Here is a 54,739-nt window from a genome sequence, read left to right as displayed (position 1 = left end):
GGGAAACAAATCTGGAAGGAAAAATTCATCGGCTGAATTTGACCTGACAGTCACGCCATCGAAATCGGTAACTGTCAGATTAAGTCCCGACTACTACATATGAAGATCGCTAAGAACATCAACCTACCTACGGATACCGCTCTCACTGCCTGTCACCCACTCTGAGGGCAGACGCCGAGATCATCGAAGCCTCGCGCGCCTGCCCCTACCTGGTTCACCGCAGGCCCAGGCGGGTGAGGAGGAGTAAGGAGAAAAAACACCCCTTCCAGCTCTCCCTGCAAGAGATCAGCAACGGCTTTAAGGAGGCGCGTGACGCGACGGGCCTATTCGACGATATGGCGCCGGCGGCCAGGCCGTCATTCCATGAGCTGCTTGGGCTTGGGGAGTTGCTGCGAGAGAAACAGGGATGGAGCCTGAAGCAGATCCAGACCTTGCGCGGACACACCCGCGAGAGCACGACAAAGCTCTATTTGGATGGCCACGAATGGACAACGGTTGAGGTTCCGGCAAGGCAGAAACAACAGCATTAGAGCAATACACCCACACGCAGTTTACGCAAAGTTTACGCAATCGCCTTTCTTGATATTGAGCGCATCCCTGCAACCCACTGAAAGTATTATAGAAAATTGGTCCGGGCGAGATGATTCGAACATCCGACCCCCACAACCCCATTGTGGTGCGCTACCAAGCTGCGCTACGCCCGGAAATTCTGGCGATACAGGCCAATCGACCTGGTTCCAGATCCCCGCGGATCCACTTCCCACCTGGCGGGAAAATTAGCAGCTCCGCAAAGGAGGGAGAATACTATGCAGTTACCCTGCTGTTGTCAATCGTAAAAGGCTACCTCTTGAGGATCTGAAGTAGATCCTCAAGTTCCATGCGCAACTGCTTGACGATCTGCTGACTCTGGATGCGGTCATCCTTGGCATGCTCACCTGACATCTGCTGTCGGGCGCCACCGATCGTGAAGCCCTGCTCATAGAGCAGGCTGCGGATCTGGCGGATCATCAGCACATCGTGGCGCTGATAATAGCGGCGGTTTCCACGCCGTTTTACTGGTTTGAGTTGGGGGAACTCCTGCTCCCAATAGCGCAGCACATGAGGTTTCACCTGGCAAAGATCGCTGACTTCACCGATGGTGAAATAGCGTTTGCCAGGGATCGCAGGCAGTTCAACGTTACTGCTGTTGGGATCCAGCATAGGCTTCCACTCGCGCCTTGAGTTTCTGGCCCGGCCGGAAGGTTACCACTCGGCGGGCGGAGATCGGGATCTCTTCTCCGGTTTTTGGGTTACGACCGGGACGCTGCTTTTTCTCACGCAGGTCAAAATTTCCGAAGCCTGAGAGCTTCACCTGACTGCCTTCCTCAAGAGCACGGCGGATCTCTTCAAAAAACATCTCCACCATCTCTTTGGCTTCACGTTTGTTGAGGCCCAACTCATCAAAGAGCCTTTCAGCCATATCAGCTTTGGTCAGTGACATACCCTACTCTCTCAACTTCGCGCCAAGCTCATCGGCTAACCGTTTGAGCACAGCATCGACCACCGCATCCACTTCCTCGTCCGTAAGAGTGTGGGAAGATTCCTGTAAAATCAATCCCAAAGCGAGACTTTTTCGCCCCGAATCTACCTTCTCACCAGTATAGACATCAAAAAGACGGATGTCCTTCACAATTTCTGGGGCAGCCGTTTGCACGCAGCGTTTAACCCTGTCGAAGGGGATTTCCGCATCCATCAGCAGTGCAATGTCGCGCCGGATCGAAGGAAACTTGGAGAGCGGAGCAAACGCCGGCAGGCGGCCCGCATTGAGAGCCTCCAACTCGACCTCGAACAGATAGGTACTGCCATCCAGATCGAGTTGCTGCTCCAGGGCAGGATGCAGCATACCGATCCAACCGATCTGCCGACCAGCAAACTCGATCGCGGCGCTCTGCCCTGGATGCAGCGCCGGGTGCTCGGCAGCACTGAACGCAAATCCTGCCCCTGCCCCGGTCAAGGTAAACAGTGCCTCCAAGTCTGCCTTCAGATCGAAGAAATCGACCGCACGCGCTGCACCGCCCCACTGCTCCGATAGCTGCGGGCCGGTGATCAGCCCCGCCAACATCTGACGCTGATCGATCTCGCCTGCGCTCTCGAGAAACCGCAGGCCGGACTCAAAGATGCGTACCCGCTCTTGCTGGCGCGACAGATTGTAGCGGGCGGTCTGCAGCAGACCCGGCCAGAGGCTAGTGCGCATCACCGACATGTCGGCCGAGATCGGATTCGCCAGACGCACCCCATCACGCCCCGGATCGAGCTGCTTGTGAAGCTCAGGGCTGATGAAGGAGTAGGTGATAACCTCTTGATAATCCCGTGAAACCAGAAGCTCTTTAGCACGCAGCAGATCAAAGTCAGCCTCAGCTCGACCACGCAACTCCATGCCAAAGGCGCCACGTCGGATGGGGATACGCGCATAGCCGTAGATGCGCCCGACCTCTTCGATCAGGTCTGCCTCGATGGAGATATCAAACCGACAGCTGGGAGCAGTAACCTGCCAGCCCCCCTCTTCGGCGGAGAACTGCATCTCCAGGCGGCTGAGGATATCCTCCACCTCGTCGGTGGAAATCTCGATGCCAAGCAGACGCTGAATGCGCTGATGGCGCAGCAGGATCTGCGGGCGCGCCTCGATCTTCTCCTCGTCACTGACCTCCACCACCGGCCCCGCCTCGCCGCCGACGATATCCAGCAGCAGCGCGGTGGCCCGCTGCATCGCCTGCGCCTGCAACTGGGGATCGACGCCGCGCTCGAAGCGGTGCGAGGAGTCGGTATGCAGGCCATAGGCGCGCGCCTTGCCGATGATCGCGGTGGGGGTAAAGAAAGCGCTCTCGAGCAGGATATCGCTGGTCTCGGCGCTGACCCCGGAGCCCTCGCCGCCCATGATGCCGGCCAGCGCCAGCGGACGATTCACATCGGCGATCAGCAGGGTGTCGGGCTTCAGCTCGACCTCCTGACCACCCAACAGGGTCAGCTTCTCGCCTGCCTCGGCCATGCGCACCCGAATCGGCGCACTGAGCTGGCCGAGGTCAAAGCCGTGCATCGGCTGACCCAGCTCCAGCAGCACGTAGTTGGTCACATCCACCACCGGGCTGAGGCTGCGGATGCCGCTGCGACGCAGCCGCTCCTGCATCCAGATCGGCGTCTCGGCCGTCGGATTGATGCCCTTGATCACCCGACAGAGGTAGCGTGGACAGGCCTCTGTGGCCTCCAGCTGTACCTCGAAGCGGTCATCGATCACCGCCGGCACCTCGTCGATCTGCGGCGGGGTGACCGGGCAGCGATTGATCACGCCGACCTCGCGGGCAATGCCGGCGAGGCCCAGGCAGTCGCCCCGGTCCGGAGTCAGATCGATATCGATGGTCTGGTCGTCGAGCTGCAGCCAGTCGCGGAAATCATCGCCAACCGGGGCATCCGCCGGCAGCGGCATAATGCCGTCGGAGCTATCGGCCAAACCCAGCTCACTGGCGGAGCAGATCATGCCGAGGGATTGGACACCGCGCAGCTTGGCCTTCTTGATCTTGAAGTCACCGGGCAGGCGGGCACCGACTACCGCCACCGGCACCCGCATCCCCTCGGCCACATTGGCCGCGCCGCAGATGATCTGCAGCGGCTCTTCAGCATTCACATTGACGCTGCAGATACGCAGCTTGTTGGCATCCGGATGTGGCTCGATGGCGAGTACCTCGCCGACCACTACGCCACTGAACGCGGGGGCCACCGGCTCCACCGAATCTACCTCGAGACCGGCCATGCTGAACTGCTCGGCCAGCTCCTCGGTGGCGACCGCAGGGTTGGCCCACTCGCGCAACCAGGCTTCACTGAATTTCATTTTTCTGCCCGTTTTATTGAATCGTTTTCAAACCGCGAATGGACGCGCATCACCGCAATAAAACGCAAATATTTTTTGCGGAAATTAGCGGTGACTCGCGTCCATTCGCGACCAATTATTATGCAAACTGTTTCAAGAACCGCAGGTCATTTTCGAAGAAGAGCCGCAGGTCGTTGACCCCGTAGCGCAGCATGGTGAGCCGTTCCACCCCCATGCCGAAGGCGTAGCCGGCGTACTCTTCGCTGTCGATGCCGACGTGGCGAAACACCTCGGGATGGATCATGCCGCAGCCCAGCACCTCCAGCCAGCCGGTGTGACTGCAGACCCGACAGCCCTCACCACCACACATCACACACTCCATATCGACCTCCGCCGAGGGCTCGGTGAAGGGGAAGTAGGAGGGACGAAAACGCACCTTCAGATCCTTCTCGAAGAAGCTGCTGAGAAAGTCGTAGATCACCCCTTTGAGATCGGCAAAAGAGACATCCCGATCGATCAGAAAGCCCTCCACCTGGTGAAACATCGGGGTATGAGTTAGATCGGAGTCGCAACGGTAGACCCGCCCCGGCGCGATGATCTTCATCGGTGGCGTGCCACTCTCCATGGTGCGGATCTGTACCGGCGAGGTATGGGTACGCAGCAGCATGTGGGCATCGAAATAGAAGGTGTCGTGCATCGCCCGGGCCGGATGGTGCGCCGGGATGTTGAGCGCCTCGAAGTTGTGGTAGTCGTCTTCGATCTCGGGGCCTTCGTGCACATCAAAGCCGGCATGAGCAAAGAGGCGTTCGATCCGCTCCAGGGTACGGGTAACCGGATGCAGCCCGCCCTTTGCCAAGCCACGCCCCGGCAGGGTCACATCGATCTGCTCAGAGGAGAGCCGTACTGCCAATGCCTGTTCTTCAAGCAGCGCCTTGCGCGCCTCGATAGCACGCTGCAATGCCTGCTTGGCCTGGTTGATCGCCTGCCCCGCCTGCGGGCGTTCCTGTTTCGGCAACTTGCCCAGCTGTTTCAACTGGTCGGTCAGCAGGCCGCTCTTGCCAAGATATTTGACGCGCACTTCATCCAGAGCGGTCAGGTCATCGGCTGAGGCCACTGCGCGCTCTGCGTCCGCCGTCAGCTGTTGCAGATTCAGCACAGAATCTTTCATCTGTAATCATCCTCGAGAGGGAAACAAAAAAGGGGAAAGACCCAAAGGCCTTCCCCCTTTATAGACGCCGTTATGCATGCGGACAGCCGCCCACACTCGACGACAGGCTTTAGCTGGAGAGAGCGGCCTTGGCCTTTTCTGCCAGCGCGGCAAAAGCCGGCTTGTCGTGTACCGCCAGGTCCGCCAGCATCTTACGATCGATCTCGACCAATGCCTTGTTCAGGCCGTCGATCATGCGGCTGTAGGAAAGACCGCACTCACGCGCACCGGCGTTGATTCGGGCGATCCAGAGAGCGCGGAACTGGCGCTTCTTCTGGCGGCGGTCGCGGTAGGCGTATTGGCCGGCCTTGATGACCGCCTGTTTGGCGACACGATAGATCTTGCGACGGGCACCGTAATAACCCTTCGCTTCTTTAAGCACCTTCTTATGGCGGGCGCGTGCTTGTACACCACGTTTGATTCTGGACATTCTTCAGTACCGATTCGTTAAAGGTTAGGCGTAAGGCATCATGCGACGGGCGGCAGCCACATCGGACTTGTGCACGGTACCTGGGGAACGCAGGTGGCGCTTCCGCTTGGTGCTCTTCTTCGTCAGGATATGACGACGATGTGATGCGTTCCGTTTGAACGAACCGGATGCGGTGCGCTTGAACCGCTTCGCGGCACCACGATTGGTCTTGATTTTTGGCATTGCTTCAACTCCGCAATTTGTGGCGGGATCCCACTATTGGGCCTGCCTTTTTGGTTACTTTTTCTTGGGACCCAGCACCATCACCATCTGGCGGCCTTCCATCGCCGGTTTCTGCTCCACCTGACCATATTCGGCCAAATCGGCTTCCACCCGCTGCAGGAGTTCCAGCCCCAGCTCGCGATGTGCGTGCTCACGACCGCGGAACCGCATGGTTACCTTGGTCTTGTCCCCATCACTAAGGAAACGTACCAGGTTGCGTAGTTTTACCTGGTAATCCCCTGCACCCGTCCCTGGTCGGAACTTCACTTCCTTAACCTGCACCTGCTTCTGCTTCTTCTTGGCCGCCTGTTTCTGCTTCTTCACATCGAACAGAAACTTGCCGTAGTCCATCACGCGGCAGACCGGAGGCTCCGCGTTCGGTACGATCTCAACCAAGTCCATATCCGCCTCGTCGGCCACCGCTTTGGCCTCGCTCAACGAAACGATTCCTAACTGTTCGCCGTCCGCACCCACCAGTCTGATCTGGGGTACATTGATCTCGTCATTCAGGCGATGCTTTTTTGGTGCAGCGATAGTCGCTTCCTCCGCAGAAGTTCAGCTCCAAAACAGGCCATGATGCCTTACGACGGCCTGCCTGTGGCACATTGGTGTGCCACTGGTTTCGCCAGACAAACCTGACGAAAACCGGTCGACCAAGGCGACTCATTACCTTGATCTATGGTTGAGTTGGCCACTCAGGCTTTTCAACCACTCGAAAGCAGAAAAGCACCGACCCAGCGGTGCTTTATCCTAATTCACACGTTCGGCCACCTCTGCAGCCACTTTCGCGATGAACTCCTGCAGCGGCATGCTGCCGAGGTCTTCACCCTTACGGGTCCGTACGGCCAGGCTGCCCTGTTCCATCTCCCTGTCACCGACGACCAGCAGATAGGGCACTCGCATCAACGTGTGTTCGCGGATTTTAAAGCCAATCTTCTCGTTTCTCAAGTCCGATTCGACACGAAAACCGGCTTCACGCAGAGCTTTGACGCTGTTTTCCGCATATTTGGCCTGGCGATCAGTGATATTCATCACCACCGCCTGCACCGGAGAGAGCCACAATGGCATGGAGCCGGCGTAGTGTTCGATGAGGATACCGATGAATCGCTCCAGGGAGCCAAGCACCGCCCGGTGCAGCATCACCGGCACCTGCTTGCTGTTGTCTTCGGCGATATAGTGGGCACCAAGCCGCTCTGGCATGGAGAAGTCGAGCTGGATCGTGCCCAGCTGCCAGACCCGCTCCAGGCAGTCGCGCAGGGAGAATTCGATCTTGGGACCGTAGAAGGCGCCCTCCCCCGGCTGCAGCTCGAACTCCAGCCCCTTGTGATTGAGCGCGTCTTCCAGAGATTTTTCCGCCTTGTCCCAGAGCTCGTCGGAGCCGACGCGCTGCTCCGGGCGGGTGGAAAGCTTCACCAGCACCTCTTCGAAACCGAAGTCACGGTAGACCTCGAACAGCAGGTCGATGAAGTCGGAAACCTCGGAGAGGATCTGCTCCTCGGTGCAGAAGATATGGGCGTCGTCCTGCACAAAGTTGCGCACCCGCATCAGTCCGTGCAGGGTGCCGGAGGGCTCGTTGCGGTGGCAAGAGCCGAACTCAGCCAGGCGCAGCGGCAGATCGCGGTAGCTTTTCAGGCCGTGGTTGTAGATCTGGATGTGGGCCGGGCAGTTCATCGGCTTGATCGCATAGTCCCGGTGCTCGGAATGAGTGGTGAAGATCATGTCCCCAAACTTCTCCCAGTGACCCGACTTCTCCCACAGGCTTCGGTCGATCACCTGAGGCGTGCACACCTCTTGGTAGCCGTGGTTGCGCAGCTTGTCGCGGATGTACTGCTCGATGCTCAGGTAGATGCTCCAGCCCTTGTCGTGCCAGAAGACCATGCCCGGCGCCTCTTCCTGGGTATGGAAGAGATCCTGCGCCTTGCCGATCTTGCGGTGGTCGCGCTTCTCCGCCTCCTCCAGCCGATGCAGATAGGCGTTGAGCGCCTTCTTGTCGCACCAGGCGGTACCGTAGATGCGCTGCAGCATCGCATTGTCGGAGTTGCCGCGCCAGTAGGCGCCTGCCACCTTCATCAGCTTGAAGCCCTTGCCGAGCTTGCCGGTGCTCGGCAGATGCGGGCCGCGGCAGACATCAAACCAGTCGCCCTGACGATAGATGGAGACCTCTTCGCCCTCGGGGATGATGTCCTGGATGATCTCGACCTTGTAGTCCTCACCCAGCTCGGCAAATATTTTGATCGCCTCGGCTCGATCCCACACCTCACGCTGCAGTGGCAGATCGCGCTTGACGATCTCGTGCATGCGCTGCTCGATCTTCTTCAGATCGTCCGGCGTGAAGGGCTCTTCGCGGGCGAAATCGTAGTAGAAGCCGTTTTCGATGGCCGGACCGATAGTGACCTGGGTGCCCGGATAGAGTTCCTGCACCGCCTGGGCCATCACATGCGCGGCGTCGTGGCGCATCAGCTCCAGCGCCGCCTCATCACGGCTGGTAATGATCGCCAGCTCACTGTCCGCTTCCATCAGGAAGCTGGCGTCCACCAGCTCTCCATTGACCCGACCAGCCAGGGTCGCCTTTGCCAGGCCTGGTCCGATGTCGGCCGCCACCTCGTAGACGCTGACGGGGTTGTCGAATCTACGGGTGGAACCGTCCGGGAGGGTGATGACAGGCATGTCTCTTTCCTTGTCAGTGGTGGCCCATACGAGAGGCCACATGAAAAAAAGCCAGGCCCCAAGAAGCCTGGCTGGCTATTCGATTGCGGTGTTCCGGGTGTACCCAGCCTGCCGCGCTTGCACTCCAGGCACGAGCAAGCCTCTGCTGGAGCTAAGCGGCGGATATTCTATCGTCTGCGGAGGTCAACGCAAGCAGTTGCTGATTGAACCGGATCGCAGATCGAAATACGTACCGCGCCTATGGAAGATCGCCCGCTTCCAGGCGAAACGGGCGGGGTTTGAAACCGATGTCCTGCTCTGCCTCGGCATGGTCGAAGACCATATCCTGGTTCATCCTGTCAACCATCGCGACCGACCAATCCTGGAAACGCCTAAACCTGCGCAGCAGCAGCAGAATCATCGTGAAGGCCCAGCGGGGAATGGAGACGAGCCGCTCCTGTTTATCCATGCAGCGAAAGATCCTCAGCACCATCTCTCTGTAACTAAGCTGTTCGCAGCCAGAGATATTGTAGGCACGGTTTTTTATTTCGGGCAGATCGAGCGCAGCCTGGCAGGCCTGTGCCACATCTTCTGCGTGTATGGGTTGTCGCAGCCCTACCCCTTCGCCCAGCAGTGGAAAAAAACCGAACCGATTGATCATCCTGGCGATCTCGGAGATGTTCCGATCTTTACCCAGGCCATAGATCAGTGTCGGTCGCAGCACCACCCATTCGATGTCATGTTTACCGGCCCACTCGGCCAACATCGCTTCTGAAGTCCTTATCCCTTCCACAAGCCGCTGTTCTGCTGGACTCTCTGAGCGGGATTTGGTGAACAGGCTGGTGGTACTCAAGACAACAACCTTGCGCGCGCCCCGATCCTCTAGCATGGGGAGCAGCTCCGCTAGCACCCAGATCGGAGCCAGCGAGATCCAGTGGGTGATCTCCACCCCTTTCGGGTTCCAGACCAGCGAACCCGGCCGCAGGTTTGAGTTTTCGCTCTCTGGCTTGCGCCGGGAAAATGCGGCAACCCTGCAGTTTGACGCTACCAACCTGGGAAGCAGAGCCGCCCCGACCAGACTGGTCGCGCCTATCACACCGTATATCTTATCAGCCACGCCGTTTTCCCACTTTGCAACTAGCACTGTGCAGCAGATAATAGAGCGCCGTCGCGCCAAATCTGAGCCAGACTCCCAATCCCACCAACCACATCAACACACCAGGGTACTGGTGTTTGAAAAACTTGCGGTAGAACCGAATCATGCCCCTGTGTTTATGCCAGGCAACAAAGATGGGTTTGCCTAGGCCGCAAACGCCGCGATAATGGATGATCTTTGCATCCGGTACAAACAGGATATTCCAACCCTTGCGGCGAAAGCGCATACACCAGTCCAGATCCTCGCAATGCAGAAAATAGCCCGCATCGAGCGGCCCGACATCTTCCAGGGCATTTCGACTGACCAGCATACAGGCGCCGGAGATCGCCTCGACCTCGATCGGCTGCTCAGGCAAGGGCTGTTCGTGTAGATGAAAATCGAAAAACAGCCGCGGCCAGCGGTGGGAGAGGCGATGCAGACCAAAGGCCCGGACAAAAGAGCGCCAGGGCGTTGGAACAGCACGGCGCCCACCACCCTGCTCGGTGCCGCCTGGGTTCAGCAGCAGGCCCCCAACCATGCCGATCTCAGGACGAGACTCATAAACACTCACCAACCGACCGATACACTCAGGATCCAGCAGACAGTCGGGGTTTAACAGCATCAGGTAGCGCCCATTTGCCCATGTCAGACCGATGTTACTGGCGGCTGCAAAACCCAGATTTTCGTGATTTCGGATCAGCTGAAGGCGGTTTTCATTGGGAAAACGACTCTGCAGCAGTGCAAGACTGTCATCCGAAGAAGCATTATCGACAACGATGATCTCCTCGACCTGATCCAGGCTCGAGGCGATACAATCGGCCAGCATGGCGCCAGCATCGTGATTCACGATGATCAGCGAGACTGGCGACCGGCCCACGTTATCGCCCACCGTCACCCGATCTGACACCTGCTTCTCCATGGCTCAGCGCAGCGGAAAGAGGCGTTTATCCAAGGCACGTCAGATATCTTTGATGGAGGCAACCCGATTCACCTAAACTTCCCAACGTTTGCGCCACCTTCTAGGCAGGTCATTGGTCGCATGCCACTTCGCACGCACAACCAATCGTCCCTGACCGCGCAGCGCAAATACCACAAGCAGGCAAGATTCACGCCAGACGATGGGGAAGCAAGAGCCAAAAGAGGGGCTTTGGCATGTTCTTGACGAACGCCCAGACCAGTGCCCAGTGCCCAGTGCCCAGTGCCCAGTGCCCAGTGCCCATGATAGACGGCAAAATCACTATGCTTTCCCCCAACTATAGCCGGACCCACATGATGGACCACGGCAGCGGACAGTCCCACCTGCTGCAGCGTCCCGGTTCGATAGAGCGCAGCGGCTGAATACATCCCGACAGACCTGCCACATGAGTGGCAGGCATCCGTTACCGAAATTAATGGATTGTATGCAGTGAAACCTTTCGCAGTAAAAATAATGTCTTTTGTATCTTTAATCTGCGAAGGCCACCAGATCCAAAGTGTTTAAATCGCAATTACATAAAGAAGACTCGTAATTTAAATATCAGATCCGTCAACAAAGTCTGTCGCTGTATTCTATATTTTTGCAGCGATCCCAGCCGCGCAGCTGGAGATAATTGCATGAGCCTCGCATAAGCTCTAATTGTATCCATATAAACCAATGGCACGCTTCCCGTAGCGAGCTCTTGATCAACCCTCATACTTAACGCTCTTGCTTGGTTGATAGTGCCAGAAATATTCTTTTTTCCACGCCTCCAACGAAACATGATACTTGTGGCGAAGGGATTCAGCCGTGCCCAATATCCCTTCGCGCCAATGCTATTCATACCATGCTGTCGATAGCGCACCATTCTCTCAGGTACAAACAACAACTTCCCTGTTGATGCCGCACAAAGCGCAAGCCACCAATCGTGCATCATCATTTCATTTGGGAATGGAGCCGCAATCTTTAATAAAGACAAGTTCACTAAAGACGCACAACCAGTAACAAAGTTTTGAGCGAGAAGGACACGTAGTGGAAATATATTCTCATGCCGAAGCCCCTGAAATCTCAAAAAGGAACTCGCCAACTCATTATTATTCGCATCCACAACAATAAGATCAGAGTGAATCATAATAGGGGCTTCAGGGAAATCAGCTTCGACCACATGCATATACATCATCATTTTTTCAAGCTTATCTCTTTCCCACAAATCATCCTGATCAGAAAAAAACACATAGCCACACTCACACCCAATAACCACATTGACAAGCAATGAAAAATTCTTTTGCGCAGACTTTTGAGGCCCTAATTTATCAGCAATAACTTTGATTCGCCCATCATTATTTGCCAACTCACTGAGGATAGCCAGCGTTGAATCTGTCGACTCATCATCACGAATAATAAGCTTCCAATTAGCAATCGTCTGATTCTGTATACTTTCTATCTGCGCCCGTATGTACTCTTCCCCATTGCACGCAGCCATAACAATCGCAATATCACATGAAGCCGCCATGACATCGCCTCCAAACATGAAAACCGGCATCACAATCAACTTTAATACGTCTCATTGCCCTCATCATAACAGAACTCAATCACCGTAAATATGATCACGATACTTAGACATTAACTGCTTAATGCTGCGTGATCTATACTTAGCAAATGCAACATTCTTAATCTCCAATAACTCCTGCCTCAGCGTCCTATCTTGAAGCCTAACGATCTCGCTGACGAGATTATGTGCCTCATAATAGGACAAGGCATGCGCCGCATCTCCAATCATTTTTGTTATGTCATTAAAATACATTTTATCATAAAGGAATAAAGTCCTTGGAAGACCCATGTCGAATGATATGATATTTTTCAGCGCACGTTGACTATGGGGACGCCCCACAACAAAAATCTTGTATTTTGCATAAATATCTTTCTGAATCCGTTGTCCAGAAAAAACAAAAGAGTCAACATCACTAGAACACAATATTTTATATAATAAAGATATATTTTTAACTGCATTATGGTTAACAAAGACATCAAGACCACCAATTACATCATTTATTTCACGCAAGGCACAAATGACATCCGCAGTTCTTGAATCACAAATATTTTTATTAATAAAGTCAAGCGGATCCTCCCCAACAGTTGGTGGCGCCAAAAGAAAGTCAATACCCTCATCAGACCGCTCCATCTCAACGCGCTTTCGAAATAAGCTTCCAGCTTTAGAGAGCAACTTCAGAATAGCCTGGAAACCTGGAACATCAAATCGCTTAACAACAAATTGACTATCTTTGGACAGATGACAATGCATCGAAAGATCTATCCCCAGCGTAGACACAGGAGTTTTTTTATTCTCATTTACAAAAAACAAACATAATTCAAAAAAATCAAACTGCTCGGGACAAAAAGGTTCGCAAAATTCTCCCGTGGAAAGAAGGGAAGAACCATCACCCCCTTCCCCATTATTTTCAATAATCTTTTTACGCACCAAAGACTGAAGATTAACCATATGCCTCTGAAACTCAGAAGGCGAGTGGTTTATATATATAAATTTTATTTTTTGGCGATCATTGCTAATCAAAAATGAAAAGTCCAGCGACTCATTCGCACGCAAAATAACCACGCAAGGAAGACCGCCGTCGTTTGGATCAAGAGTATTACCTTTATCCATATCTGATTTGTAAAAAAACCTTACATCCTTACCCAGCAGTTGCCCATTATATTTTACATATGATCTGAGAGCCTTAGCCGCCACATCAAACGGCTGCGCCGAAAGAATAAAAACAGTTATATTCATAATGCTACGAACTTATCCTATTTGCTGCGTATGAATATATTTTAGACATTACACGAACATAATCCACGATACCGCAACCAGAATTAGCATTTTTTTGAAACGACTCATCCTTTAACAAGCGCCGACTATCGATAAATTCAACCTTTGGCTTTTCTTTTTTTGCGACAAAATCAGGGTAAGCAATTTTTATTATATCGATCGCTCTCACGTCAAATGTATGCTTTCCAGCAATTAACTTATTACATTCCCGCACCAACTGATTCCTCTCTGAATCAGACTGTAAAAAATGCTGGCATATTTTTCTTAGCTGAGACGCTGTAGCATAAGTGGGTATAGGATTATCTTTACCAAATAAATAATCTAGATCTGAATTTTTCTGCTTGTTAGTCACCAGCAAGGCACTTGATGCCAAAATATCAAACACCCTATAAGATAAACCAGTAGTCGCCTGATGATGGTTAATATTCACCCCTATTTTTGATCTATCGTAAACATCGCAAAGACGCGCCCGAGAATTAACATACATGGATGAATGAAAACAGCTTGCTACTCTTGGCGAGTACGCAGCCAAAGCACTGATATTTTCTGTCCCATATAAATGAAGCCCCAAGTCTGATACAGCAGACAGGGCATCGAGGCGCTTCTTATTTGATATAATATTACCAACCGAGCCTTTAAACCTCGCCGCCGAAATATTCTGCATTAGCAGTGGAAACCTGATTCCAATTCTTCTCACTAAAGCCCGATCATCCTGATCAAAATCATCTTCCAATGAAGCTATTGCATCCATTATTCTTGAATAATATTTATTGCCGTAATTTTTCAACAATAGATCAGAAATAACGCCCTCGTTAACAAAAAAAGAGCCAATGAAGCACAAATTAAGTGTCTTGTCCTTAACGAAAGAAAACGACGACGGATTCGTCATAAATGGATAATAATGAACATTATCCTCACTGAGGCCAAACCTTCGAATTAAATTCTCAACATTAACCCTAGATGATGTTATTACATGATTTGTTTTACGGAACAGATTCCTCTCGCACTTCCCTGCATGCAGGAATGGATTTCTATCCACCAACCAACTAATAACTGGCGTATGACCTATACACTTTTTAATTATGCCCCCCATGCCAGAATGATTCGTATTAAAAACAAGATCAAATTTATTGTGATTAAAATAGGTCCTAATTTTATCTGAATCTAACGCCTTTGACATAGAGGTTGCACCCAAACCATCCACCAAATCATTCGCTTTAATAACGTGAACCTCGGCACCAGTATTCGAAAAGCCTTCTATAAGCTGGAGAGCAAAACTCCCAAAGTCTCCATCTGCGGCATATGTGTGCAAAACAAGTAGAATTTTCACATCCAGCTACCTAATTTAGGTTAGATTTAATAATTTTCTCATTATAGAATTCAAGGGCAAATTCCGGCCCTCCACTGAAAAGTATTCTTCCTTTATCCATTACGACCACCTTATTACAAACTTCTAGAATCTGATTTTCCTGATGTGAGGAGAAAACCACTATCTTGCTCGCCTCAATTAGTTCTAGCATGCGTGACTTTGCTTTCTTAACAAATGACTTATCTCCTACAGCAAACACCTCATCAAGCAGAAGGATTTCTGGATCTAAAAAAGAAGCGATACTAAACGATAACCTAGAGCGCATACCAGAGGATAAGCCTGTTAACGGCTGATCTGCAAAATCTTCCAATTCCGCGAACCCAAGAATTTTGGGTTCTAGCTCGATAATTCTTTGCTTGGGGACATTAAGTATTGCTCCATTTAAATAGATATTTTGACGCACAGAACTAAGCGGATCAAATCCGGTACCCAATTCGAGCAATGGTATAAGCTTACCTTTTAACTGAATAGATCCAGCCGCTGGGGCATAGATGCCCGCAATCGCCTTCATCAAAGTGGTTTTTCCCGCACCGTTCCGACCGACCACCCCAAGACGATCACCACTCTCGAGATAAAAGTTTACATCAGAAACAGCCCGAAATTTTATTCTTCTATCTTTCTGCTTCCGCCGTTGCAAGATTGAAATAATATCGGCTTTTAATGATGGCTCACCGCCAGCATATTTCAAGAAATCGATAGACAAATTTTCTACGCGAACAAAGGCTGGCATCTTAGAGCCGATAAACAACATATCGATCGACTTTCTGATGAAGCAAAATCACCAAAAAAAACATCACACAGACGACAATCACTGGTATTGCAAACAATGACCAGTCACTAGTATCTCCATAGTAGATGGCCTGATGAAAAAGCCGCACAAACTGATAGAACACATTAAACTCCATAAAAAATCTGTATTTTTCTGGTAATAATGTAATAGGGAAAATTATTGCAGAAAGATAAAACAAAGTTTGCATCACCACGCCGAGCATATATTTTACATCACGATAATAGACCACCAGTACGCTCGTTATAGCAGCCACACAAATACCAAACAGATAAGTTAGAACAATAGCAGCAAGCAAATAAAAAATATTCGTATTAATCGAAAAGTCAAAAATTAGCGCAATGACATGCAGCATCATAGCGGTAACAACTGTATTGACAAGCTCAGCACTCACCAACACTATAGGAAATATCAGTTTTGGTAGATAAACCTTGCGAATAAACCCTTGATTGGCCAGGATCGCATCACCCCCACCTACTACAGACGTACTGATCATGTTCCAGGCCAGAATCCCAGAAAAAAGATAGATAATATAATCATCCATTCGAAACTTGATGATCAAGGGAAAAACCAACGCCAACCCAAACATCGTCATTAATGGGTTGAGCATGGTCCAAAAAACACCCAAGTACGAGCCCTTGTATCGTTTGCGAAGAATCGAAGCCACCAACTCAAGAAAGAGCTGTCGTTTATTGAGCAACCCTTTGAGCAACTGAATGGACCCAGCAATAGGACTTCGCTGCATCGTTGAAGAATAAAACACGGTGACTTCCGTCACATTGAATTCCCACGGCGAATAAAAGCAAGATAGAAATAGAAAAACACTTGGCGCAGCATAGATATTTTATATCCAGATGGAACATTGGCCAAATTTTTTATGGCGATTCTCAATCGCTGCTTATGGCTCCATATCACTTTGTCGCTACGCCTACAAATATTCTTATCGTGAAGACGATAGGCACTCACTTTTTTATTCACGAAGCCAAGCAGTTTCTGCGAAGCCATTCGAATATAAAGGTCCCAATCCTCAACTTCAAGCTTCTCGTTGTATTGCCCCACCTTGTCATACAGACTCCTTCTAACCATTAATACAGGACCTGGCACAGACCAATTGCTGATAATTTCATCAAGCAACCCGTCGGCATTGTAATATTTTTCCACTTTAGCAGAATAGAGTCCGGTCAACCCGCTATCGTGAAGCAAATTTCCGCCATCATCCACGACGATGCAGTCGCTGATCACTGCAAACTTATCTGTGTGTTCGTCCAAGTAACGAACTCTTTCCTCAATCCCGCCGTCCAACAAATAGTCATCACTTGCAAGTGACACCAGATATTTCCCACAGCATAGAGCAACCAATTCATTCAGTGTCTTAGGCAACCCCCTATTTTCCCTAGATTCATATAAGACTGGAAATTCTGGTTGATTTTTTTTTATCCATTGGTCAATTAATTCTGGGGTTCGATCTGTCGAGCCGTCGTTAATGATAACGAGCTCCTTATTCGGATAGCTATCCTCAAGCACGCTATCTAAACAACGCTCAATATATTTCTCATGATTATAAGCCGGTATACGAACAGATACTTTCTGTGCAGCCAATGATCAGCTCCCCCACCGATTCGTAACCTCCACGATATACTCCATTTGTTCCAGTGTCATCACCGGTGATATAGGCAGACTGACAACCTCGTTAGCCGCTTGCTCTGCCACCTGACAATCATGATTATACAACTCTGCATAGCAGTTCTGTTTATGGCAGACAACTGGATAGTGGATCAGTGATTCGATACCGTTGGCGGTCAAGTACGCAATGAACTGTTCCCTATCCGACACCCGCACCACGAACAAATGCCAAACCGGCAGTGTATCCGGTGGAATCTGCGGCAACCTCACACTATCGTTGCGTATGTTATTCAGATAGTAGTCCGCAATCATCCGACGCTTCTCATTTTCCTTATCCAAATCCCGTAAACGTATTCTCAGAAACGCGGCCTGCAACTCATCAAGGCGACTGTTAACCCCCTTTTTTTCATGCCAGTATTTAGTTACAGATCCGTAGCTTCGAACCATTCTGACACGCTCAGCCAAATCCTGATCGTTCGTAACAATAGCTCCACCATCACCCAGCGCACCAAGATTCTTCCCCGGATAGAAACTGAACCCTGAGGCTGTGGAGAGAGCACCGACTCTTCGGCCTTTATATCGCGCCCCATGAGCCTGGGCCGCATCTTCCACTACATGAAGATCGTGGTTATTGGCAACAGCATTAATGGCATCCATGTCACAGACTTGGCCGTACAGATGGACCGGCATGATGGCTTTGGTTCTGGCGGTGATTTTTCCCTCCAGATTAGCAGCCCCAAGAAGCAAGCTTTCAGGTTCTGGGTCAACCGGAACCGGCGTAGCGCCCACGGCAGAGATAGCTAGAAATGAAGCGATGAAAGTATTGGCCGGCACCAGAACTTCATCCCCCGGCCTCACATCAAGCGCGCGCAAAACAATTGTTAACGCATCCAGCCCATTACCCACTCCGATGCTCTCTCCCGCCTCACAGAAACTAGCAAGCTCATCTTCAAAGGAATCAAGCTCCTGGCCAAGGACATATCTTCCAGAGTCAAGAACCCGCTGCAATGCACCCAGATATTCTGCCGCATAGGAGGCATTGATCTGTTTCAGATCAAGAAAAGGTATATGCATATCTCCCCTCCCGTTGTGCCACACAGTCACCGTACTACTCAAAGAAACATCCTCTTTTGTTGCCAATCAGTGTTTTTCCAAGCAAGCAATAATCGCCGTGATGCTGTTAAGTCCCTCTGTCTGCTCTTCGGGAATAGTGATGCCAAACTTCTCTTCCACGCCTAGCAGAATATTGAATGACTCGAGGGAGTCGATCCCAGCGTCGGAGAAGTTCATACCTTCATCAAGTTGGGCAACATCTGCGGTGGTCCCAGTTTCTTCAATAATGGCCCTTATTTCATCAGCGGTAGCTTTCATTCATATTTCCTCTTAAATCTGCCATCAAATATTGACTTTGGTTAATACGGTACTCGCCCAAGAGAGTCCCACGCCAAACCCAGAAATTAGGATATGCTTGGATGCATCTTCTTCATTGGCCAGAATCAACGGTACCGACGAAGAGATCGTATTCCCATAGTCGCCCGCCTGAAATGGCACTTTTTCCAGTGCTAGGCCCATGCGCTTGGCCAGAGTATCCCTAATGTAGCGGCTGCCCTGGTGTAGCACGAAACGATCGATATCAGCCTTCTCTAGGCCGTTCAATTCTAGGGTTCTGCTGATGTTCCCCGGCACCACGGTAGCGGTAAAATTAAATACCGCTCGACCGTTCATTTCGAGCCGTCGATTTTCGCTTTTTACATTAATCGCGGAGCTGTGAGTACCATCAGTACCAAAGCAGAACCTACCGATATCCCACTTCGGCCTATCGCTTATTAACGTGGCCGTCGCCGCATCGCCAAACAGCAGAGAGGTGTTCTTATCCTGTTCATCGATCACCTTGGAATAGGGGTCTGCCGTCACCAGAATCCCCCGAGTGAACCCGTTGCTCAACATGAAGCCTTTGATCACCGAGAGGCCGTAGACATAGCCGGAGCAACCTAAGGAGATATCGAAGACGGCGCAGTCTCTGGTCAGGCCTAGCTTGCCATGCACAATGGCCGAGGTATGAGGCAATCCGTAGCCATCAGGATTCTGGGTGCAAACAATCAGGCATTCGATCTCCTCCGCCGGGAGTTCCCGCTCCTCCATCAACACCCTGACCGCAGCACAACACATGTCCGAGGTTTCTTCCCCTGCGCCTTTGCGGGAGAGGCGAGTCATACCTGTCTTTGTCCGCAGGAACTCCTCGGTGATATCGAATTTCTCGAGACGCTGGGTATTGTCTACACGCCCCCCCGGCAGATAGATCGAAATAGTTTCGATACCGATCATGGTTTCACCAATGAAAAATAGATGATGCCGACGCGAACATCATCAGATAGCACTTCCGATTTGACAAGTTTGTTCTGGAAATTATGCAAAAGCTTAATTGATAAGTTTTCTCTTAGATCGAAGTATTCATCGATCTCAATGGCCGTGAATATCCATTTCCCACCCGTCGGTCGGATCAATTCAGTCAAAAGAAGCTTTGTCATTGAGACAATCGTTTCCATAAACGAGTAGGCAGATCTGCCAGTTAACGAAACTTGTTTACCCTCGATATTGCATTGCGAGATAATAGCATTTTCATCATATGGCGACCTGTTCTCTACTCCTGATTTCTGGTCTCTAGCAGTTATTTCTAGCCACCATTTTTTTCCATCACGCGTCAAATAACCCCTGAACTCACCAGTATTATTTTTTGGGTCAGCTGCATAGATTGAAAGGGTACAGTGCGGTGTATTGATAAAACCATGGATAGAAAACTTGACGTTTTGTATTTCTTTCCCAGCAAAATGGCTCAACACGCCATTCACAAGATCTGGCCCCTGAATGTAACTTCGCTCACCTTTGAAGCCAAATTCCATTGGAATACATCCCACAGTTATATCTAGCATTATTATCTCCCCCGCCGCCGCTTTCTTGCGAAATCCATCATATTGGAGCGATGATCAATGGCAAAATTACCCGATACCCGTCGACCAGCGTCAAGATTTTCTATGATCACACTCCCAACCTCAATGGATGCTCCTTCACCAATTTTCAACAAATTCCCTATCGTTGCCGAAGGCCCTATCCATACATCATTATCCATCTCAGTATATCCAGAGACTTGGGCATTTCCTGCGATGATGCAGCGATGTCCGATTTTACATCCATGGGCGACATGGGCCTTTATACTGACAACGCTTTCTAATCCAATCACGGTAAAATCCGTATGCAGCGCCTTTGAGACAACACCTCCTGAAAGGACCTGCGCATTCTGTTCTAGAACCACGCCACCGGCGTGCAAAACACGGAAGATATGTCCATCGTAGCGTTTGTAGAAGTGGCCATCGGCCCCAATAACGGCGTTAGGTCCAACCAATGCACCCCGTTTAAGGATAGTGCCGCCCAGTACCACGGCACCGGGTTCAACCACCACTTCCGGCCCGATACAGACATACTTATCCACATAGGCAGAGGGGTGGATTCTGGCACTGGGGTCGACAAAAGGCTCCAGCTTTGGGCGCATCTGAAATTCGGAGACTAGTCGATTATGCAGCTGGTAAAATGCCTTTTCCGGGGTTGGGGATATCGCGAGCCCCTTAGCCACATCGACGTTCCCGGCCAACGCCTCAGTAGTCACCACGCAGGCGATGGCCGGGTTCCCGTTTACCTGGCGCAGGTACTTGTCCGCCGCCACAAAACATACGCTCCCTGGCTGGGATGAGTTAGCAAACTGGGTCTGAAGAAAACTGCCATCTCTCTCGGTACGTTCAAAAAAATCTGACAATCTATGCATCTGCGTCCACACTAAACGCGGTCACTTGGACCTGGCATCCTACGCACAAATGCCTTGAACTCACGAAAACTCTGGATGTAATCATTCGGGTCGTAGTGCTCACTAGCCAACACCATGAGTACACAATCATCAGAAAAATCGTACATCTCGCGCCACACTGGCTCGTTAATCAGCAACCCTACATTAGGCTGATTGAGACGAAAACTCTCTCGCTGGCATGCATTATCCAGATCAATTGTACACTGACCTGAGACACAGACTATGAGCTGTTTCAGTGTTTTATGGGCATGAAAGCCACGGCGCAGACCGTCACCTACACCATAGATATAGTAGACTCGCCTGATGGAAAATGGCACCACTTCCGACCGCTCCTCCAATGGAACGAGGTAGCCATCATTTCCACCCTTCACGTCCAATTCCAACAAACCGGATGAGAATTTCACTTCATCGTTTTCCATATACTGCGCTCCGGCCAATAGCTAGCACCAATACATATTCTGACATCAGACCAGCAGCCTAACCAAGGTTGGTCGAAAAACGCCTCGAGATATCGAACTCACCCAACATAAAACCCTTCCAGTTTTTGTACGGATTTCGTGTTGAACTAACTAAGATGGTACGAAAAAGCCTCCATACAACGACTTGCACAGTTTCCCCCTTGGTAATTCTCAAAAAGGATGCTGTCAAATTGCTCATGCGGTACCCCCCCTACTTCCCAGCTAACATCTCACTCAACATCCGATCCACACTATCCTGCCAAACTGGCAAACGCACTCCCAAAACATCAGCAAGTTTCTGCGTAACAAGCTGTGAGTTAACTGGGCGCTGTGCGGGCAGTTGGTATTCAGTGGAAGAAACCGGACACACATTTTCAGACGCGGTACGTAATTTAAAGCCATAATGCTGCGCTTCTGCAATGACGTATTCCGCAAGCCCATGCCAACTGGTCTCACCGGTTGGGGCAAGATGATAAGTGCCGACCATCTCTTCTGCAAAGACATTACCGTGGACCTGACGGTAGAGGCAGAGGGCAGTTATATCTGCAATAAATTCCGCACTAGTTGGCGCCCCAAGCTGGTCGGCTATCACTTTGAGTTCATCTCGTTCGGATGCCAACCTTAGTATTGTTTTTATAAAGTTGGAACCCCGCACTGCATAGACCCAGCTGGTGCGAAAAATTAGATGCTCTCCACCCACTTCACGCACAGCCTGTTCACCAGCGAGCTTGCTGCGTCCATAGGCATTGATCGGGTTGGGTTCGTCCTCCTCGGTATAGGGAGTCGACTTGGTGCCGTCGAACACATAGTCGGTGGAGTAGTGAACCAGCAGCGCGTTGCGCCTTTTCGCCTGCTCCGCTAGCACGCCGACGGCGGTGCCGTTGATGGTGGTGGCCAGCACCTCCTCCTCTTCCGCCTTGTCCACCGCAGTGTAGGCAGCGGCGTTGACGATCAGATCCGGCTTGATCTCTTGCACGATACCGGGGATTGTCTCAGGACGTGACAGGTCACATTGGGTTCGGTTTAGTGCGACCACTTCACCCAGAGGCATCAGGCTCCTTGCCAGTTCCCATCCGACCTGGCCGTTGGCCCCTGTCAGCATGATTCTCATGGGAAGAACTCCGCCTCTGCAAGGGACGGCCCCTGCTGATCTTTGGCTGAAAGCTGTGGCTCACCGATTAGCGGCCATTCGATGCCGATCTCTGGGTCATCCCAGCGGATGCAGCGTTCATGTTCAGGGGCATAGTAGTCGGTGGTCTTGTAGAGGCAATCGGCGCTCTCGCTGAGCACGACAAAGCCGTGGGCAAAGCCGACCGGCACCCACAGCTGGCGGTGATTCTCTTCGGTCAGCTCCACCCCCACCCATTGACCAAAGCTGGGGGAAGATTGGCGGATATCCACCGCCACGTCGAACACCGCCCCCTGGACCACCCGCACCAACTTGCCTTGGGGCTGCTGGATCTGATAGTGCAGCCCGCGCAACACCCCCTGCTGGGAGCGCGAGTGGTTGTCCTGCACAAATCTCACATCCGACCCAGTCGCTTGTTGGAACGCCTTGGCATTGAAGCTCTCGAAAAAGAAGCCACGGCTGTCACCAAACACCTTGGGTTCAATTACCAGCAGATCGGGAATCGCGGTCGGTGTCACACGCATCTCTAACGCCCTTCCTGCAGCAGGCCCATCAGATATTGTCCATAACCGCTCTTCTTCAGCGGTTCGACCAGCTGCTCCAGTTGCGCATCGTCGATGAAACCAGAGCGCCAGGCGACCTCTTCCGGACAGGCGATCTTCAGCCCTTGGCGTCGCTCGATGGTCTCAATGAACTGGGAGGCCTCGATCAACGACCAATGGGTGCCGGTATCGAGCCAGGCATAACCGCGCCCCATCAGGGAGACGGTCAACTCCCCCGCATCCAGATAACGCTTGTTGAGGTCGGTGATCTCCAGCTCGCCCCTGGCGGAGGGCTTCAGATCACGGGCGATATCGACCACCTGATTGTCATAGAAATAGAGGCCGGTCACCGCGTAGCGGGACTTGGGCTGCTCCGGCTTCTCTTCCAGGCTGATCACCTTGCCGGACCTGTCGAACTCGACCACACCGTAGCGCTCCGGGTCATTGACCTGGTAGGCGAACACGGTGGCGCCGCTTTCACGCTCGGCCGCACGCAGCAGATCGGTGGCCAGTTCATGGCCAAAAAAGACGTTGTCCCCAAGCACCAGGGCACAGGGATCGTTACCGATAAAGTCAGTGCCGATGATGAAAGCCTGGGCCAGACCGTCGGGAGTGGGCTGCACCGCATAGGAGAGGTTCATGCCCCACAGGGAACCATCGCCCAACAGCTGCTCGAAGCGGGGCGTATCCTGAGGGGTGGAGATGATAAGCACATCCCGGATCCCCGCCAGCATCAGCGTGGTCAGGGGATAGTAGATCATCGGTTTGTCGTAGATTGGCAACAGCTGCTTGGAGACAACCTGCGTCACCGGATAGAGCCGGGTACCTGAGCCCCCCGCCAGAATAATTCCCTTTCTCACTCATCCCCCCGTCTGTCGTAGTTGCTCTCGATCCATTTGCGATACTCGCCACTGGCCACATTCTCCACCCAGCCGGCGTTGTCGAGATACCACTCCACTGTCTTGCGGATACCGCTCTCGAAGGTCTCGTCTGGCGTCCAACCCAGATCCCGTTCGATCTTGGAGGCATCGATTGCATAGCGCAGATCATGGCCGGGGCGATCAGCCACGTAGGTGATCAGCTCTTCATAGCGTTGGATGCCCTCGGGGTGCTCCGGGCGCAGCTCATCGAGGATCGAACAGAGTGTTTTGACCACCTCGAGATTGGTCTTCTCGTTATGGCCGCCGATATTGTAGGTCTCGCCATCCCGCCCCTCCAGCGCCACCTTCACCAGCGCGCGGGCATGATCTTCAACCTGCAGCCAGTCGCGGATCTGATCCCCCTTACCGTAGATCGGCAGGGGCTTACCAGCCACCGCGTTGAGGATCACCAGCGGGATCAGCTTCTCGGGGAACTGATAGGGGCCGTAATTGTTGGAGCAGTTGGTGATCACCACCGGCAACCTGTAGGTGCGGTTCCAGGCGCGCACCAGGTGATCGGAACTCGCCTTGGAGGCGGAATAGGGAGAGCTCGGCGCGTAGGGGGTCTCTTCTGTAAAGAGATCGTCAGTCCCCTCCAGGTCACCGTAGACCTCATCGGTGGAGATATGGTGGAAGCGAAACCGCGCTTTGGCGGGGCCCTCCAGGCCAGACCAGTATTGGCGCGCTGCCTCCAGCATCACATAGCTGCCGGTGATGTTGGTCTGAATGAACTCCGCCGGACCGCTGATCGAGCGATCGACATGGGATTCGGCGGCGAGGTGCATCACCAGGTCCGGATGATGCTCACGGAACACCCGGTCGACCTCCGCCTGGTCGCAGATATCGACCCGCTCGAAGGCGTAGCGTTCGCTGCCGTCCACCGCAGCCAGCGACTCCAGATTGCCCGCGTAGGTGAGTTTATCGAGATTAACCACATGGTGATCTGTCTCATTGATCAGATAGCGAATCACCGCCGAGCCGATAAAACCCGCCCCGCCCGTAACCAACAACCGTCGTGCCGGCATTTCAGCCATGCTAATCGCCTCCCTCCCCCCGACATGTTTTCTGGAGCCACTCAAACATCCGCTGCTTCGGCAGACATAGGCCGGGGCGGGCCGACATTGTATTCGACTTTACTCGATTACACGCGGCGGCCACGGCCCGTCCTATACCTATTAGCTGCCGAATAATAGCAGTGACTCCGACCGCCTGCCCCACAGGATGCGCCCCACACATGTCCTCGAAACAAAAAAAGGCCTACGAAAGTCGTAAGCCTTTATTATTTGGTAGGCGCGATTGGATTCGAACCAACGACCCCCACCATGTCAAGGTGGTGCTCTAACCAACTGAGCTACGCGCCTGAAGAGCGCGGAATAATACATGCAGCCGGGATCGAATTGCAAGGGCCTTTGTGCGATTTATCGAGGCAGCTCTGGCCAGAGCCACGGAAGCCCCGTTGTCGGACTGAAAACTCAGTGGCCGCTGGTCAGGGGAACAAAGGCCACCGGCAATAGACTCGACTGGGAAACTGCGCCCTGATCATCCTTCTCCAGCAGCACCAACTCCTGTGCGGCGTAGCGCTCGCCCACCGGCAACACCATGCGCCCGCCAGGCCGCAGCTGCTCGATCAGCGTCGGCGGAACCTCCACTGCGGCCGCGGTTACCAGGATGATGTCGAAAGGCGCCTCTTCCGGCCAGCCATTGCGGCCATCCCCAACCCGGTAGTGGATGTTGTTGTAGCCAATGGTATCAAGGCGCTGCCTAGCGGCCCGCGCCATCTCAGGCAGGATCTCAACGGTATAGAGTTGATTGACCAGCTCCGCCAGAATCGCAGTTTGGTATCCCGATCCGGTCCCCACCTCGAGTACCTTGTCATGGGGTTCCGGCGCCGCCACATCGGTCATCAGGGCGACGATAAACGGCTGGGAGATAGTCTGCCCTGAGCCGATCGGCAAGGGACTGTTATCGAAGGCGTGCTGCAACATCGCCGGCCCCACAAACTGCTCCCGGGGAACGCGCTCCATCGCCGCCAACACCGGCCGACTGAGTTCCGAACGTCCCGTCATCCGGCCGACGTAGCGGGTCTCATCGACGATGTCGCGAATCATCCCGAACCTGTCACTACCCATGCCATCCCCCCAGAGGCCCTATGAACTACCAACATCCATCCTGGAAAGGTGATTACAAAATCCACGCAACCAACAAAATGTGAACAGAGTCACGTTTTTCATAACTAATTATTCCTGGCCTGTCAACTTAAACCAAAACAAATCAGTCGCTAGAGACTTCATCCGTGGCTATGCCAGCACACCCTGTACTTCCAACTCACGGATTTTATCGCGCACCCTGGCCGCCTCCTCGAACTCCAGATCCCGCGCGTGTTGGTACATCTCATCCTCCAGCGCCTTGATGCGTTTGGCCATCTGCCGTGGCGACAGGGCCGCATACTCCGCCTGCTCCTCCACTACTTTAGCATAGCGTTTGGCTGACCCCGGGGCTCCGGGATAGGCTCCCTCCAGGATGTCGGCAACTGATTTACGGATGGTCTCCGGAGTGATGCCGTGAGCCTCATTATGGGCGATCTGTTTGCTGCGGCGGCGCTCGGTCTCGTCGATGGCGCGGCGCATCGATCCGGTGATCTCATCTGCGTAGAGGATCGCCTTGCCGTTGGCGTTGCGCGCGGCCCGGCCGATGGTCTGGATCAGCGCGCCTTCGGAGCGCAGAAAGCCCTCCTTGTCGGCATCCAGAATCGCCACCAGCGAGACCTCTGGCATATCGAGCCCTTCGCGCAACAGATTGATGCCCACCAGCACATCAAACTCACCGAGACGCAGGTCGCGGATGATCTCCACCCGCTCCACGGTATCAATATCGGAGTGTAGATAGCGCACCTTCACATCGTGATCGTGCAGATAGTCGGTGAGATCCTCCGCCATGCGCTTAGTCAGGGTGGTGACCAACACTCGCTCGCTCTGCTCCACCCGCAGGCCGATCTCGGAGAGCAGATCGTCGACCTGGCTGGTGGCGGGGCGCACCTCCAGCTCGGGGTCGAGCAGACCGGTGGGGCGCACCACCTGTTCAACGATAGCGCCGGAGCGTTCGATCTCGTACTCCCGCGGGGTGGCGGAGACATAGATGGTCTGGGGCGAGCGCGCCTCATACTCGTCGAAGCGCATCGGCCGGTTGTCCAGTGCCGAGGGCAGACGAAAGCCATACTCCACCAGGGTCTCCTTGCGCGATCGGTCGCCCCGGTACATGCCGCCGATCTGCGGGATGGTGACGTGACTCTCATCCACCACCAATAGGGCCTCGTCCGGCAGGTAGTCAAACAGGGTCGGCGGCGCCTCACCGGAACCACGTCCGGAGAGGTAGCGAGAGTAGTTCTCGATGCCGGAGCAGTAACCCAGCTCCAGGATCATCTCGATATCGAAACGGGTGCGCTGCTCGAGCCGCTGTCGCTCCACCAGTTTGTTGGCCGACTCCAGCTGTGCCAGACGCCCCTTTAGCTCTTCTTTGATCTGATCCACCGCCGCCAGCAGGGTCTCGCGGGGGGTGACATAGTGGCTCTTCGGATAGATCGAGTAACGCGGCACCTTACGCAGCAGCTCGCCGGTGAGCGGGTCGAACAGGGTGAGCCGCTCCACCTCGTCATCGAACAGCTCCACCCGCAGCGCCTCGGCGTCCGACTCCGCCGGGTAGATGTCGATCACCTCACCACGCACCCGGAAGGTGGCGCGATGCAACTCCACATCATTGCGTTTGTACTGCAGCTCAGCAAGACGCTGCAGGATATCGCGCTGGTTGATGATGTCACCACGGGAGAGGTGCAGCATCATGCTCAGGTAGGAGCGCGGATCACCCAGGCCGTAGATCGCCGAGACGGTGGCGACGATGATGGTGTCGTTGCGCTCCAGCAGCGCCTTAGTGGCGGAGAGGCGCATCTGCTCAATGTGCTCGTTGATCGAGGCGTCCTTTTCGATGAAGGTGTCGGAGGCCGGCACATAGGCCTCGGGCTGGTAGTAGTCGTAGTAGGAGACAAAATATTCCACTGAGTTATTGGGGAAAAACTCCTTGAACTCGCCGTAGAGTTGGGCCGCCAGGGTCTTATTGTGGGCCAGGATCAATGTCGGACGCTGCACCTGCTGGATCACGTTGGCGATGGTGAAGGTCTTGCCCGAGCCGGTCACGCCGAGCAAAGTCATGCCCGCCTCACCATCGTGGATACCCTCTACCAGCCGCTCGATTGCACTGGGCTGATCGCCGGCCGGGTCGAATCGGGAGGCCAATTGAAATTGTTTCACCATCGGGGATTCTGCATCTAAGGGTAATTGGATATTATTACACGCTGACATGCCGGAATCGTGTCAGCTTATCGGCATTATGCTTTTCAACCTCCAGTTACGGAATTTGTAGATGAACAGCTTATTCTCCACTCGTGTACAGGCGATCAAACCCTCGCCCACCCTGGCGATCACCGCCCGTGCCAGCGAGATGCGCGCTGCGGGTAAAGATGTAATCGGGCTGGGCGCTGGTGAGCCCGACTTCGACACTCCGGAACACATTAAGGCCGCCGCGATCCAGGCGATCAACGACGGCTTCACCAAATACACAGCGGTGGACGGCACCCCCGGACTGAAACAGGCGATCATCCACAAATTCAAGCAGGACAACGGTCTCGACTACACGGCAGACCAGATCCTGGTCTCTTGCGGCGGCAAACAGAGCTTCTACAACCTAGCCCAGGCGGTGGTGGAGCCCGGCGACGAGGTGATCATCCCGGTACCCTACTGGGTTTCCTACCCCGACATGGCACTGCTAGCGGGCGGTGTGCCAGTCTACGTGCACGCCGATGCCTCGCAGCACTTCAAGATCACTCCGGCCCAACTGCAGGCGGCGATCACCAGCTTGACCAAGCTGGTAGTGATCAACAGCCCCTCCAACCCCACCGGCATCGCCTATAGCCGTCAGGAGTTGGAGGCGTTGGGCGAGGTATTGCGGGAGCACCCTAAGCTGCTGATCGCCACCGACGACATGTACGAACACATCCTCTGGTCGGACGAGCCCTTCTGCAACATTCTGATGGCCTGCCCCGACCTCGCCAACCGCACTTTGGTACTGAACGGCGTCTCCAAAGCCTATTCGATGACCGGCTGGCGCATCGGCTACGCTGGCGGCCCCGCCAATATCATCAAGGCGATGAAGAAGATCCAATCCCAGAGCACCTCCAATCCCACCTCCATCTCCCAAGTAGCGGCACAAACGGCGCTGGAGGGGCCCCAAGAGTGCATCAAGGAGATGCTCACCTCGTTCAAAGAGCGTCACGACTATGTGCTGGAACGGCTCAACACAATGCCCGGCATCTCCTGCCTGCCGGCCGACGGCACCTTCTATCTCTTCCCCAATATCGAAGGGGCGCTGGAATCGATCGGCGGTGTCAGCAACGACCTGGAGTTGGCGGAATATCTGATCGAACAGGCCGGCGTGGCCCTGGTGCCCGGTTCCGCATTCGGCCTCGGCGGCCATGTCAGGATATCCATCGCCACCAGCATGACAAATCTGCAAAACGCCCTCGACCGGATCGAAAGCGTTTTGAGCTGAGAGATCGCCTTGTAAGTGGAAGAAGAGGAGCTAGGATCTAACAGGAAACGATCACAATCCGCTCAAGAGGGCACGACATGGACGTCACCCCTACACAGGCCAGGCGCGCCCGCACCTGCGGTTTCTCTCTCGTGGAACTTACCTCGGTACTCAGCGTCGCGCTGATCCTGGTCGGCGTAGGGGTTCCCGAGTATCGTCATTTCAGCGCACAGAACCAGCTGCACAGCAACCTGCAGAGCTTTCTGACACATCTTCAGATGGCTCGCATCAGCGCCATCCAGCAAACCGATTACGCAATCCTCTGCCCCAGCCGCGATGGTATCAACTGCCTGAAAAGCACCGAGTGGCACCAGGGTATCCTGCTTTTTCTCGATCGCAACAGGAACAAAAAGGCAGACCAGGGAGATCTACGGCTGCGCGTCTGGCAAACACCCTCAAACAACCCAGTACGGATAACCACCACCTCCGGCAGGCCCCTGATCCGCTTCGATCCCAACGGCTGGGCCTCAGGTTACAACGCCACCATCACCTTCTGCAGCAGCTCAGCAGAGATCCCCCCCAAAGCCCTCATCTTCGGCAACCCCGGCCGAATACGCATCTCGGACAAAGGGCCGGGCGGAAAAAAACTGACCTGCAACTAATTTTTCTCGCCCAGACTATTGACGAGGGCCGGAGAGGTCATTAATATTCGCGCCTCAATGCAATTCCCCGGTAGCTCAGTCGGTAGAGCGGGTGACTGTTAATCACTAGGTCGGCAGTTCGAGCCTGTCCCGGGGAGCCATACAAAACAAGGGCTTAGCGAGAAATTGCTAGGCCCTTTGTTTTTTAGGTCACCTCAAAACCAGTCCAACCACTCAAACATGCCCAATTTCTCATCTATCACCAAAATCATGCCATGATTCGCGGCTCGTTCCTCCCGCATGAGCCGCTCAAAGGTCTTCCATTCAAGTGCATCCCCTTGGCTTTGCCCAAGATAGGCTCGGATAGATCGACAGAGACCCCAGCCTGCGCCAGATCTTTCGCATTTTCGCCATCATCCTGTCAATGTCCCCTTCTTGCTGGCAAAGACAGGGTAGATCGGCATCGTTCACCTCGTTATGGCATTTTACAGCCTTAACTTGGTGTCCAGATTTAGTAACCACTTCAAGAAGAAGCGACCTAAAAGTCTTGGGCAGAAAACTGATGTATCACGAAAGAAAAGGAAGATCACCGAGTCGAAATCCCTCGCACACCGCCCATTGGTGGCGCAATTTTTGCCGGCGCACATCAACTGATGCCCCCTCCCATCCCAAGATGCGATTGTTCATTCAACACCAGACTACACATAATCTGAAAGGCCGCTATCCTTGTGGAAAGGCACTCATTCCAAAAATCTGGGCATATAGACCAACAATAACGGCGAACCAGTCACAAGAGGGGAGCGCCTTGCCTGCCAATGATGTAGAAGGAAGATTCGGATTTAGTTATCCTTCCCGTTTGACACGAAATCACTGAGTATCAACCTGTGGCCCGCATGGTGACATTCATCAAAGCCGACTCTATGAGGCACACTCTACAACGAATCATCTTCGCGGCGGCACTACTGCCAGGAGGCAGCTTTGCCTTGGGGCTAGGTAAGATTGAAACCCACTCATACCTGAACGCCCCTCTCGATGCGGAAATCGCTCTTGTCGCTGCAGATGATGTCGACCTTTCGGACTATCGACTGCGGATTATCCGAGACACCGATAAGCGTCAAGCCTACAGCGGGAACCTGTTCGCCCTTGAGTCACTAAGATTCAACTTCCATCAGTCCGAAAAAGATAAACCGGTCATCCGCGTCACTTCAAAGCGCACAGTACGGGAGCCTTTCGTCACCTTCACCCTGGAACTCACCGGACCAAAAGTCAGGATACAACGGGACTACACGGTTTTACTTGACCCTAAACCCTACATCAGAAAAGCAAGCGCGAAATCTGCACCTGCGACCCGCCGCCCTCGCCCCCAAAAGCCCAAACCTATTAAAACCGCGCCCAAGGTGCAACAGGAGAGCTTCAACGCAGATGTATACGGCCCGGTCCGGGGCGGTGAAACCCTGTCGCAGATTGCACAACGCACCCGCCCCAGCAGCGGCGTTTCCACGCATCAGATGACACAGGCCTTGTTTCGCCACAACCCCCAGGCTTTCATCAATGGAAACATCAACCTGCTACGCAAAGGGGCCAGGCTAGCCATCCCGAGCCGCGAGCAGATCCGGCAAGCCACCCGGGCACCCCAACCAAAGCCGTCTACTCCAGCACCTCAGACAGCCGCGCCCGTGACCGAATCGGTGGCTACCGCTCCGCCAGAGACGAAAAAACCAGAGCATGCGGAACAATCCGGCATCGCTGAATCCCAACTCGCGACTGCGGAAGAAGAGGCAACATCAACAACGTCTGATGCAGCCAAACCGCAGGTAGAGGAAGAGTCGCTGCTGCGTTTGGTCCCGGTCAGCAACGAGGATCTGAAACAGATTTCGGACGAGAATCAGGAACGTCTGGAAAATGAGTTAAACGAAGTCTCCAAACAGTTGGACGAAGTACGAGAGGAGAATCGACTGCTTCGAGCTCGCCTGGAAGGGATGGAGCAGATCCTGAGTGAGCTCAAGGAAGAAGCCGTGCGTATCGTGGCAGAAGAGCAGAAAATTGCCGCGGCCGAAGAGTCTGCCACATCTGCTATACCTGTCCCCGCAGCGATTGAAAAGCCTCAGCCAGGGCCGTCTCCAATCGAGATCGCCACTGATACACCAGCACCAGTTGAACCGACACCCACTGACGAAAAGGAGCTCTCCGAGTCGCCTCCAGACTGGATACTGCTGATTGGACTGGGCATCGCACTTATCTTCGCTCTGTTTGCGCTGCTTTGGATGCGCATGCGGGAAGAGGAGGAACACGACCTCAATGAGTCTCTGACACTAAGCGAAGCTGAAGACCTGATTCCCCACCAGCCTCGGCCATCTCCCGCCGAAGCCGCCAAGGAAAGAGTGGCCTTGGAGGAGATCGATGACACTGATGAAAGTTTTGCTCAACAGGTGCTTGAGGAGCCAAAGCCCCTCAGCAACCTTGAGAAACTACGGACAGAAATCGATACCAACATCGCCTACGGTCGCTATTCTGATGTCCAGAATGCACTCGATGAAGCACTCCATGAGTCACCATCTGACATTGCACTGATCCTCAGGGCACTCGAACTCGCTCTGCTCAAAAAAGATGAGAAACGGTTTGTCGCATGGGTTGAAGAGGTCGACGAATTGCTGTCGGAACAGGCACCCGAGGTCTGGGGGGAGATCCGCAAACGAGGCCAGGAGTGGCTTCCAAACCACCCGGTCTGGCACAAAGACGTGTCCACACCCATCTTGGATATAGACGACTTTCCTCTGGAGCATGATGATGACTCGGTCACTCTCGATCCCTCTGAACTCGACGAATTTCTTCTCAAGTCAGTGGATGTCGAGCAGAGCTATCCTTCCGATGAGGCAGCCGCAGATGAAGAACTCTCTCAGGTTCTGAACGAGCTTGAAGCCCTCGACCTGGGAATCAATGAGGATGATGCTAAAAAGCCCCACGAGACCGAATGATCAGGATCGAAGTCTTACACATCCACACGAGCCTGTCGGTCACATTGAGTTACCAACAGCGACCTTGCGGAGACCAGCAAAAGAGGCTTATCGTGCGCCCTTTGCCAACAACACGACCTCAACCGTCTCCAGCAGAATAATCAGGTCCAGAAACAGGCTCGAGTTCTTAACGTAATAGAGGTCATACTCCAGCTTTTTCCTGGTATCCTCCCGGTTCGCTGCATAACTGAACATCAGCTGCGCCCAACCTGTCAGCCCCGGCTTTACCCTGTGCCGCTCTTCATAATAGGGGATCTCTTGAGTCAAGCGCCTGACGAACTCTGGCCTCTCCGGCCTCGGCCCCACCAGACTCATCTCACCCCTCAGCACGTTGTAGAGTTGCGGCAGCTCATCCAGCCGGGTAAATCGCAGAAAAGCGCCAAGCCTGGTGATACGATCATCGTTCACGCTCGCCCATCGGGCACCTGTCTCAGCCTCAGCATTGACTCGCATACTGCGAAACTTATGGATCTGGAACAATTTTCCGTCCTTCCCCACCCGGGTCTGGTGATAAAGAACGGGATCACGCCAACGAGATTCAATCAGGCTGGCGAACGCAACCAAAACCATCAAGGGTACCACCAAGACCAACAGCACAAGGCTGACAAAAACATCCAGAAGCCGCTTAAGCTGAATCGAAAATCCACCACTATAGAACCCGCTTGAGAAGAAGATCCAGCTAGGGTGAAGCAGATCAATCTTGATTATCGAGTCCTCTTTTTCGTAAAAGGTGAGCAGATCCAGTATCTCTACCCCCTTCATTTTGCAATCGATCAACTCGTTCACCGGTAGACCTTTTCGACGATCATCCACCGCCACCACCACCTCATCCACCGCCATCCGGGTGGCGATATCGTAGAGTTCCTGATCTTTTGGAATCTGCCGGCGCTCTTCAATCAGGCTGATACTATCGCCCAGATTGATGTAACCCACCACCACATAACCCAAACGGGAATTTGTGCTGAAAAGGTCCTCGATTCTGTCGGCATTGATCCCTGTACCCAACACAAGCACCCGGCGCTTGCGTGAGTCGGCACGAGTCACCCGAACAAACACCGATCGCAGCATCAGCACGCCGGTTATCGAGATCAGCAGACTAAGACCAAATTCTCTCGGGGGAATAGCCACATCGGGAAAGATGTAGAAGATCAGACTCATCAGGACGACGCCAAAGGCAAATACCAGAATCAGGCGAAGAATCAGACCTGAGGCCCGCTCCAGCACTCCACGCTGATAGAGCCCAAGCGCCACCATCGACATCATCATCACCACTGCGTAGATGATTGACGAGGTGAGCATCTCCGTCCGCTCCAGCATCAACTGCTTAGAAAACAGCTGCTGCAGCATCAATGCCGCCCACACGGATCCAGCAAAGACTAGGAATTCAATCTGCCCGAGAATCAGGAATGACTTGGAGATGAAATAACCGAAGAACCTTACCATCTTGAACTTAAAATCACCTGAAAAAAAGATTCATTGCATCTGTCCAGAATCTGAGAATCGTCATCCACGACACCACAATCATCAGATTCCACCGTCAGCTAAGAAAGGGGATTAACAACTAATCGGGTGCACCCGGCACAGGCGTTGACAGGCAGAGATCGGCCTGACTATCCAACAGGAATTTCTCAAACTCAGCCGCAGGAACCGGCCGCTGATAGAGAAAACCCTGTGCCTGTGTACACCCGGCGCTTTGCAAAAACTCAGCCTGAGCCTGATTTTCAATGCCCTCTGCCGTAACCGAAAGTCCAAGGCTTCTGCCCATGCCAATGATCGCCTCAGCAATCGCCCGGCTATCCATATCATCCGGCAGATCCCGCACAAAGGAGTGATCGATCTTCAGCTTGTTCAAAGGCAGCTGTTTCAGCTGACTGAGTGACGAATAACCGGTGCCAAAATCATCAATAGCCACCGTGATGCCATTTTCGCGTAACGCCTCCAGAACACCGATAGCCCGCTCACTGCGTTCCATGATCTGCCCCTCTGTCACCTCAAATTCGATCTGTTCAGAGGGGCAGCCTGTCTCGTCAAGAATCCTGATGATATTTTCGAGCAGGTGCTTGTCGTTAAACTGCTTGGGCGACAGATTGATCGCGATCCTTGGCACCGGGCCCCCCCGCTTCAGCCAATCCACTATCTGCTGACAGGTGGTTCGCGTCACCCACTCCCCAATAGGCAGGATCAACCCCGTATCTTCAGCCAGAGGGATAAACTTCGCCGGCGAGACCATTCCCATCTCCGGGAAGTTCCAACGAATCAGCGCCTCGGCCCCCACCACCTCACCTGTATCAAAACTCACCTGGGGCTGGTAGTAGATCTCAAACTGCTGCTCCATCAACGCATTGCGCAGATTATTTTCCATCAGCACATGCTCAAACGCCTGGACAGTCATCTCATCGCGATAGAACTGAAAACTGTTGCGCCCCTCATCTTTCGCCTGAAACAGCGCGGTATTGGCCTCTCTCATCAGGGCCTCGGGATCCTGTCCATCCTGCGGAAAGATACTCACACCGATACTGGCGGTGACATAAAATTTCTGATCTTTGACGAAGAAGGGCTCCTCAAATCCCTGCAACAGCTTCTGCGCCAGTATTCCTGCATGCTCAGGCTGCCCCAGATTACCCGTCACCGCGACAAATTCATCGCCACTGAAGCGCGCCAGGGTATCCCCTTCGCGCAACTGTCCCTGCAGTCGCCGCGCCACATCCTGCAGGATCAGGTCACCAAACTCGTGGCCAAAGCTCTCATTGATCTGTTTGAAGCGATCCAGGTCGATATAGAGCACCGCCAGCGACCGATTATCGCGCCGGGAGATACTCAGCCCCTGACGCAAGCGGTCCATGAAAAGCAATCGGTTGGGGAGCCCAGTCAACTGATCCAGATAGGTCAGCTGAACCACATGGTCATCCTGCTCCTGCAGCCGCGCCTGCAACCCCAGATGTTCAGTGATATCGCGGCTGGTCTCGACCACCCCGTACATGATCTTCTCCTCATTCAGCAGGGGGCTGAAGGAGGATTCATAGGTTCGCTGTTCGCCATCATCCAGAGTGATGAGATGGGTTTCCGTCTGCGGCTGTTTGGTTTTGATAACCCGCTTCAACGGGCAGGCAGGCATACCATCCGGGTACTCATCACAAAGCGGCTTCATGCCCTGGCAGCTCTGATAACAGGTCGCCTTACCTTCACAGTCACCACGCTCCACCGACTGATCGAGCGCAGCGCCGTTCATCAGCATCACCCCCATCTCCTGGTCGATCACTCGCAACGGATCGGAAATGCCGTTGATCACGTGCTGCAGGAAGTTGCGCTCCTCAACGAGTGACTGTTCAGCCAACTTGCGATCGGTGATATCGATCACCACACCCAGCATCTGATCAGGAAAGCCATCCGCATCACGGTCCAGCTCTGCCTCCTGATGAATCCACCGCACCGTGCCATTGCGCCAGACAATCCGGTGATCGACACTGAACGGCTGATTCTCCTCCAGGTGGGCATTGAACTTCAGTTTGACCAACGCCCGGTCCTCCTCATGCACGAAGTTTAGAAACGCCTCATAGGTCGAATCAAAGCCACCTGGCACCACGCCGAAGATGCGAAACACCTCCTCAGACCAGAATAGCTTGTTGTGCTTGATGTCCCAGCTCCAGTGGCCCATATGGGCGATCGCCTCGGCAAGCGTCAGACGCGCCTCATTGACCTTGAGATCGCCCATCGCCCGATTCAGCGCGGTGATACCCCGGGCCACAGCGAGCACCCCATAAACCTTGCCGGTGGTGTCCCGTAGCGGTATCTTGTGGGTGTCGAAGATGTGGAACGAGCCATCCTGGTAAGTGGCCGGGTCGTATGGATTGTGGATGCGCTTGCCCCCAAGAACATCAATATCATCCTTGCGAAAGCCCCTGATGCCATTAGCCGCGTCACCCGAGACGATCTCTGGCGGAAACCCCAAATCCTCATCCGTCTTGCCGATCACCGAGTCGGGCTTGTGTCCCACCGCCTCGGCAAAACTACGGTTGGCGAACAGGTATTTGAAGCTGGCATCCTTAATGAAGATCCAGTCGGGGGTGGCATCGACGATGCTTCGCAGCAGATGCTCTGAACGCTTCAGCTGCGCCTCTTTCTGACGCTGCTCGGTGAGATCGGAGTAGATCACCACCACCTCTCCGGAGCCGAGCCGATAGATAAAGTTCTCCACCCATCTCGCCCGACCGCTCCCATCGCTGTATGTGAGCGAAACAAACTCGGACTCACCCGACTCCCAGACCCGCCTGAGCGCCGCTGACAAACCGCTTTGGGCCACCCGTGGCAGCACCTCGCTGATCTGCTGGCCACTAATCTGCTCGCGCTCGACCCCATGAAACTGCTCTGCCGCCTTGTTGACGTCGACGATGAGAAAATTCTCTCCGCCTTCCACGCAATCGTAAACAGCGACACAGTCGGCCATGTTATCGAGCAGATTGCGGTAGCGGGATTCACTGTGCTGATGCTGCTCAAGAAGCGGCTGGGTGACCCGACGGAAAAATCGTGCACTCACAAAGATCAGTACCAGGGCGAGGATCAGCACCAGCAGCCCGGTCTGCGCAAACGGTTTTGCCATCTCCAACAGATCGACTCGGCCTATCAGGGCAGCCCCCGCAGTTCCCAGCGGGGCATAGGCGACAAGCACCCACTGATCTCGGAAATCCCGTGCCACCAGGCTGCCGGACTCGCCCTTGACGCCACGCCGCAATGCCTCACCATAAGCATCCGTCTCCCCGCTCAGGGCAACCATCTTGGCCAACCCGGCCAACTCCTCTTCCGCATGCAGCGGTATCACCAGCTGCGCCCCCTGCTTAACACCCAGAGCATAGGCATTGGCAAGCCCTTGATGCTCCAGCAGCAACAGCATTGCCTTGATATTGTCAAACAGAGGGGTAGCCAGATCGAGCTGCAGCGACTCATGTTCTGGCAGCATCGAGCCAATGAAGGCCGCCTGACGCTCAACGCTGAGGGTCAGCTGGTCACGCTGAAACTGATACGAGGAGTGGAAAAGCAAGGCGAATGATGTGAGGGCAACAATACCGGTAACCAGTATCAGAACCCTGAGCAAACGTGGTGTTGAACGGTGCTTTACCATCGGTTTATCCAAACGGAAACAGAGAAGCGTGCAGACCTCAAACCTTCGGGATCACGGCTTGCTCCTCCGCCAACAACCGCTCAAAACGGCGCTCCGTCAACGACAGATCGACCAAAACCGCCTGCCCCGGCCTTGGATGTATCATCGTATTGTTGCTGTCGGGGATTCCAGTCGATCCAGAGAATCTGGCGTTTTTCTTGCCTCTGCCGGATCCTTGCCCCAAGGTTACTATAGGTTCAGTTTTCTGCAAGCAGTGCGGGCAGATCGGTTGCTCTATAGGGAGGGTGGGTTCGCAGTTTGTCGATCCAGGGTAGAATCGGCTTGACAACATGCTTGAGCCGCCAGAAGTCTGGCAGCAACATAACGATCAGATCTAATCTGAAGCTTCACTGCTGTGAATGCACAGCAAAGGCATAAGCGCCATAGCCCACCACCCGATCCTTGAGGCCAGCAGTATCCCCCGAATTACGCAGGTCTACCAGCTCACCATCTAATCCCTTGCGCTGCGCCACCTCCAGCAACCCCTGCAGCGGAATCCGGCCGCAGGCATCCTCATAGTGGAGTCGCTCCGGTTGTAGGGCGAGGATCGCATCCGAGGTGGTGCGGTCCATCTGCTGAGCAGTGATATAGTCGTGATAGTGGCTCAGATCGGAGCTAATCACGATCAGCGTCTCCTCTCCGTCCCAGACCTGCTCCAGCACCTCGGCCACCTCAGCGCCGCTGGCATCCCCCACCACGATCGGCAGCAGCCGGAACTCACCCAGGACCCGTTGCAGGAACGGCAGCTGCACCTCCAGGGAGTGCTCCTGAGCATGCGCCATGTCATTCACACTCAACTGCGGTAGACGTAACAGCTCATCGCTCACCTGTTCCAGCGGGATCTCCCCCAGTGGGGTCTGAAAGCTTTGCGCCGAACTCAGCGCCAAGCCACGAAACGCCACCCGGTGGGAAGGCCCCAGCAACACCACCCGACTTATCCGATCGGCCACTGGCGCCAAGCGATGATAGACACTCGCGGCCACCGGCCCTGAGTAGACAAACCCCGCATGGGGAGCAACGATCGCCTTCGGTGGCCTCCCCTCGCCCGCCTACCCCAGATAGTCATCGATCATCGCTCTCAACTCTGCCGGGGCATCCGGATAGAAAAGCCCCGCTACTGCTGCTGTGCGTACCCCGCCCATCGCTCCTCCCCCGGATGCACTCAGGCACCCTGACTCGACAGTCTGACCGGCTGCTGCCGGGCACCCCAGTCACCCGGCTGCGCCTCAAATACACCGGCACAGGGCGTGCCACAGAATCGGCAGGCCCCCTCGGCGTTGAGATTCCAGTCACTCAGTTGATACCAGTCTCGACCGATCAGCAGCTCGCCACAATTGGAGCACCAGGTGCTATCGGCCGCCGGATCGTGCACATTACCCACATAGGCGTAGCGAACCCCGGCCTGCAGCGCGATCTGCCGCGCCCGCGTCAGGGTCGCCGCCGGTGTCGCTGGATGGTCCATCATCTTCCAGCTCGGGTGGAAGGCGCTGAAGTGCATCGGCACCTCCGGCCCCAACTGCTCCACCACCCACTGACACATCGCCTCAATCTCCGCCTCGGAATCGTTTTCACCGGGGATCAGCAGGGTCGTCAGCTCGAACCAGACATCGGTCTCATGTTTCAGATACTGCAGCGTCTCCAGCACCGGCTGCAGATGGGCGCCGGTCAGTTTATGGTAGAATCCCTCATCGAACGACTTCAGATCCACATTCGCCGCGTCCATGTAACGATAGAACTCCGCGCGCGGCTCAGGGCAGACATAGCCGGCAGTCACCGCCACCGACTTGATATCCAGCTCGCGGCAGGCCTGGGCCACGTCGATAGCATATTCGTGGAAGATCACCGGATCGTTGTAAGTGTAGGCGACGCTACGGCAGCCCAACTGGCTGGCAGTACGGGCAATGGTCTCCGGCGAGGCGCTGTCGGCCAGGGTATCCATCTCGCGGGACTTGCTGATATCCCAGTTCTGGCAGAACTTGCAGGCAAGATTGCAGCCGGCGGTGCCAAACGAGAAGACCGGCGTGCCGGGCAGGAAGTGGTTGAGCGGCTTTTTCTCGATCGGATCGACACAGAAGCCGCTGGAGCGCCCGTAGGTGGTCAACACCAGCTCGCCCTGGCGGTTCTCCCGCACAAAGCAGAAGCCCTGCCGACCCTCCTTGATCTTGCAGAAGCGGGGACAAAGGTCGCACTGCACCCGACCATCTTCCAGGCGGTGCCAATACTTGGTAGGAAAGGCGCTGCTTGCCATCATCACACACCCTCTTTCGAGCTTCTAATCTAAATCTAGCAGACCAGCTCGACTATTTAATCTGCCGGGCAGCGGCAATCACCGCCTGCCCCAGCGCCAACCCACCATCGTTGCTGGGCACGGCTTCATGGCTCAGCAGCCGCAGACCCTGTTTTCGCAACGACTCGACAATCACTTCAAACAGGCTACGGTTCTGAAACACCCCGCCCGAGAGCGCCACCGTCTGAATCCCGTGCACTTCCGCCAGCTGCCGGACCGCCCTCACCAGTGCGCTGGCCAGCCCCAGATGAAAGGCGTAGGCGATCCGCTCTCTACAGACCCCATCGGCCAGATCCTGCATCAGGGCCCGCCACATGGGAGTGGGGTCGAGCACCAGACCGCCCTCCTCTCGGTTGAATCCAAACGGGTAGGGCTCCGGCAGCCGTTCAACAGCCGCCATCGCTGCCGTTTCCAACTCGACCGCCGCCTGCCCCTCATAGTCGATACCGTCCGCACAGATGCCAAGCAGTGCCGCCACCGCATCGAACAGGCGGCCGCAGGAGCTGCTCAACGGGGAGTTGAGGCCCTGCTCAAGCATCGTCAGCAGGGCCGCCACCGGCCTCTGTCGCAGGGCGCAGATCGCCTCCAGCCCGCCCCACTGCCGCTCCACTTGGGACCAGCCGAAGCAACGGTGGAGCTGGGCGAAGGCGTTGCGCCAGGGCTCTTGAATCGCCTTGCTGCCACCGGGCAAGGCCGTCGTCTGTAGATGCCCAAGACGCTGGCAGCTACGGTAGTCGACAAGCAGCAGCTCACCGCCCCAGATGGTACCATCCTCGCCGTAGCCCGAGCCATCCAGGCAGATCCCTAGCACCCGACCGCCATCCAGCTGCCAGCCCCGCTCTGCCATTACACTGGCGATATGGGCATGGTGATGCTGCACCCGCTCCAGCGCTAGCCCCTGCTGCTGCGCCAGCTCCCGGCCAAAGCGGTGAGAGCGATAGCCGGGGTGGCTATCCACCACCAACCGCTTGGGATGATGCTGGTAGAGCTGCTGATAGAGCGCCAGGGTCTGCTGGTAGGCCTGAAAGGTCGGGTAGTTCTCCAGATCCCCCAGGTGCTGAGTGAGGATCGCTTGGCCATCCTTGAGCAGACAGAGAGTCGACTTTAGCTCCCCCCCCAGCGCCAGCAGATCGGGAGCCTGCTCGAACCCTGGCGGCAGCGCCAGATGCCCCGGCGCATAACCCCTTGCGCGTCGCAGCAGCCGCGGCCGCCCAGCCACCAGCCGCGCCACCGAGTCATCGACCCGGTTGACGATGGGCCGATCGTGCAGCAGATAGGCATCGGCGATCTCACCCAAGCGCCGGCGTGTCTCGTGGTTGCCGACGCACTGAGGCTCTTCGCCGAGGTTGCCGCTGGTCATCACCCACGGGCGTTCCCAATCGGCCAACAGCAACTGATGCAACGGCGTGTAGGGGAGCATGAAACCGAGGCTGGCCTGCCCCGGCGCTAGCGCCTCGGGCAGCGTCTCCCCCTGCTGATCCAATAGCAGGATCGGCGCCGCCGGGCTCTGCAGTAAATCAAGTTCCTCCCGACTCAGCCGGCAGTAGCGACGAATCACCGCCGCATCCCGTGCCATCAGGGCGAAGGGTTTGGCCGGCCGCCGTTTGCGCTGACGCAAACGCGCCACCGCCGCCGGGTTGGCGGCATCGCAGGCTAGATGCACCCCACCGATCCCTTTGATCGCGAGGATCTGCCCCTGCCGCAGTAGACGACTGGCGCTGTCGATAGGATCCCGCTCCTCAGCTGTCAGCTCGATCTGTTCTCCCGCCCGATCCTCCAGCCAGAGCTGCGGGCCACAGACCGGGCAGGCGTTGGGTTGGGCGTGGAAGCGGCGATCCGCCGGATCTAGATATTCCGCCTTACAGACCGGACACATGGGGAACAGGCGCATACTGGTGTTGGCCCGGTCGTAAGGGATGCGCTCGATGATGCTCAGGCGCGGGCCACAGTGGGTACAGTTGGTAAAAGGGTAGCGATAGCGGCGGTTGGCCGGGTCGAAGATCTCCTCGCGGCAAGCGTGGCAGGTCGCTGCGTCCGGCACTATGCCAGTATGCACCCCACCGCTCTGGCTGGCGATGATCTGAAAGCCCGGCTGAGCGGGTGCGGCATCTGCAAACGGCTGGCGTTGGATGAAATCGATGCGCGCCAACGGTGGACACTCTGCCTGCAACTGCTCGCAGAATCGCCCGATGGCATGGCGATCGGCCCAGAGCCGCACCAGCACCCCCTCGCCATCGTTGCTCACATCGCCCTGCAGCCCCAGCTGGCTGGCGATGCGCCAGACGGTGGGGCGAAACCCCACCCCCTGCACCAGTCCCCGCACCCGGATCTGCTCAGCGGGCATGACTCAATTGGCTGGACTGGGCAATGGTGAAACAGCGGCCCGTAGAGACGTTCTGAACAGCATGAAATGGCCTGTTGAGCGGCGGGAGTTAAGGTTGCTCATACTACTGCGAAACTCCATCCGAATGCATATTCCTGATCAAACCCGGCCGAGGCGCTATCATCCCGCCCATGAAACTCCCCATCGAACAGATCAAGGTACTGCTGGCCGAGGCCCGCAGCGGTAATCGGCGGCGGCTGGTGGTGGTCTCAGGGGCAGAGCCGTGGTGCCGTGAGCTTGCCACAGAGATCATCCACCAGGCCCCGCTGCCGGAGTGTCGCTGGATCGGCGGGCAGGCCCCGGAAGGGCTGCAGGCATCCCCCCCGGGGCGCCCGGTCGGCTGGCTCGGTGGAGAGAGCACACACCTGGTCTACGACGCCTTCAGCGGATTCGACCCCAACCTGTTTGGCGCCGCATCGGGCACCCTGCGTGGCGGTGGTCTGTTGCTGCTGCTGGCCCCGCCGCTGGACGAGTGGCGCAACTACCCCGATCCACAGCAGGCGCGCATCCGAGTGGCAGGTTTTGAGGATCAGCCACTCGCCGGACGCTTTCTGCAGCGCCTGACGGAGATTATCCGGGAGGATTCGGCAAGCCTGACCCTGCAACAGGATCAACCCGTGCCACCCCTGCCCGTTCCTCTGCCGGCCTCTCCATCTGCAGCGTCGAATGACCCGGAGTGCCGCACCCAGGACCAGGCCGAGGCGGTGGGGGCGATCCAGCACTGCATGACCGGTCACCGCCGCCGGCCAGTGGTACTGATCTCCGACCGCGGCCGTGGCAAAAGCGCGGCTTTGGGGATTGCCGCAGCACGGCTATTGTTAGGGGACAGCTGCAGCGAGATCAGCATCACCGCCCCTCGTCTGGGGGCCTGCGACGCCCTGTTCCAACAGGCGGCTCGGCTACTGCCAGACGCAGAAGTCGGGCGTGGCACGATCCACGACCAACAGGGCCGCATCCAGTTTGCCGCGCCGGATGAACTGATCCACTCACCCCGCGAGACCAGTCTGCTGCTGGTGGACGAAGCGGCAGCAATCCCCACCCCCCTGCTCGAACAGCTGCTGGAGCGCTATCCGCGCATCGCCTTCGCCACCACCATCCACGGCTACGAGGGGAGCGGTCGAGGTTTTGCGGTGCGTTTCCGCCAGCACCTGAGTGAACGTTGCCCCCAGTGGCGGGAGATCCGCCTCGAACAGCCAATCCGCTGGTCTCCGGATGACCCGCTGGAACGCTTCCTGTTCCGCGCCCTGGCGCTGGACGCCGCGCCGGCAAAGATCGCAGTACTGCCGCAGGGCCGAGAGCAGGCGCTGCAATTTGAGTGGCTCGAGCGGGACCAGCTCATCGCAGATAGACAATCCCTCACCGATCTGTTCGGTCTGCTGGTCCTGGCCCACTACCGCACCTCGCCCCTCGACCTCTATCAGCTGCTGGATGGCCCCAATCTGCAGATCGCGGTCGCACGCCAGCAGGGACGCATCATCGCTACCGCGCTGGTGGCTCTCGAGGGCGGTTTTTCCACTGAGATGGCGGAGGCGATCCGCCTCGGTGAGCGCCGCCCACGGGGCCACCTACTAGCCCAGTCCCTCAGCGCTCACCTGGGCATGCAACAAGGCGCCTGCCTGCGCGGCGCACGCATCATGCGCATCGCCGTCCACCCCAAGCTACAGCGCAGCGGCATCGGCTCCCGCCTGCTCGGGCTGGCCGGTGAGATGGCCAACGAACAGCGCCTCGACTACCTGGGGGCCAGCTTTGGCGCGACCCCGGAGCTACTGCAATTCTGGCAACAGCGCAGCTTCTCACCACTGCGGGTCGGCCTGAGACGCGGCGCCAGCAGCGGCAGCCATTCACTGCTGGTAGTGCAGCCGATCTCCAGCGAGGGGCGGCAGATCTTGCAGCTGGCACACCAACGCTTTCACCAGCAGTTGCCTCAGATGCTGGGCGATCCACTGCGCGAACTCGATCCAACCCTGGCGCTGCAGCTGCTGAGCTGCCCCCCTGCCCGGCCAGCCATCAAACTCGATCCACAGGACTGGCTCGACCTGCAGGCATTCGCCTTCGCCAGACGGGGGTTCGAAATCACCCTGCCGCCAATCCACCGCCTGACCCTGCAGGGGCTGCGGGATGGAGCGCCACTGGCAGTTGAGATGGAGAGACTGCTGCTAGTGAAGGCGGTACAGCACCACAGCTGGGCAGAGACAGCGAGCCGCTGCGGGTTTTCTGGCCGCCGTCAGACCGAAGCTGCGTTGCGCGAGGCGGTACGCGCGCTGATGCACCACTACAGCGATGTCAGGCCCGTCACTACAGGGGAATAGACTCCCCACCGACGACACTCCGGCTGGCAGGCGCTGCCCTGAAAAAGCATCCAAAAGGAATATTAGGGCGTTCCACGCAGACCTGTCATCTGCTCAATCAGCAAGCACCTTCAGGGCCTGTCGATCGAGTTTGCCCATGCGGTTGCAGGGTAAAGATTCGAGCTGGACAAAGCGTCTGGGACGCAGTGCGGAAGGGAGTTGCTCCCTCGCCCACTGCGCAAGAGCATCGCAGGAGATATCCCCCACATAGAAGGCCACCAGCCGGTCGCCCCAGACTGGATCATGGCTCGATGTCACGGCGGCAGCCGTCAGCCCAGGGCAGGCCTGCAGGCATTGCTCCACCTCCTGCGGGTGGATGTTGCGACCGCCGCTGATCAGCATATCGTCGGCCCGCCCCAGCAGGCGCAGCTGCCCCTGTTCGCTCAGTTGCCCCAGGTCGCCGCTCTCGAACCAGCCGTTTTCCAGCCCAGTGCCCGGCTGCAGCCGGGGATTGGCGTAGCCGACCATCAGCGCCGGGCCTCGCAGGCGTATCCGCCCCACCCCGTTCAGCTGCAGCTCGAAACCGGCCAGCGGCGCACCCACCACGCCGGCCTCGAACCCCGCCTGCTGGCTGTCATCCATCAGGCACATGGAGCCGGTCTCGCTCATGCCGTAGCTGATCACCAGTGGCCAGCCCAGCTGCCGGGCGCGCTGCGCCAGTCGGGGTGAAAGCGGGCCACCACCGATCAACGCCACTCTCAGGCTGTCGGGGGGCGAACAGGTTTCGGCATGATCGAGCAGCCGTGACAGCATCGCTGGCACCAGCGAGATATGTGTTGCCCGATAGCGATGCAACGCATCCCACACCCGCGCCACATCGAATCCCTGCTGCAACACCACCCCCGCCCCTGCGCGCAAACAACGATAGAGGATCGCCAGCCCGGCGATGTGATAGAACGGTAGGCAATTGAGCCAACGGTCGGCGCTACCCAGCCCCAGCGCGGCGTTGACCGCAGCGGTGCTGGCAGCCAGGCTGGATGCCGAGAGCATCACCCCTTTGGGGTCGCCTGTGCTGCCACTAGTGGCGATAATCAGCAGGATCCGGTCGGGGGAGTCTCTCGGCACCACGTTGCAGATTGGAACTGGCCCTGCCCCGCTGTCGCCCAACAGGTAGGCTGCAGGAATCAGCCGGACTCCCGCAGGGTGATCGGCAGAGGGCTGATCGGTAATCAGCAGACGACAGCCGTTCTGCTGCAACAGGCGCTGATGCCGCTCTGGCGCCAGTTGCGGATCGAGCGGCAGCAGCGCGACCCCCAGTCGCGCGCTGGCATACAAAAGCAATAGGACCAGCTGGGGGTCGGCACTAAGCAGACCGACCACCCGATCGGCCGGCTCCAGCGGCAGGCGGCGGCTGAAGCGCGCCACTTGCTGTTCAAGTTCCGCATAGCTGAACTGTCGATCCGCCAGCCAGATGGCTGATCGTGAGGGATAGCGAGCTGCGGCGTGGAGCAACCAGTCGCCGGGCCATTGAGAAAGTTCAGCTGCCACCTAGCTCTGTCTCATCATTGCTCTGTCTCATCATTCTGTGTTCGACTGAAGTCAAACCTACCGACCATCCTAAGGGAGCGCTGATAAATTAATCGATCCCAGCTGCCCCCCAGCATCGGGCGATTTTTTCGCCGGAATAGCGGCATATCGTACATCGCATCCTCCACCGCTTCGTCCGGGAGCGAGAACCAATGCTGGAGAAAATAGGGCCGCAGCATCCGATCCAGCCCCACCGGTGGGCGGCCTCGCTTGCCCTTGGGGTAATGCGGTTCGATGAGCGACGCCAACCCTGGCCAGGATACCAGTGCCTCCGTTCACTTCAGAAATGCCGCCTTACGCGTGATGCGTTGCTGTCGCTCTTGGCCCAGTGAGGCTGGGCCAGGTTGCTACATGTCAGAGTCCTCTGTCTCGATATCATCGCTCGGATTATCCCATCTTCGTGGCCGGAGTAACCGATTAAATCAGTGGTTCCCTAGCCGTGTTGCACGTCAGAGGGGTGCAGAGAAAAACCGATGATCTCAAGCGGCTCTGCAATGCGTTGAACGAGATGTCTATCAAATGCACTGGAGATAACTATTCGGTCGTTAATTGCCCGATTATCGACGCACTGTTCCCAAGTGGCCAGTGAAGGACAATGCTCGATACCTGCCGGAACCTTCCCGTTTCCAGGTTGACTAATCGAGTCGTGCACTCTAGATTGGCCGCTTCAGTTAACTCCGAAATCATTACCAATGCTTCGTCGTCTGTTAATCACATGGCTGGTCGTCTCTATCCTCGGTTATGGGATGGCGTTGGCCGCTGATGTGCATAATGAACTGTCGACGGATCAGACTCACACGATTGGCGATCACGCAACAAACCCGTCCGATATGGACGATGCGAGCGACAGCGACCACTGCTGTCACGGAATCATCCATCTCCTCGGCCTGAACAGGGCTGAAGCGATTAAACTGTCAGCCGATCGTGGCGTTTTGCGGACCACCTATCCTGTTTCGATAGTCTCCTCCCCCCCTACGTTCCTTTTCCGCCCTCCAATCTCTGCCTGATTTTCGTCTCACCCGCACCTGCTATAAACCCACCTGCTGTTTGCCAGGTTAGCGTTTGTAACGGGTTCTCGTTGTTTACGAACTTACGGAATTCAGGTTATGTCGTTCTCCATCTGCACGCGTGCAGGCCTGTTCGCCTGCCTATTAACCCTTACTGCCTGGACACCAGCGGCGCTCTCCAAGGGGCAATCCCCCCATGATGTGGAAGTTCAGCAACTGGCTGCCATCATCAACCGCGCACTGGAATCAAACCCTGAGATAGAGGCGGCTCAAGCTGCCGTGGACGCTGCTCAGGCACGGCTTGTCGGCGCCGCTCTGCCGCTGAACAATCCGGAGCTGGAGCTGGAGGCCGAGCGCACCGACATCAGCACCCACACCCTCGGCATCAGCCAGACCATTGACTGGTACGATAAACAGGACGCCCTGGAACAGGCGATGCAGGCGGAACTGAATGCCGCCCGAGCACGCGTTGCCGCCCTGCGGTTGACGAAGTCGGCCGAGCTGCTCAATGCGCTAGGCAGGGTCTCCACCCACCACGAAATCACCACTCTCTCCAAGCGCCGAACTGGGATATTGGAGCGCTTCGCCCGGCTCGCGGAGCAGCGTCATGCCTCCGGGGACATCCCGCAGGCGGAGATGGAACTGGCCCGTCTGTCGCTGGCGGAAGCGGTCATGCAGCACGCCAGCAATGGCGCTGAACTCATCCAGGCCAGAAGTGACTTTTTCAGTCTCAGCGGCCAGATACCAGGCAGCGGCGTCAAGTTTCCCGACCGGCTACCCGCTGCGCTGCCCCACACCTCGGATGATGAGGCGCTCGCCCGGAATCATCCACAGGTGCAAACCGCCCAACAGATGGCTGGTGCAGCCCGGCAGCAGATTCATGCTGCGGATCAGGCGCGCAAGGCCGATCCCACCTTCGGCCTGAGAGCAGGACGCGAAGCCAGCGAAAACCTGGTTGCGCTCACTTTCTCCATCCCGCTTCAGATCAGAAACGATTTTCGCAGCACTGTAGATGCCGCACAGGCAGAGGCGCTGCAGGCGGAGCAGGAGGCGCATCAAGCCTACCGGAATCTACTGGCCCGACTCATGAGTGCGCGTAAGCGTTACAAACTGGTGGCCGATGCCTGGTCCCTGTGGGTCTCCCTGGGACGAACTAGTCTGCAACAACGTATCGATCTGCTGGAGACCCAGTGGCAAGCCGGTGAGATGAGCACCACCGACTACCTTCTGCAGGTGCAACAGACACTGGATACACAAATCGCGGGGGTCAGACTTCACGGCGATCTGTGGGACGCCTGGGTCGAGTGGCTAAACGCCTCCGGCACCCTGGACGCGTGGCTGAACAAAACATCGAAGGAGCAGTAACCAATGCATATTAACAAATGGAGCCTCTGCCTCCTGACCCTCATCTTCCTTTACGCCAATCCGCTTTCCGCTGCGGATGAACATGATCACGACCATGCTGAGGAATCATCAGAGGCTGACCACGGCGATGAACATGGCCATGAAAATGAGCATCAGGATGAACACGGTCATGAAGAGGAAAACCGTGTTCATCTGAACGACGAGCAGCGCCACAGTGCCGGGATCCGGGTGGAGAGATTGACCCTTCACCCCATTCCCACAGAGATCGAAGCCCCGGGGGAGATCCGGCTCAATGCTTACGCCTCCAGCCAGGTCACGCCACGCATCGAGGCCCAGGTTATAAAGCGCCATGTCCGCCTTGGCAGTCATGTCTCCACAGGCCAGCCCCTGGTGACTCTCTCCAGCGTTACCATGGCCGAGGCCCAGGGCGACCTGTTAGTAGCCACCCAGGAGTGGCAACGGGTGAAAAAGCTGGGGAAGAAGGTGGTGTCGGAACGACGCTATCTGGAAGCCCGAATCGCCTATCAGCAGGCTCGTGCCAAGCTGCTGGCCTATGGCATGACCGCCAGCCAGGCCGACCGGCTGGTCAAAGGGAACGCGATCAGTCAGGCAGATGGACGCTTTACCCTGCTCTCACTCCAACAAGGCACGGTGATTCGGGATGACTTCATCCTCGGTCAAATGGTGGAGCCAGGCCAGCTACTGTTCGATATCACCGATGAATCCCGGCTCTGGGTTGAGGCCCGGATCAATCCAGAATCACTATCCCACCTCAAGATCGGTGCACCTGCACGAGTACAAGCAGGCGGGAAGTGGATAGAGGGTAAGGTCATCCAGATCCACCACGCGCTGGACGAGACCACCCGCACCCTGGCAGTACGCCTGGAGATTGCCAATCCGACAGACCGGCTGCACCCCGGTCAGTTCGTGACCGCGAGGATCCAGACCGGCGAGTCAGGACAGACCGCCCTCACCCTGCCACTGGATGCCGTACTACGCAGCCCCGACGGTGATTGGCAGGTCTTCGTGGAAGAGGAGCCAGGGGAGTTCGAGCCTAAGGAGGTGGAGCTGGTCCGGCAACTGCCCGGACTGGCCGTGATCGAAGGGCTGGAACCGGGAACCCGGGTGGTCACCCAGGGAGCCTTCTTTGTGCAGTCGGAACTGGCCAAGTCCGGCTTCGCAGTCCACAACCACTGAGGGCGGCACCATGTTAAACAAGCTGATCGACTGGTCGGTAGCCAATCGCCTGCTGGTGGTGCTCGGCCTGCTGGCCGCACTGGGCGCGGCGGTCACCCTGATACCCCGTCTCAATCTCGACGCCTTTCCCGACGTCACCAATGTTCAGGTGCAGATCAATACCGAGGCCCAGGGACTGGCCGCCGAGGAGGTGGAGCAGCTCATTACCTATCCCATCGAGGCAGTAATGTATGCCCTGCCTGATGTCGAAGAGGTCCGCTCCATCTCCAAAACCGGGCTCTCCGTGATCACCGTGGTCTTCAAAGAGGGCACCGATATCTACTTCGCCCGCCAGCTTGTCTTCGAGCGGCTTCAGGATGCCCGGGAGCAGATCCCCGAAGGCGTGGGCACACCGGAGATGGGACCCAACACCTCCGGCCTAGGACAGATCTATCAATATATCCTGCGCTCCGACGATCCAGAAAAGCACGACGCCATCGCCCTGCGCAGCCTCAACGACTGGGTAGTCAAACAGTTGTTGCTGCCGGTGGACGGCATTACCGACGTGCTCTCCTACGGTGGCGAGGTGCGGCAATACCAGGTGCAGGTCGACCCCAGCAAGCAGCTCGCCTACGGCATCAGCATTGATGAGATCGCCGAAGCCATTGAGGCCAATAACCGCAACGCCGGCGGCTGGTATCTCGACCGTGGCGCGGAGCAGCTGGTGATCCGGGGCGTGGGTTGGCTGCGCGCGGGCGAAGATGGACTGCGTGACATCCGCAACATCCCGTTAAAAAACGAAGACGGCGTGGTGGTGCGCGTGCATGACATCGCACAGGTCGCCTTCGGTGGCGAGATCCGCCAGGGTGCGGTGACCATGACACGTCGCAGCGCCGCAGGGGAGTCGGAACCTTTGGGTGAGGTGGTGGCCGGTATCGTGCTTAAACGTTTGGGGGCGAATACCAAGGCGACCATCGATGCAGTCAAGGCGCGCCTGCCCGCCATCCAGCAGGCGCTACCCGATGGCGTCACCATCGAGCCCTTCTATGATCAGGCCGATCTAGTGGAACAAGCGGTGGAGACCGTCAGCCGGGCGCTCACCGAGGCCTTCATACTCATCGTCGTGGTGCTGGTGCTATTTCTTCTGAATATCCGCGCCACCCTGCTGGTGCTGATCTCGGTGCCACTATCGGTCGGGCTGGCCCTGACCGCCATGAGCTACTGGGGCCTCTCAGCCAACCTCATGTCCTTGGGCGGCCTGGCCATCGCCATCGGCATGATGGTGGATGGCTCGGTGGTGATGATGGAGAACATCTTCAAGCACCTCACTCACCCGGACCAGGAACACCTGGAAAAGATCGAGAAAGAGGTAGCACCGGGTGATCTTGATCCCTACGACGCTGCCCAGGACCACCACGGCATCCCCCTGCGCATCCAGCAGGCAGCTCGTGAGGTGGGCAGGCCAGTTTTCTATGCCGTGATCATTATCATCGTGGTTTTTGCCCCCCTGTTCACGCTGGAAGGTGTCGAGGGCAAGCTGTTCCAGCCGATGGCCATCTCCATCGTGCTGGCCATGCTAACCTCCCTCGCGGTGGCGCTGGTGGTCATGCCCGCCCTCGCCACCTACGCCTTCCGCCGAGCCGTCAAACATCGCAACAGCCCGGTCTTCCTGCCACTGGAGTGGTTCTACCGGCACTCTCTTCGCTTCGCTCTTAAGGTGAAATGGCTGGTGGTGCTGATGGCCTTGGGGATGTTCGCGGGGGCCATGATGCTGGTGCCAAAGCTGGGCACCGAGTTCGTGCCGGAACTGGAAGAGGGCACCATCAACATCCGGGTGACCCTGGCCCCTTCCGCCAGCCTGGAAACCGCGTTAGAGGTGGCCAACCGACTCGAAAAACGGCTCATGAACTTCCCGGAGGTGACCTACGCCTCCAGCCGGGTGGGCCGTCCCGAACTGGGCGGCGACCCGGAGCCGGTCTCCAATGTGGAGATCTACGTGGGCTTGAAGCCGGTCGAGGAGTGGACCAGCGCCAGGGATCGTTTCGGCCTGCAGAAGCGGTTCGAGGCGACCCTCTCGGTGCATCCGGGACTGCTCTTCAGCTTCTCCCAGCCCATCGCCACCCGCGTGGACGAACTACTCTCGGGCGTCAAGGCGCAGCTGGCGATCAAACTGTTCGGTCCGAACCTCAACGTACTCGCTGAAAAAGGCAAGGCCATCGAGGCGCTGGCCCGTGGGGTCGATGGTACCCGCGGCGTAGAGATGGAACAGATCGCCGGCGAGGCCCAGCTGACCATTCGTCCCCGGCGGGATCTGTTGGCCCGCTACGGTATCCCGGTTTCACAGGTCATGGATCTGGTCGCCGACGGCATTGGCGGCACCGAGGCCGGTCAAGTGATTCAGGGTAATGAACGCTACGACATCACCGTGCGTCTGGCGAAGGCCTGGCGCAAGGATACGGAGACACTGAAACAGCTGGTACTGCAGGCCCCCGGTGGCGCCTGGGTACGTCTGGGCGAAGTGGCCGATGTGGTGATCGAGTCCGGCCCACCGCAGATCCGCCGCGATGATGTGCAGCGCCGGGTGGTGATCCAAGCCAATGTGGAGGGCCGTGACATGGGGGGACTGGTGGCTGAACTACGCCAACGCATCGCTGAGGAGATCGACCTGCCGGCCGGTTACTCGGTGGTCTTTGGCGGGCAGTTCGAGAACCAGCAGCGGGCGCAACAGCGGCTGATGATCGTGGTGCCGCTCTCTCTCGGCCTGATCTTCCTGCTGCTCTACTTTGCCTTTCACTCCGTGGGTCAGGCGTTGCTGATCATGCTCAACGTGCCATTGGCGTTGATCGGCGGTATCGCCGCCCTCTACTGGACCGGCCAGTATCTCTCGGTGCCCGGTTCTATCGGTTTCATCGCCCTGTTTGGTGTGGCGGTGCTCAATGGCGTGGTGATGGTCAACGCCATCAACCAGAACGTCGAAGCCGGGGTGCCGGCCGCCGATGCGGTCTTCCGTGGCGCTCTCTCCCGTCTACGCCCGGTACTGATGACCGCCGCCATTGCGGCACTGGGGCTGATCCCGATGCTGATCTCCACCGGCGTCGGTTCCGAGGTGCAGCGCCCGCTGGCGACCGTAGTGGTCGGAGGGCTGGCATCGAGCACCCTGTTGACCCTGTTTATCCTACCCACCCTCTACCGGGTGTTTTCAAAGGGGATTCAGTCCAATGCTTCCCAGTAATGATTCAGCTCATTCAGCCAGGGGAGGAACATAGTGAGTCGCTCAGTCGAGTTCGAGTGCGTCGGCTGATGAAGCGACAGGCACTGGAGGCCAGGAGCCAGCGGAAATTCAAGGCGACCACCCACTCGAATCACGATCTGCCTGTGGCGCCGAGCCGTTTGAACCCAGAGTTCCAGGTAGAGGACCAGATGGAGTATGCGCCGGTGACATCACATACATCCGCACCGATGGGGGTTGGCTGTAGCTAGACCTCACTCCAGAGCCGTTGTGGGCTGGGCGTTAATGCGCGCTGGTGATGGCAATATGGAAGCGAAGGCCGACCAAAGGGCTGATGGTTCATAGTGACCATGGCAATCAGTATGCGTCTGCTCGCTATCAGAAGACTATCAGAGATCATGCTTTCATCTGCAGCATGAGCCGGAAAGGGAACTGCTGAGATAACGCGCCAGCGGAGAGCTTCTTCCTCACTTTGAAGACGGAACTAAGGAACCTCTGATTAAGTCTGGACGCAGTCGATTCTGATTCAGAATATCTAGATTCAAGGCGCAAATCGCCCGTAAAGCTATCGCTCCCTACTCACGCTCCTCCCCTACATCCCTGTCGGGGATAGCTGGCTATTGCGAACGACCGCATGGATGCAGGAGGTAGAGTCACGCATGGAGCCGTTGCCGAGATTTGCCACGCAGAAGCTGGATATTCTGGGCACAAGATACGAGTTCATGACTTGATCAGAGGCTCCCTAACCCACCACCAGCGATACCGAGCCAGGGAAGCCGCAAAGCGGGAGATATTCGAATATATCGAGGTGTTTTATAACGCCAGGGGCACCCCTCAACTATCGGCCACCAAACACCCTTGGGCCATGAGCAAGCAAGCCAGAAAAATCTGGCCACATCATAAGCTTGCCAGTTCTTGTTTCAGGTTGCGAAAATATAGTGGGTCATGTGTAGTAGTTCAGACCTGATCTGACACCTGACTTGAAAAGAGTGAGGGTTACCGGTTTTGATGGAAGTGCTAACTGACCATCGAAACCAAAGAGGT

Annotated in this window: 42 protein-coding genes, 3 tRNA genes and 2 pseudogenes; 10 read left to right on the top strand and 37 right to left on the bottom strand. The window is 56.0% G+C overall.

What is annotated here, in order from left to right:
• Nucleotides 1–233 precede the first annotated feature (233 nt).
• Nucleotides 234–530, top strand: a complete 297-nt coding sequence (locus Ga0074115_RS12355; RefSeq protein WP_057957020.1) for a hypothetical protein — start codon at nucleotides 234–236, stop codon at nucleotides 528–530.
• Nucleotides 531–627: 97 nt separating this feature from the next.
• On the opposite strand, the gene Ga0074115_RS12350 is transcribed toward Ga0074115_RS12355, so the two are convergent.
• The 30 genes from Ga0074115_RS12350 to uvrB form a co-directional block, all read right to left on the bottom strand.
• Nucleotides 628–704: transfer RNA gene (locus Ga0074115_RS12350), tRNA-Pro, on the bottom strand.
• Between the two features lie 136 nt (nucleotides 705–840).
• Nucleotides 841–1,200, bottom strand: coding sequence for a MerR family transcriptional regulator (locus Ga0074115_RS12345; protein ID WP_057957021.1), 360 nt, complete (start codon nucleotides 1,198–1,200; stop codon nucleotides 841–843).
• Nucleotides 1,178–1,480, bottom strand: a complete 303-nt coding sequence (gene ihfA / locus Ga0074115_RS12340; RefSeq protein WP_005964443.1) for an integration host factor subunit alpha — start codon at nucleotides 1,478–1,480, stop codon at nucleotides 1,178–1,180. The genes Ga0074115_RS12345 and ihfA overlap by 23 nt, the downstream gene beginning before the upstream one ends.
• Nucleotides 1,481–1,483: 3 nt before the next feature.
• A complete protein-coding gene (pheT, locus tag Ga0074115_RS12335; protein ID WP_057957022.1) occupies nucleotides 1,484–3,862 on the bottom strand; it encodes a phenylalanine--tRNA ligase subunit beta in 2,379 nt (792 codons plus the stop codon).
• Between the two features lie 118 nt (nucleotides 3,863–3,980).
• Entirely contained in the window at nucleotides 3,981–5,009 is a 1,029-nt protein-coding gene (gene pheS, locus Ga0074115_RS12330) for a phenylalanine--tRNA ligase subunit alpha (protein WP_057957023.1), read from the bottom strand.
• Between the two features lie 109 nt (nucleotides 5,010–5,118).
• Nucleotides 5,119–5,478 carry a 50S ribosomal protein L20 gene (gene rplT / locus Ga0074115_RS12325; RefSeq protein WP_006474007.1) on the bottom strand — a complete coding sequence of 120 codons (360 nt, stop codon included), beginning with the start codon at nucleotides 5,476–5,478 and terminating at the stop codon, nucleotides 5,119–5,121.
• 24 nt (nucleotides 5,479–5,502) lie between these two features.
• The gene (gene rpmI, locus Ga0074115_RS12320) at nucleotides 5,503–5,700 is read right to left on the bottom strand and encodes a 50S ribosomal protein L35 (RefSeq protein ID WP_006474006.1); all 198 of its coding nucleotides are present in this window, start codon (nucleotides 5,698–5,700) and stop codon (nucleotides 5,503–5,505) included.
• A 54-nt stretch (nucleotides 5,701–5,754) separates the two neighbouring features.
• Nucleotides 5,755–6,273 (bottom strand): translation initiation factor IF-3, encoded by a 519-nt coding sequence (gene infC, locus Ga0074115_RS12315; RefSeq protein ID WP_039960351.1) that lies wholly within the window; start codon nucleotides 6,271–6,273, stop codon nucleotides 5,755–5,757.
• A 216-nt stretch (nucleotides 6,274–6,489) separates the two neighbouring features.
• The gene (thrS, locus tag Ga0074115_RS12310) at nucleotides 6,490–8,406 is read right to left on the bottom strand and encodes a threonine--tRNA ligase (RefSeq protein WP_060528573.1); all 1,917 of its coding nucleotides are present in this window, start codon (nucleotides 8,404–8,406) and stop codon (nucleotides 6,490–6,492) included.
• Nucleotides 8,407–8,644: 238 nt separating this feature from the next.
• Nucleotides 8,645–9,502 carry an NAD-dependent epimerase/dehydratase family protein gene (locus tag Ga0074115_RS12305; protein WP_232433081.1) on the bottom strand — a complete coding sequence of 286 codons (858 nt, stop codon included), beginning with the start codon at nucleotides 9,500–9,502 and terminating at the stop codon, nucleotides 8,645–8,647.
• Nucleotides 9,495–10,427 (bottom strand): glycosyltransferase family 2 protein, encoded by a 933-nt coding sequence (locus tag Ga0074115_RS12300; protein ID WP_267887545.1) that lies wholly within the window; start codon nucleotides 10,425–10,427, stop codon nucleotides 9,495–9,497. Before Ga0074115_RS12300 ends, Ga0074115_RS12305 begins: the two co-directional genes overlap by 8 nt.
• 580 nt (nucleotides 10,428–11,007) lie before the next feature.
• Nucleotides 11,008–12,018, bottom strand: a complete 1,011-nt coding sequence (locus Ga0074115_RS12290) for a glycosyltransferase family 2 protein (RefSeq protein ID WP_057955199.1) — start codon at nucleotides 12,016–12,018, stop codon at nucleotides 11,008–11,010.
• A 45-nt stretch (nucleotides 12,019–12,063) separates the two neighbouring features.
• A complete protein-coding gene (locus Ga0074115_RS12285) occupies nucleotides 12,064–13,263 on the bottom strand; it encodes a hypothetical protein (RefSeq protein WP_057955198.1) in 1,200 nt (399 codons plus the stop codon).
• 4 nt (nucleotides 13,264–13,267) lie between these two features.
• Nucleotides 13,268–14,632 (bottom strand): glycosyltransferase family protein, encoded by a 1,365-nt coding sequence (locus Ga0074115_RS15885; protein WP_082626705.1) that lies wholly within the window; start codon nucleotides 14,630–14,632, stop codon nucleotides 13,268–13,270.
• Nucleotides 14,633–14,642: 10 nt separating this feature from the next.
• Nucleotides 14,643–15,422 carry an ABC transporter ATP-binding protein gene (locus tag Ga0074115_RS12280; protein ID WP_082626704.1) on the bottom strand — a complete coding sequence of 260 codons (780 nt, stop codon included), beginning with the start codon at nucleotides 15,420–15,422 and terminating at the stop codon, nucleotides 14,643–14,645.
• Nucleotides 15,403–16,236: an ABC transporter permease gene (locus Ga0074115_RS12275; protein WP_157292763.1), complete on the bottom strand. Its 834-nt coding sequence runs from the start codon at nucleotides 16,234–16,236 to the stop codon at nucleotides 15,403–15,405. Before Ga0074115_RS12275 ends, Ga0074115_RS12280 begins: the two co-directional genes overlap by 20 nt.
• Nucleotides 16,233–17,057 carry a glycosyltransferase family 2 protein gene (locus Ga0074115_RS12270; RefSeq protein ID WP_082626703.1) on the bottom strand — a complete coding sequence of 275 codons (825 nt, stop codon included), beginning with the start codon at nucleotides 17,055–17,057 and terminating at the stop codon, nucleotides 16,233–16,235. The genes Ga0074115_RS12275 and Ga0074115_RS12270 overlap by 4 nt, the downstream gene beginning before the upstream one ends.
• Nucleotides 17,058–17,060: 3 nt before the next feature.
• Complete coding sequence (locus Ga0074115_RS12265) at nucleotides 17,061–18,155, bottom strand: DegT/DnrJ/EryC1/StrS family aminotransferase (protein ID WP_057955194.1); 1,095 nt, start codon at nucleotides 18,153–18,155, stop codon at nucleotides 17,061–17,063.
• A gap of 66 nt (nucleotides 18,156–18,221) precedes the next feature.
• Entirely contained in the window at nucleotides 18,222–18,452 is a 231-nt protein-coding gene (locus Ga0074115_RS12260) for an acyl carrier protein (RefSeq protein WP_057955193.1), read from the bottom strand.
• Between the two features lie 24 nt (nucleotides 18,453–18,476).
• Entirely contained in the window at nucleotides 18,477–19,406 is a 930-nt protein-coding gene (locus Ga0074115_RS12255) for a ketoacyl-ACP synthase III (RefSeq protein WP_057955192.1), read from the bottom strand.
• Nucleotides 19,403–20,011: a hypothetical protein gene (locus Ga0074115_RS12250; protein ID WP_057955191.1), complete on the bottom strand. Its 609-nt coding sequence runs from the start codon at nucleotides 20,009–20,011 to the stop codon at nucleotides 19,403–19,405. Before Ga0074115_RS12250 ends, Ga0074115_RS12255 begins: the two co-directional genes overlap by 4 nt.
• A gap of 2 nt (nucleotides 20,012–20,013) precedes the next feature.
• Nucleotides 20,014–20,799: an LbetaH domain-containing protein gene (locus Ga0074115_RS12245; protein WP_158294632.1), complete on the bottom strand. Its 786-nt coding sequence runs from the start codon at nucleotides 20,797–20,799 to the stop codon at nucleotides 20,014–20,016.
• Between the two features lie 110 nt (nucleotides 20,800–20,909).
• Nucleotides 20,910–21,356 (bottom strand): sugar 3,4-ketoisomerase, encoded by a 447-nt coding sequence (locus Ga0074115_RS12240; RefSeq protein ID WP_057955207.1) that lies wholly within the window; start codon nucleotides 21,354–21,356, stop codon nucleotides 20,910–20,912.
• Between the two features lie 250 nt (nucleotides 21,357–21,606).
• Nucleotides 21,607–22,506, bottom strand: coding sequence for a dTDP-4-dehydrorhamnose reductase (gene rfbD / locus Ga0074115_RS12235; RefSeq protein WP_057955189.1), 900 nt, complete (start codon nucleotides 22,504–22,506; stop codon nucleotides 21,607–21,609).
• Nucleotides 22,503–23,048, bottom strand: a complete 546-nt coding sequence (gene rfbC, locus Ga0074115_RS12230; RefSeq protein WP_057955188.1) for a dTDP-4-dehydrorhamnose 3,5-epimerase — start codon at nucleotides 23,046–23,048, stop codon at nucleotides 22,503–22,505. Before rfbC ends, rfbD begins: the two co-directional genes overlap by 4 nt.
• A 2-nt stretch (nucleotides 23,049–23,050) precedes the next feature.
• A complete protein-coding gene (gene rfbA / locus Ga0074115_RS12225; RefSeq protein WP_057955187.1) occupies nucleotides 23,051–23,926 on the bottom strand; it encodes a glucose-1-phosphate thymidylyltransferase RfbA in 876 nt (291 codons plus the stop codon).
• Nucleotides 23,923–25,011, bottom strand: coding sequence for a dTDP-glucose 4,6-dehydratase (gene rfbB / locus Ga0074115_RS12220; protein WP_057955206.1), 1,089 nt, complete (start codon nucleotides 25,009–25,011; stop codon nucleotides 23,923–23,925). Before rfbB ends, rfbA begins: the two co-directional genes overlap by 4 nt.
• 259 nt (nucleotides 25,012–25,270) lie before the next feature.
• A tRNA-Val gene (locus Ga0074115_RS12215) sits at nucleotides 25,271–25,347 on the bottom strand.
• Nucleotides 25,348–25,458: 111 nt separating this feature from the next.
• Nucleotides 25,459–26,115 carry a protein-L-isoaspartate(D-aspartate) O-methyltransferase gene (locus Ga0074115_RS12210; RefSeq protein WP_057955186.1) on the bottom strand — a complete coding sequence of 219 codons (657 nt, stop codon included), beginning with the start codon at nucleotides 26,113–26,115 and terminating at the stop codon, nucleotides 25,459–25,461.
• A gap of 168 nt (nucleotides 26,116–26,283) precedes the next feature.
• Entirely contained in the window at nucleotides 26,284–28,290 is a 2,007-nt protein-coding gene (uvrB, locus tag Ga0074115_RS12205) for an excinuclease ABC subunit UvrB (RefSeq protein ID WP_057955205.1), read from the bottom strand.
• A 109-nt stretch (nucleotides 28,291–28,399) separates the two neighbouring features.
• Here uvrB and Ga0074115_RS12200 point away from each other — a divergent pair, with 109 nt between their 5' ends.
• The 4 genes from Ga0074115_RS12200 (at nucleotide 28,400) to Ga0074115_RS12185 (ending at nucleotide 33,179) form a co-directional block, all read left to right on the top strand.
• Entirely contained in the window at nucleotides 28,400–29,584 is a 1,185-nt protein-coding gene (locus tag Ga0074115_RS12200; protein WP_057955185.1) for a pyridoxal phosphate-dependent aminotransferase, read from the top strand.
• A 77-nt stretch (nucleotides 29,585–29,661) separates the two neighbouring features.
• Nucleotides 29,662–30,225: a GspH/FimT family pseudopilin gene (locus tag Ga0074115_RS12195; protein ID WP_060528570.1), complete on the top strand. Its 564-nt coding sequence runs from the start codon at nucleotides 29,662–29,664 to the stop codon at nucleotides 30,223–30,225.
• A 64-nt stretch (nucleotides 30,226–30,289) separates the two neighbouring features.
• Nucleotides 30,290–30,365, top strand: a tRNA-Asn gene (locus tag Ga0074115_RS12190).
• Between the two features lie 732 nt (nucleotides 30,366–31,097).
• A complete protein-coding gene (locus tag Ga0074115_RS12185) occupies nucleotides 31,098–33,179 on the top strand; it encodes a FimV/HubP family polar landmark protein (protein WP_232433080.1) in 2,082 nt (693 codons plus the stop codon).
• An 87-nt stretch (nucleotides 33,180–33,266) separates the two neighbouring features.
• Here Ga0074115_RS12185 and Ga0074115_RS12180 read toward each other — a convergent pair whose 3' ends face one another.
• The 5 genes from Ga0074115_RS12180 to hypF all read right to left on the bottom strand — a co-directional run bounded on the left by Ga0074115_RS12180 (nucleotide 33,267) and on the right by hypF (nucleotide 43,004).
• The gene (locus tag Ga0074115_RS12180) at nucleotides 33,267–34,661 is read right to left on the bottom strand and encodes a TIGR03013 family XrtA/PEP-CTERM system glycosyltransferase (RefSeq protein WP_057955182.1); all 1,395 of its coding nucleotides are present in this window, start codon (nucleotides 34,659–34,661) and stop codon (nucleotides 33,267–33,269) included.
• A gap of 118 nt (nucleotides 34,662–34,779) precedes the next feature.
• On the bottom strand, nucleotides 34,780–38,334 hold the full coding sequence (locus Ga0074115_RS12175; RefSeq protein WP_232433078.1) for an EAL domain-containing protein: 3,555 nt from the start codon (nucleotides 38,332–38,334) through the stop codon (nucleotides 34,780–34,782).
• Between the two features lie 386 nt (nucleotides 38,335–38,720).
• Nucleotides 38,721–39,395 carry an AmmeMemoRadiSam system protein B gene (amrB, locus tag Ga0074115_RS12170; RefSeq protein WP_232433082.1) on the bottom strand — a complete coding sequence of 225 codons (675 nt, stop codon included), beginning with the start codon at nucleotides 39,393–39,395 and terminating at the stop codon, nucleotides 38,721–38,723.
• A 140-nt stretch (nucleotides 39,396–39,535) separates the two neighbouring features.
• The gene (gene amrS, locus Ga0074115_RS12165; RefSeq protein WP_057955181.1) at nucleotides 39,536–40,624 is read right to left on the bottom strand and encodes an AmmeMemoRadiSam system radical SAM enzyme; all 1,089 of its coding nucleotides are present in this window, start codon (nucleotides 40,622–40,624) and stop codon (nucleotides 39,536–39,538) included.
• Nucleotides 40,625–40,673: 49 nt separating this feature from the next.
• Nucleotides 40,674–43,004 (bottom strand): carbamoyltransferase HypF, encoded by a 2,331-nt coding sequence (hypF, locus tag Ga0074115_RS12160; RefSeq protein ID WP_060528568.1) that lies wholly within the window; start codon nucleotides 43,002–43,004, stop codon nucleotides 40,674–40,676.
• 170 nt (nucleotides 43,005–43,174) lie between these two features.
• On the opposite strand from hypF, the gene Ga0074115_RS12155 reads away from it, so the two are divergent.
• Nucleotides 43,175–45,352: a tRNA(Met) cytidine acetyltransferase TmcA gene (locus Ga0074115_RS12155; protein WP_057955179.1), complete on the top strand. Its 2,178-nt coding sequence runs from the start codon at nucleotides 43,175–43,177 to the stop codon at nucleotides 45,350–45,352.
• Between the two features lie 93 nt (nucleotides 45,353–45,445).
• On the opposite strand, the gene Ga0074115_RS12150 is transcribed toward Ga0074115_RS12155, so the two are convergent.
• Both Ga0074115_RS12150 and Ga0074115_RS17110 read right to left on the bottom strand, forming a co-directional pair.
• Nucleotides 45,446–46,879 (bottom strand): class I adenylate-forming enzyme family protein, encoded by a 1,434-nt coding sequence (locus Ga0074115_RS12150; RefSeq protein WP_060528567.1) that lies wholly within the window; start codon nucleotides 46,877–46,879, stop codon nucleotides 45,446–45,448.
• Between the two features lie 14 nt (nucleotides 46,880–46,893).
• Nucleotides 46,894–47,247 (bottom strand): annotated as a pseudogene (locus Ga0074115_RS17110) (transposase).
• 777 nt (nucleotides 47,248–48,024) lie between these two features.
• On the opposite strand from Ga0074115_RS17110, the gene Ga0074115_RS12135 reads away from it, so the two are divergent.
• From Ga0074115_RS12135 to Ga0074115_RS17320, 4 genes and pseudogenes are all read left to right on the top strand, one after another.
• Nucleotides 48,025–49,290 (top strand): TolC family protein, encoded by a 1,266-nt coding sequence (locus Ga0074115_RS12135; protein ID WP_232433077.1) that lies wholly within the window; start codon nucleotides 48,025–48,027, stop codon nucleotides 49,288–49,290.
• 3 nt (nucleotides 49,291–49,293) lie between these two features.
• Complete coding sequence (locus Ga0074115_RS12130) at nucleotides 49,294–50,487, top strand: efflux RND transporter periplasmic adaptor subunit (RefSeq protein ID WP_232433076.1); 1,194 nt, start codon at nucleotides 49,294–49,296, stop codon at nucleotides 50,485–50,487.
• Between the two features lie 10 nt (nucleotides 50,488–50,497).
• Nucleotides 50,498–53,698 carry an efflux RND transporter permease subunit gene (locus Ga0074115_RS12125; RefSeq protein WP_060528565.1) on the top strand — a complete coding sequence of 1,067 codons (3,201 nt, stop codon included), beginning with the start codon at nucleotides 50,498–50,500 and terminating at the stop codon, nucleotides 53,696–53,698.
• A 107-nt stretch (nucleotides 53,699–53,805) separates the two neighbouring features.
• A pseudogene (locus Ga0074115_RS17320) lies at nucleotides 53,806–54,131 on the top strand (DDE-type integrase/transposase/recombinase); the annotation flags it as partial.
• Nucleotides 54,132–54,739 lie beyond the last annotated feature (608 nt).

Origin of the sequence: endosymbiont of Ridgeia piscesae (assembly GCF_001443665.1) — a bacterium.
Lineage (GTDB): Bacteria > Pseudomonadota > Gammaproteobacteria > Chromatiales > Chromatiaceae > Endoriftia > Endoriftia persephonae.
The sequence above is the reverse complement of the archived record's forward strand: the minus strand, read 5'-3'. Positions and strand labels throughout refer to the sequence as shown.

What these genes read in the sequence shown, in the direction of transcription:
- uvrB (WP_057955205.1), bottom strand. Translation starts at nt 28,290, where the DNA reads ATGGTGAAACAATTTCAATTGGCCTCCCGATTCGACCCGGCCGGCGAT.
- Ga0074115_RS12280 (WP_082626704.1), bottom strand. Translation starts at nt 15,422, where the DNA reads ATGTTGTTTATCGGCTCTAAGATGCCAGCCTTTGTTCGCGTAGAAAAT.
- Ga0074115_RS12175 (WP_232433078.1), bottom strand. Translation starts at nt 38,334, where the DNA reads ATGGTAAAGCACCGTTCAACACCACGTTTGCTCAGGGTTCTGATACTG.
- Ga0074115_RS12260 (WP_057955193.1), bottom strand. Translation starts at nt 18,452, where the DNA reads ATGAAAGCTACCGCTGATGAAATAAGGGCCATTATTGAAGAAACTGGG.
- Ga0074115_RS12135 (WP_232433077.1), top strand. Translation starts at nt 48,025, where the DNA reads ATGTCGTTCTCCATCTGCACGCGTGCAGGCCTGTTCGCCTGCCTATTA.
- Ga0074115_RS12200 (WP_057955185.1), top strand. Translation starts at nt 28,400, where the DNA reads ATGAACAGCTTATTCTCCACTCGTGTACAGGCGATCAAACCCTCGCCC.
- Ga0074115_RS12195 (WP_060528570.1), top strand. Translation starts at nt 29,662, where the DNA reads ATGGACGTCACCCCTACACAGGCCAGGCGCGCCCGCACCTGCGGTTTC.
- pheT (WP_057957022.1), bottom strand. Translation starts at nt 3,862, where the DNA reads ATGAAATTCAGTGAAGCCTGGTTGCGCGAGTGGGCCAACCCTGCGGTC.
- Ga0074115_RS12180 (WP_057955182.1), bottom strand. Translation starts at nt 34,661, where the DNA reads ATGGTAAGGTTCTTCGGTTATTTCATCTCCAAGTCATTCCTGATTCTC.
- Ga0074115_RS12250 (WP_057955191.1), bottom strand. Translation starts at nt 20,011, where the DNA reads ATGCTAGATATAACTGTGGGATGTATTCCAATGGAATTTGGCTTCAAA.
- Ga0074115_RS12290 (WP_057955199.1), bottom strand. Translation starts at nt 12,018, where the DNA reads ATGCCGGTTTTCATGTTTGGAGGCGATGTCATGGCGGCTTCATGTGAT.
- amrS (WP_057955181.1), bottom strand. Translation starts at nt 40,624, where the DNA reads ATGATGGCAAGCAGCGCCTTTCCTACCAAGTATTGGCACCGCCTGGAA.
- Ga0074115_RS12125 (WP_060528565.1), top strand. Translation starts at nt 50,498, where the DNA reads ATGTTAAACAAGCTGATCGACTGGTCGGTAGCCAATCGCCTGCTGGTG.
- Ga0074115_RS12240 (WP_057955207.1), bottom strand. Translation starts at nt 21,356, where the DNA reads ATGGAAAACGATGAAGTGAAATTCTCATCCGGTTTGTTGGAATTGGAC.
- rplT (WP_006474007.1), bottom strand. Translation starts at nt 5,478, where the DNA reads ATGTCCAGAATCAAACGTGGTGTACAAGCACGCGCCCGCCATAAGAAG.
- rfbC (WP_057955188.1), bottom strand. Translation starts at nt 23,048, where the DNA reads ATGCGTGTGACACCGACCGCGATTCCCGATCTGCTGGTAATTGAACCC.
- Ga0074115_RS12265 (WP_057955194.1), bottom strand. Translation starts at nt 18,155, where the DNA reads ATGCATATACCTTTTCTTGATCTGAAACAGATCAATGCCTCCTATGCG.
- pheS (WP_057957023.1), bottom strand. Translation starts at nt 5,009, where the DNA reads ATGAAAGATTCTGTGCTGAATCTGCAACAGCTGACGGCGGACGCAGAG.
- rpmI (WP_006474006.1), bottom strand. Translation starts at nt 5,700, where the DNA reads ATGCCAAAAATCAAGACCAATCGTGGTGCCGCGAAGCGGTTCAAGCGC.
- hypF (WP_060528568.1), bottom strand. Translation starts at nt 43,004, where the DNA reads ATGCCCGCTGAGCAGATCCGGGTGCGGGGACTGGTGCAGGGGGTGGGG.
- Ga0074115_RS12130 (WP_232433076.1), top strand. Translation starts at nt 49,294, where the DNA reads ATGCATATTAACAAATGGAGCCTCTGCCTCCTGACCCTCATCTTCCTT.
- Ga0074115_RS12255 (WP_057955192.1), bottom strand. Translation starts at nt 19,406, where the DNA reads ATGATCGGTATCGAAACTATTTCGATCTATCTGCCGGGGGGGCGTGTA.
- Ga0074115_RS12285 (WP_057955198.1), bottom strand. Translation starts at nt 13,263, where the DNA reads ATGAATATAACTGTTTTTATTCTTTCGGCGCAGCCGTTTGATGTGGCG.
- rfbD (WP_057955189.1), bottom strand. Translation starts at nt 22,506, where the DNA reads ATGAGAATCATGCTGACAGGGGCCAACGGCCAGGTCGGATGGGAACTG.
- Ga0074115_RS12345 (WP_057957021.1), bottom strand. Translation starts at nt 1,200, where the DNA reads ATGCTGGATCCCAACAGCAGTAACGTTGAACTGCCTGCGATCCCTGGC.
- rfbB (WP_057955206.1), bottom strand. Translation starts at nt 25,011, where the DNA reads ATGCCGGCACGACGGTTGTTGGTTACGGGCGGGGCGGGTTTTATCGGC.
- Ga0074115_RS12155 (WP_057955179.1), top strand. Translation starts at nt 43,175, where the DNA reads ATGAAACTCCCCATCGAACAGATCAAGGTACTGCTGGCCGAGGCCCGC.
- ihfA (WP_005964443.1), bottom strand. Translation starts at nt 1,480, where the DNA reads ATGTCACTGACCAAAGCTGATATGGCTGAAAGGCTCTTTGATGAGTTG.
- thrS (WP_060528573.1), bottom strand. Translation starts at nt 8,406, where the DNA reads ATGCCTGTCATCACCCTCCCGGACGGTTCCACCCGTAGATTCGACAAC.
- Ga0074115_RS12185 (WP_232433080.1), top strand. Translation starts at nt 31,098, where the DNA reads ATGGTGACATTCATCAAAGCCGACTCTATGAGGCACACTCTACAACGA.
- Ga0074115_RS12210 (WP_057955186.1), bottom strand. Translation starts at nt 26,115, where the DNA reads ATGGGTAGTGACAGGTTCGGGATGATTCGCGACATCGTCGATGAGACC.